General features: G+C 46.6%; 53 protein-coding genes and 2 pseudogenes (2 of these 55 cut by a window edge). 40 read left to right on the top strand and 15 right to left on the bottom strand.

Annotation, left to right across the window (positions count from 1 at the left end; all coding sequences use genetic code 11):
• A protein-coding gene (asnB, locus tag KGF65_RS07865) for an asparagine synthase (glutamine-hydrolyzing) (protein ID WP_101872851.1) crosses the window boundary here: on the top strand, window positions 1-303 show its end. It extends 1,596 nt beyond the left edge of the window; 303 of the gene's 1,899 nt are visible here — the last part of the coding sequence; its start codon lies beyond the left edge, outside the window; it ends in the stop codon at window positions 301-303.
• Between the two features lie 165 nt (window positions 304-468).
• Here the strand turns inward: asnB and KGF65_RS07860 are convergent, their stop codons facing one another.
• Entirely contained in the window at window positions 469-1,110 is a 642-nt protein-coding gene (locus tag KGF65_RS07860) for a L,D-transpeptidase (protein WP_105923678.1), read from the bottom strand.
• A 568-nt stretch (window positions 1,111-1,678) separates the two neighbouring features.
• The gene (locus KGF65_RS07855; protein WP_216748207.1) at window positions 1,679-2,884 is read right to left on the bottom strand and encodes an MFS transporter; all 1,206 of its coding nucleotides are present in this window, start codon (window positions 2,882-2,884) and stop codon (window positions 1,679-1,681) included.
• 125 nt (window positions 2,885-3,009) lie between these two features.
• Here KGF65_RS07855 and KGF65_RS07850 point away from each other — a divergent pair, with 125 nt between their 5' ends.
• Complete coding sequence (locus KGF65_RS07850) at window positions 3,010-3,372, top strand: helix-turn-helix domain-containing protein (protein ID WP_216748860.1); 363 nt, start codon at window positions 3,010-3,012, stop codon at window positions 3,370-3,372.
• Window positions 3,373-3,449: 77 nt separating this feature from the next.
• On the opposite strand, the gene KGF65_RS07845 is transcribed toward KGF65_RS07850, so the two are convergent.
• Both KGF65_RS07845 and KGF65_RS07840 read right to left on the bottom strand, forming a co-directional pair.
• Window positions 3,450-4,118 carry a hypothetical protein gene (locus KGF65_RS07845; protein ID WP_101872853.1) on the bottom strand — a complete coding sequence of 223 codons (669 nt, stop codon included), beginning with the start codon at window positions 4,116-4,118 and terminating at the stop codon, window positions 3,450-3,452.
• Window positions 4,115-4,444 carry a PadR family transcriptional regulator gene (locus tag KGF65_RS07840; protein ID WP_101872854.1) on the bottom strand — a complete coding sequence of 110 codons (330 nt, stop codon included), beginning with the start codon at window positions 4,442-4,444 and terminating at the stop codon, window positions 4,115-4,117. The genes KGF65_RS07845 and KGF65_RS07840 overlap by 4 nt, the downstream gene beginning before the upstream one ends.
• Window positions 4,445-4,877: 433 nt before the next feature.
• Here KGF65_RS07840 and KGF65_RS07835 point away from each other — a divergent pair.
• From KGF65_RS07835 to KGF65_RS07740, 20 genes and pseudogenes are all read left to right on the top strand, one after another.
• Window positions 4,878-7,482 (top strand): annotated as a pseudogene (locus KGF65_RS07835) (BspA family leucine-rich repeat surface protein).
• Between the two features lie 237 nt (window positions 7,483-7,719).
• Entirely contained in the window at window positions 7,720-10,467 is a 2,748-nt protein-coding gene (locus KGF65_RS07830; RefSeq protein ID WP_213472821.1) for a BspA family leucine-rich repeat surface protein, read from the top strand.
• A gap of 171 nt (window positions 10,468-10,638) precedes the next feature.
• Window positions 10,639-11,028 (top strand): hypothetical protein, encoded by a 390-nt coding sequence (locus KGF65_RS07825; protein ID WP_050340097.1) that lies wholly within the window; start codon window positions 10,639-10,641, stop codon window positions 11,026-11,028.
• The gene (locus KGF65_RS07820) at window positions 11,025-11,633 is read left to right on the top strand and encodes a WxL domain-containing protein (RefSeq protein ID WP_216748210.1); all 609 of its coding nucleotides are present in this window, start codon (window positions 11,025-11,027) and stop codon (window positions 11,631-11,633) included. Before KGF65_RS07825 ends, KGF65_RS07820 begins: the two co-directional genes overlap by 4 nt.
• Before the next feature lie 71 nt (window positions 11,634-11,704).
• Window positions 11,705-12,748, top strand: coding sequence for a DUF916 and DUF3324 domain-containing protein (locus KGF65_RS07815; protein WP_056952809.1), 1,044 nt, complete (start codon window positions 11,705-11,707; stop codon window positions 12,746-12,748).
• A gap of 825 nt (window positions 12,749-13,573) precedes the next feature.
• Window positions 13,574-13,876: a hypothetical protein gene (locus tag KGF65_RS07810; protein WP_101872857.1), complete on the top strand. Its 303-nt coding sequence runs from the start codon at window positions 13,574-13,576 to the stop codon at window positions 13,874-13,876.
• A gap of 25 nt (window positions 13,877-13,901) precedes the next feature.
• The gene (locus tag KGF65_RS07805; protein ID WP_101872858.1) at window positions 13,902-14,528 is read left to right on the top strand and encodes a GyrI-like domain-containing protein; all 627 of its coding nucleotides are present in this window, start codon (window positions 13,902-13,904) and stop codon (window positions 14,526-14,528) included.
• A gap of 101 nt (window positions 14,529-14,629) precedes the next feature.
• The gene (locus KGF65_RS07800) at window positions 14,630-15,025 is read left to right on the top strand and encodes an iron-sulfur cluster biosynthesis family protein (protein WP_050340101.1); all 396 of its coding nucleotides are present in this window, start codon (window positions 14,630-14,632) and stop codon (window positions 15,023-15,025) included.
• A gap of 28 nt (window positions 15,026-15,053) precedes the next feature.
• On the top strand, window positions 15,054-16,022 hold the full coding sequence (locus KGF65_RS07795) for a zinc-binding dehydrogenase (protein WP_101872859.1): 969 nt from the start codon (window positions 15,054-15,056) through the stop codon (window positions 16,020-16,022).
• 690 nt (window positions 16,023-16,712) lie between these two features.
• Window positions 16,713-17,417, top strand: coding sequence for a WxL domain-containing protein (locus KGF65_RS07790; protein WP_050340103.1), 705 nt, complete (start codon window positions 16,713-16,715; stop codon window positions 17,415-17,417).
• A gap of 61 nt (window positions 17,418-17,478) precedes the next feature.
• Window positions 17,479-18,546: a DUF916 and DUF3324 domain-containing protein gene (locus KGF65_RS07785; protein WP_101872860.1), complete on the top strand. Its 1,068-nt coding sequence runs from the start codon at window positions 17,479-17,481 to the stop codon at window positions 18,544-18,546.
• Between the two features lie 30 nt (window positions 18,547-18,576).
• On the top strand, window positions 18,577-19,011 hold the full coding sequence (locus KGF65_RS07780; RefSeq protein ID WP_216748211.1) for an LPXTG cell wall anchor domain-containing protein: 435 nt from the start codon (window positions 18,577-18,579) through the stop codon (window positions 19,009-19,011).
• Window positions 19,004-20,494 carry a cell surface protein gene (locus KGF65_RS07775; protein WP_101872862.1) on the top strand — a complete coding sequence of 497 codons (1,491 nt, stop codon included), beginning with the start codon at window positions 19,004-19,006 and terminating at the stop codon, window positions 20,492-20,494. The genes KGF65_RS07780 and KGF65_RS07775 overlap by 8 nt, the downstream gene beginning before the upstream one ends.
• Window positions 20,495-21,008: 514 nt before the next feature.
• A complete protein-coding gene (locus KGF65_RS07770; RefSeq protein ID WP_216748212.1) occupies window positions 21,009-22,337 on the top strand; it encodes a sensor histidine kinase in 1,329 nt (442 codons plus the stop codon).
• 39 nt (window positions 22,338-22,376) lie between these two features.
• Complete coding sequence (locus KGF65_RS07765; RefSeq protein ID WP_253954390.1) at window positions 22,377-22,640, top strand: TfoX/Sxy family protein; 264 nt, start codon at window positions 22,377-22,379, stop codon at window positions 22,638-22,640.
• A 430-nt stretch (window positions 22,641-23,070) separates the two neighbouring features.
• Window positions 23,071-23,832: an AraC family transcriptional regulator gene (locus tag KGF65_RS07760; protein WP_105923673.1), complete on the top strand. Its 762-nt coding sequence runs from the start codon at window positions 23,071-23,073 to the stop codon at window positions 23,830-23,832.
• 502 nt (window positions 23,833-24,334) lie between these two features.
• Complete coding sequence (locus KGF65_RS07755) at window positions 24,335-24,709, top strand: cupredoxin domain-containing protein (protein ID WP_050340108.1); 375 nt, start codon at window positions 24,335-24,337, stop codon at window positions 24,707-24,709.
• Window positions 24,710-24,740: 31 nt separating this feature from the next.
• Window positions 24,741-25,010: a cupredoxin domain-containing protein gene (locus KGF65_RS07750; RefSeq protein WP_105921394.1), complete on the top strand. Its 270-nt coding sequence runs from the start codon at window positions 24,741-24,743 to the stop codon at window positions 25,008-25,010.
• Window positions 25,007-26,935, top strand: coding sequence for a copper-translocating P-type ATPase (locus KGF65_RS07745; RefSeq protein ID WP_216748213.1), 1,929 nt, complete (start codon window positions 25,007-25,009; stop codon window positions 26,933-26,935). Before KGF65_RS07750 ends, KGF65_RS07745 begins: the two co-directional genes overlap by 4 nt.
• A 337-nt stretch (window positions 26,936-27,272) precedes the next feature.
• Window positions 27,273-28,394 (top strand): NAD(P)-dependent alcohol dehydrogenase, encoded by a 1,122-nt coding sequence (locus KGF65_RS07740; protein WP_216748214.1) that lies wholly within the window; start codon window positions 27,273-27,275, stop codon window positions 28,392-28,394.
• A gap of 347 nt (window positions 28,395-28,741) precedes the next feature.
• On the opposite strand, the gene KGF65_RS07735 is transcribed toward KGF65_RS07740, so the two are convergent.
• Both KGF65_RS07735 and KGF65_RS07730 read right to left on the bottom strand, forming a co-directional pair.
• Window positions 28,742-29,914 (bottom strand): iron-containing alcohol dehydrogenase, encoded by a 1,173-nt coding sequence (locus tag KGF65_RS07735; protein WP_216748215.1) that lies wholly within the window; start codon window positions 29,912-29,914, stop codon window positions 28,742-28,744.
• Between the two features lie 295 nt (window positions 29,915-30,209).
• Window positions 30,210-30,605, bottom strand: a complete 396-nt coding sequence (locus KGF65_RS07730) for a hypothetical protein (RefSeq protein WP_031267561.1) — start codon at window positions 30,603-30,605, stop codon at window positions 30,210-30,212.
• A 301-nt stretch (window positions 30,606-30,906) separates the two neighbouring features.
• Here KGF65_RS07730 and yjeM point away from each other — a divergent pair, with 301 nt between their 5' ends.
• From yjeM to KGF65_RS17275, 4 genes are all read left to right on the top strand, one after another.
• Window positions 30,907-32,391 carry a glutamate/gamma-aminobutyrate family transporter YjeM gene (gene yjeM / locus KGF65_RS07725; RefSeq protein WP_088770729.1) on the top strand — a complete coding sequence of 495 codons (1,485 nt, stop codon included), beginning with the start codon at window positions 30,907-30,909 and terminating at the stop codon, window positions 32,389-32,391.
• A gap of 175 nt (window positions 32,392-32,566) precedes the next feature.
• Entirely contained in the window at window positions 32,567-33,394 is an 828-nt protein-coding gene (locus tag KGF65_RS07720; RefSeq protein WP_216748216.1) for a helix-turn-helix domain-containing protein, read from the top strand.
• 294 nt (window positions 33,395-33,688) lie between these two features.
• On the top strand, window positions 33,689-34,117 hold the full coding sequence (locus tag KGF65_RS07715) for an SRPBCC family protein (protein WP_101872868.1): 429 nt from the start codon (window positions 33,689-33,691) through the stop codon (window positions 34,115-34,117).
• Window positions 34,107-34,241, top strand: coding sequence for a hypothetical protein (locus KGF65_RS17275; RefSeq protein ID WP_257790728.1), 135 nt, complete (start codon window positions 34,107-34,109; stop codon window positions 34,239-34,241). The genes KGF65_RS07715 and KGF65_RS17275 overlap by 11 nt, the downstream gene beginning before the upstream one ends.
• Window positions 34,242-34,332: 91 nt before the next feature.
• On the opposite strand, the gene KGF65_RS07710 is transcribed toward KGF65_RS17275, so the two are convergent.
• Window positions 34,333-35,274 (bottom strand): magnesium transporter CorA family protein, encoded by a 942-nt coding sequence (locus tag KGF65_RS07710; RefSeq protein ID WP_101872869.1) that lies wholly within the window; start codon window positions 35,272-35,274, stop codon window positions 34,333-34,335.
• 190 nt (window positions 35,275-35,464) lie between these two features.
• On the opposite strand from KGF65_RS07710, the gene KGF65_RS07705 reads away from it, so the two are divergent.
• Window positions 35,465-36,355, top strand: a complete 891-nt coding sequence (locus KGF65_RS07705) for an SDR family oxidoreductase (protein ID WP_101872870.1) — start codon at window positions 35,465-35,467, stop codon at window positions 36,353-36,355.
• A gap of 80 nt (window positions 36,356-36,435) precedes the next feature.
• Here KGF65_RS07705 and KGF65_RS07700 read toward each other — a convergent pair whose 3' ends face one another.
• Both KGF65_RS07700 and KGF65_RS07695 read right to left on the bottom strand, forming a co-directional pair.
• Complete coding sequence (locus KGF65_RS07700; protein ID WP_101872871.1) at window positions 36,436-36,726, bottom strand: PTS sugar transporter subunit IIB; 291 nt, start codon at window positions 36,724-36,726, stop codon at window positions 36,436-36,438.
• Window positions 36,727-36,749: 23 nt separating this feature from the next.
• Window positions 36,750-37,223, bottom strand: coding sequence for a PTS sugar transporter subunit IIA (locus tag KGF65_RS07695; RefSeq protein ID WP_216748217.1), 474 nt, complete (start codon window positions 37,221-37,223; stop codon window positions 36,750-36,752).
• Window positions 37,224-37,319: 96 nt separating this feature from the next.
• On the opposite strand from KGF65_RS07695, the gene KGF65_RS07690 reads away from it, so the two are divergent.
• From KGF65_RS07690 to KGF65_RS07665, 6 genes are all read left to right on the top strand, one after another.
• A complete protein-coding gene (locus KGF65_RS07690; RefSeq protein WP_146127361.1) occupies window positions 37,320-38,177 on the top strand; it encodes a DeoR/GlpR family DNA-binding transcription regulator in 858 nt (285 codons plus the stop codon).
• Window positions 38,178-38,192: 15 nt separating this feature from the next.
• Window positions 38,193-39,539 (top strand): PTS galactitol transporter subunit IIC, encoded by a 1,347-nt coding sequence (locus KGF65_RS07685; RefSeq protein WP_101872874.1) that lies wholly within the window; start codon window positions 38,193-38,195, stop codon window positions 39,537-39,539.
• A 12-nt stretch (window positions 39,540-39,551) separates the two neighbouring features.
• Window positions 39,552-40,358, top strand: coding sequence for an SDR family oxidoreductase (locus tag KGF65_RS07680; RefSeq protein ID WP_216748218.1), 807 nt, complete (start codon window positions 39,552-39,554; stop codon window positions 40,356-40,358).
• A gap of 13 nt (window positions 40,359-40,371) precedes the next feature.
• Window positions 40,372-41,382, top strand: a complete 1,011-nt coding sequence (gene lacD / locus KGF65_RS07675) for a tagatose-bisphosphate aldolase (protein ID WP_101872876.1) — start codon at window positions 40,372-40,374, stop codon at window positions 41,380-41,382.
• Between the two features lie 72 nt (window positions 41,383-41,454).
• Window positions 41,455-42,411, top strand: coding sequence for a hexose kinase (locus KGF65_RS07670; RefSeq protein ID WP_213472831.1), 957 nt, complete (start codon window positions 41,455-41,457; stop codon window positions 42,409-42,411).
• Window positions 42,398-43,273, top strand: coding sequence for an aldose 1-epimerase family protein (locus KGF65_RS07665; RefSeq protein ID WP_216748219.1), 876 nt, complete (start codon window positions 42,398-42,400; stop codon window positions 43,271-43,273). Before KGF65_RS07670 ends, KGF65_RS07665 begins: the two co-directional genes overlap by 14 nt.
• Before the next feature lie 149 nt (window positions 43,274-43,422).
• Here KGF65_RS07665 and KGF65_RS07660 read toward each other — a convergent pair whose 3' ends face one another.
• Both KGF65_RS07660 and KGF65_RS07655 read right to left on the bottom strand, forming a co-directional pair.
• Complete coding sequence (locus tag KGF65_RS07660) at window positions 43,423-44,616, bottom strand: amidohydrolase (protein WP_101872879.1); 1,194 nt, start codon at window positions 44,614-44,616, stop codon at window positions 43,423-43,425.
• A 425-nt stretch (window positions 44,617-45,041) separates the two neighbouring features.
• Window positions 45,042-45,641 carry a hypothetical protein gene (locus tag KGF65_RS07655; RefSeq protein WP_101872880.1) on the bottom strand — a complete coding sequence of 200 codons (600 nt, stop codon included), beginning with the start codon at window positions 45,639-45,641 and terminating at the stop codon, window positions 45,042-45,044.
• Window positions 45,642-46,033: 392 nt separating this feature from the next.
• Between KGF65_RS07655 and KGF65_RS07650 the strand changes: the two genes are divergently transcribed.
• From KGF65_RS07650 to KGF65_RS07625, 6 genes and pseudogenes are all read left to right on the top strand, one after another.
• Window positions 46,034-47,758, top strand: coding sequence for an ABC transporter ATP-binding protein (locus KGF65_RS07650; protein WP_050340120.1), 1,725 nt, complete (start codon window positions 46,034-46,036; stop codon window positions 47,756-47,758).
• A pseudogene (locus KGF65_RS07645) lies at window positions 47,751-49,532 on the top strand (ABC transporter ATP-binding protein). Before KGF65_RS07650 ends, KGF65_RS07645 begins: the two are co-directional and overlap by 8 nt.
• A gap of 21 nt (window positions 49,533-49,553) precedes the next feature.
• A complete protein-coding gene (locus KGF65_RS07640; RefSeq protein ID WP_050340122.1) occupies window positions 49,554-50,741 on the top strand; it encodes a hypothetical protein in 1,188 nt (395 codons plus the stop codon).
• A gap of 401 nt (window positions 50,742-51,142) precedes the next feature.
• Window positions 51,143-51,715: a hypothetical protein gene (locus tag KGF65_RS07635; protein ID WP_101872883.1), complete on the top strand. Its 573-nt coding sequence runs from the start codon at window positions 51,143-51,145 to the stop codon at window positions 51,713-51,715.
• A gap of 52 nt (window positions 51,716-51,767) precedes the next feature.
• Window positions 51,768-53,282: a LytTR family transcriptional regulator gene (locus tag KGF65_RS07630; protein ID WP_101872884.1), complete on the top strand. Its 1,515-nt coding sequence runs from the start codon at window positions 51,768-51,770 to the stop codon at window positions 53,280-53,282.
• A complete protein-coding gene (locus KGF65_RS07625) occupies window positions 53,282-53,740 on the top strand; it encodes a hypothetical protein (protein WP_216788191.1) in 459 nt (152 codons plus the stop codon). Before KGF65_RS07630 ends, KGF65_RS07625 begins: the two co-directional genes overlap by 1 nt.
• A gap of 135 nt (window positions 53,741-53,875) precedes the next feature.
• Here KGF65_RS07625 and KGF65_RS07620 read toward each other — a convergent pair whose 3' ends face one another.
• From KGF65_RS07620 to KGF65_RS07610, 3 genes are all read right to left on the bottom strand, one after another.
• Entirely contained in the window at window positions 53,876-55,012 is a 1,137-nt protein-coding gene (locus KGF65_RS07620) for a GGDEF domain-containing protein (protein ID WP_101872886.1), read from the bottom strand.
• Between the two features lie 171 nt (window positions 55,013-55,183).
• Window positions 55,184-55,840: a DNA-3-methyladenine glycosylase I gene (locus KGF65_RS07615; protein WP_253954391.1), complete on the bottom strand. Its 657-nt coding sequence runs from the start codon at window positions 55,838-55,840 to the stop codon at window positions 55,184-55,186.
• A gap of 271 nt (window positions 55,841-56,111) precedes the next feature.
• On the bottom strand, window positions 56,112-56,651 hold the full coding sequence (locus KGF65_RS07610; protein ID WP_105923666.1) for a hypothetical protein: 540 nt from the start codon (window positions 56,649-56,651) through the stop codon (window positions 56,112-56,114).
• A 113-nt stretch (window positions 56,652-56,764) separates the two neighbouring features.
• Here KGF65_RS07610 and KGF65_RS07605 point away from each other — a divergent pair, with 113 nt between their 5' ends.
• Window positions 56,765-57,658: a metal ABC transporter solute-binding protein gene (locus tag KGF65_RS07605; protein WP_101872888.1), complete on the top strand. Its 894-nt coding sequence runs from the start codon at window positions 56,765-56,767 to the stop codon at window positions 57,656-57,658.
• On the opposite strand, the gene KGF65_RS07600 is transcribed toward KGF65_RS07605, so the two are convergent.
• A protein-coding gene (locus KGF65_RS07600) for an ASCH domain-containing protein (RefSeq protein WP_105923665.1) crosses the window boundary here: on the bottom strand, window positions 57,647-57,671 show its end. 320 nt of this gene lie beyond the right edge of the window; only the last 25 of its 345 coding nucleotides appear in the window; its start codon lies off the right edge, out of view — the gene reads right to left on this strand; the stop codon is at window positions 57,647-57,649. The genes KGF65_RS07605 and KGF65_RS07600 overlap by 12 nt on opposite strands.

Genomic DNA, 57,671 nt, shown 5'->3' with positions numbered 1-57,671 from the left:
ATCGTCCCAGCACACGTGCTACATCGCAAAAAGCTCGGATTTCCAGTGCCGATTCGTTGGTGGCTCAAGGATGAAATGTATGATTGGGCTAAGCAAATCATTCAGGACTCACAAACCGAGCAGTATTTTGATAAAACTTATTTTGTGAACTTGCTCGATGAACATCGTGCGGGTACTCGCGACAATTCCCGTAAACTGTGGACAGTCCTGACTTTCATGATGTGGCATAAAATTTATGTCGAATCAGAGACGCTGATGGACAGTCGGACGGCTAATCAGGTCGCCGCAGAAGTTGAAATTTGATGAAGGTGCAAGCTGAATTGTCGGTTAGTCAATGGTGAGTGTGGTCGCAGTGCTCGCCTGAGTTGTAAAATAGCTGTCAGACCAATTGATCAATTCAGCGATGAAAAAAACTAGCAACGTTGCGGATGACCGCAAATGCGTTGCTAGTTTTTCGTCTAGGCACTTTTAATCGATGACGACCTTGGTGCCATATTTGATATTCTGATAAACCCATTTGGCGTCCGCAACGCTCAAATGAACGCAACCATGCGATGATGGACGTTTGCCCAAATCATTGGCGTCGGACTTGATGAAGTGCCCCTGCGCGTCGACGGGCGTCGCGTGAAAGAGATACTCACCATGATTGAGCCAGGAGACCCAATAAGACGCGCCTTCACCGACGGACGAACTGTAGAAGTACTTCCCGCGTTCCGCTTGAACGTGATAGGTACCGCGCGGCGTTTTACGGTCCGCAGTCGGTACCCCTGTCGAGATGTACATCGTGTACAGGACGTGGTGATGATTGATCAGCGTCATCCGTTGCTTCGCCAGTGAAACGTGAATCCACAGGTCAGGATAGTCGTTAACATTTGGGTAAGCGACGGTTTCTGATGATTTACGCCAGTTGATTGGTGTTCGCATGACGGATGACTGTGAGTTCACTGCTGACTTGGTGTGATGCGTCGTTTTACGGATCGTTTGCCGGGTCGTTGCGGTGGTCCGTTCAGTCGCATGTGCGGTGCCAATGACCCTAACCATTCCCGTGGTTAAGATGCCAATAATGAGTACAATACTCGTTAATAAAATAACTAATGATTTACGTTGCATGTCGGTCCCCATTTCCCCTTAAGCGTGATTGACTGGCGATGATATTGTGAAACCAAGTCCGGCCTTGGTTTCACAATCCATCATTGTAATCAGTTCCTCCATTACCGTTATAGCTTTCAGAAAGGTAAAATGCAAGTCTCAGTCAGCTGGTGGACCCAATTAGGTGTTATTAAAGGTGGAACGGTTAACACTAAATTCGAATAAACCGGTGTTTTGGAGGAGAAAGACGATGGTGATTTCAATTGATTAGTCCTGTCAAATGTGCTTCAAAGGGTGTGGAAACATTGAAATTTTTCAGACCTAAATGAAAAATCTGTTGGTATTTGGAAAGTTTTCAATCGTGACAGCAAACACTAAACCTGTTTCTGGTGCCAATAAGCGTCTGAACTTTGACGTCTAAATTTTAGAATCAGCCGAAGATTTGACGGCCATTGGCACAGCACGCTATATAGTAGAAACCGATAATTTCCACGTAACCGTCAGCAAGAAAAAACGCCACCAAGCACCAGGTGAACTTGACTACTAAAGTTAGTGTCAGCCCTGGGTTTGGTGGCGTTTGAATTAACGGTTAGTTTTGGGTGCAATTCCTAGTCAACTGCTTCGCTGGCCGGGCTAACCAAATCAGCCCTAAAAGGAGCACCAGGCTGACGGCGACCATGATGGCACCGAAGATGGGGGTCATCCCGAGACCAAGCTTGGTTGTGACTTGTCCGCCAATGCCAGAACCGAGGGCGATCCCAACATTAAACGCGGAGATGTTTAAGGCGGACGCCATCGTAATATCGTGCGGAGTATTTTGTTCAGCTAACTGAACAATGTATAACTGCAAACCGGGCACGTTCATGAAGGTGAAAACGCCCATTAAGAGTACGGTGAGCAGCCCAAGCCAGTGACTATAACCGGTCACGCTCAGAATCAAAAGGGTCACGAGTAGGCCAGTGAACATTTTGAACAGGGCAATTAGTGGCCGTGCATTGGCCCACCGTCCGCCTAAGGTATTACCAAGGGCGACCATCAACCCATAGACGACGAGAATCAGAACCACAGCACTCGCAGACCAGTGCATCTGTTGTTCCAATAATGGTGAGAGGTAGGTGTAGACGACGAAAGTACCGCCGTAACCGAGTGCCGTCACGAGCAGAGCCAAGACCAATTGTGGATTCGTCAGGACGCGGCCAATTCCTCGAATCGTTGCTTTGCTTGGTAACGGGAGGTTGCGTGGAATCAACCAATAGTCCGCGAGCAACCCGATGATCCCAATGGCGCTAATGAAGATGAATGACCAGCGCCAGCCGCCTAATTGCCCAATCATGGTGCCCAACGGAACCCCGGTGACGGTCGCAACGGTCAGTCCGGTGAACATGATGGCGATAGCCGAGGCGCGTTTGGCCGGCGCAACCACATCGGCAGCAATTACGGATGCGACCGTCATAAAGATGCCGTGGGCTAGCGCTGCGACGACCCGGCCGGCCAGTAAGACGCCAAAAGTCGGGGCGCTGGCGGCTAACAGATTGCCAATAATAAATAAAATCATAATCAGCATCATCAGGCGGTGGCGATTAAGCCGACCAGTGAGCAAGGTCATCACCGGCGCACCGACCATAATACCGATGGCGTAGATCGAGACCGTTAGACCAGCCTGCGCCAGATTGATATGAAAACTATTAACGAGTAGTGGCATCAGGCCGACGCTGATAAATTCGGTCGAGCCGATTGCAAAGGCACTGATTGCGAGCGCAAAGAGCGTCCAGCTAGGATTGAACTGTTTTGTCATAAGATATGCCTCCTGCTATTGCTAAGTTGATAAATAATGATTATACTAGCTAGTAACTTAATAACAAGTACCTACTTTAAAGTGCTATACCCACCAAAAAGTAAGTATGGATGGAGGCTAACCAAATGGCGAATGCAACGTACCATATCGGTGTTGAAGCGTCGATGGAAATTATTGGTGGCAAGTGGAAATCAATCATTTTATGCCACTTACGGAAGAAAACGATGCGAACGAGTGAGCTCGAGCGGGCCATTCCACAAATCTCGCAGAAAATGCTCGTCCAACAGTTACGAGAGTTAGAAGCGGCTAATATCGTGACGCGCAAGGTCTACCAACAAGTGCCACCCCGAGTTGAATATGGATTGAGCGAATACGGGCGCAGTTTGTCAGTAGTGCTACATGAATTGTGTGTCTGGGGTGAGGACAATATCGACCGCCGCCGAGCTGCGGGTGAAGAGATTGAACTGTTGCATCGCGACGACTTATAGTCAGAAAACTGAAATGACATATTGAAAAATGGTGCCCGAGAAGCGATGGATTCTCGGACACCATTTTTTGAATGAGCTTATTGCCTGCGACGTTTTTTAATCAAAACGAAACCTAGCAGGCCAAGGCAAATAATGAGCTGACAGATTTGGACTAATATTCCCCAAGGGTTGGGAAGTAGACTAACCGACCAGGGTGCAATGCGCGGTACTGAAATTGTCAAGCCAACGATCAGTGCAATGGTTGCCAGTGTCACGCCTGATACCAAAATATATTGAAGGGTTGAGTGCGGCTGAGCGTCATAGACATGATGATTCATGATTTTGAAAATAAGTTCGATTGCCATAATTTCAATGAAGGGAACCAGGATAAGCAATAACCAATTGATTTGCAGGCCCGTGGTCGTCCCGGCACCTAACAGGAGGAAGAACCAGCTGATGAGAACCAATATGCCAATGAATTGCAGGCGTTGCCAACGTGTACTTCGAGGCAATTCTGCGAGCAAAGCATCAGCGAGTGCAGCCGGCTCGTTACCAAAGAATTCAGTGGCAGTTTCACCGTGTTGACTGGCGTCTAAAAAATCCTGGCCCATCGTCAATAATTCTAGCGTGACTGCTTGTTCATCACTGCGGACTAGATTTTTAGTCAATAAATATAATTGTAAGTCTTGAAAATATTTCTTGTCATTCGGGTGTAATTGACTTTCGATTTGATCGAGTTGTTGGCGGTAGTCACTGGTGTTGCTCATGGTAATTGCCTCCTTGATAAGATATGATCGACCTGGTCTTTGAGCTGGAACCACTGGTGGTTAAAGGCCGCCAATGATTGTGAACCTTGGTCGGTAAGTGAATAGTATTTTCGATTGGGACCATCAGGTGAGGCTTTTAGCCGGCTTTGAAGGTCGCCATGTTTTTCCAACTTGGCCAGTAAAGGGTAGAGGGTACCACTGACGATTGAATCAAAACCGGCTTCACGCAATCCCTGGATTAATTCATAACCATAAATTTCATGGTCCGCGATGATTGCGAGCACGCACCCTTCAAGCACGCCTTTTAGTAATTGCGTTTGTTTCAAAGCTGCACCACCTCCCACTAAGTAGTATTACTACCTAGTAGTCTAACTGCTTCCTTAGTCAGTGTCAAGCTGTCGTGTATATTGAAAATAGAAAGTGGTTGCGGCACCCGGCCTGTCCTTGATTCAAGGTGGATGACAAGCCGAAATTATTAGCCTAAAAAAGCTTGCTCAAAGTTAGCTTGATTAATCAAAAGGTATCGTTGAGTTGAGCTAAATTTTTGAGCTGGACCAAATTTTTTAAATCGAACGCCCGCCAAATCGTTGCGGCTTAGTTGAGAATATTAACATACAGAATACCCAATCGAATAAACTTTAATATCCAAATATTACTGAAAATTGTAAGCCTTTTTTTCATCGTCATTTGTCGTAAATATTGTAAGATAATTAACGTTAAGGGATGTTAAAATTTAATTTATTGGAGGGAGCGATAGATATGCAGTACCGGCGTTTATGGTATCGAGGGAGTCTGGGACTGGCATTAGCATTAGGTGTGATGGGCGTTTCATCTTCACGAACGGAGGTCAAGGCGGAGCCCCGGACGCCATTGCCAGTAGACCAGACGATGTCGTCTGCAAGCAGCGTCTTTTCTGCGAAGGAATCAGGCTCACACGTTCTATCAAGTAGCCATTCATCACAGGCACCAACTCATCCTAAGGTGGATGCGCAATCATCCGCACCAGCGAGTTCAGAACGCGGTAGTTCGAGCAGTTCAAGTAACTCAGGCAATTCAAGTAGTTCATTAAGTACAAGACAGGAAAACGTTGATAAGGATCAACGTTCAGAAACACCAGTTACCCGGGCAACTCGGGCAGCCGACATGGTGAATGGAACGGTCACGATGACCTTGGATCCAAACGGCACCTTGCATTTGAGTGGGGGGCACGTTTGGCACCTCGGTTGGTAATAATGGTGTCGGCTGGATCTCACAGGCCTTGACCGCCAACGGTTATCAACCGACCCAAGTGACCAAAGTGGTGATTGACGGCAAGATTACCGCCATTAATGTTAGAGATTATTCATTCCTGTTTGCTGGATTGACGAATGTGACGAGTATGGAAGGGCTCAATAACTTGGATCTCTCAAACGTCACGGATATCTCCTGGATGTTTTTCGGATGTTCTCAATTGACGTCCCTAGATTTGAGTAGTTGGAACGTCAGCCAGGTCACTCGAATGGAAGGAACGTTTCAGAACTGTACGAAGTTAGTGACACTGAATGTCGCCAACTGGGATACGCGTTCGTTGGAAAACTTGACGGATACCTTTAATGGCGACCGGTCACTGACATCATTACCAATTGGCAAATGGAATATCAGTAAAGTTGCTTCTATTATGCGGACATTCTTGAATTGTTCTTCGTTGACTTCCTTAGATGTTGGGAGTTGGAACACCAGCATGATATCCAACATGTCAAACGTGTTCCGGGGCATGACCAATCTGAAAAGTTTACCCATTGATAATTGGAATACGAGTCGGGTCATCAATATGCAGTTTGCCTTCGCTGATAATCCTGGCTTGACAAGTATCAATGTTGGCAAATGGGACACGGGGCGTGTCGTTTCATTGGATGGGACGTTCTCCGATTTGCCGAATGTGACGACGCTACCAATCGCTAGCTGGAAGACCAGTGGCGTGTCCACATTGCGGCACGCGTTCAATGGGTCGACCGGCCTAACGAGTTTGCCGATTGGCGGCTGGGACATTAGCAACGTGTTTGATATGAATGGGACTTTTGAAGGCTGTACGGGTCTGACGTCGTTGCCGATTGGTAATTGGAACACGTCGAGCGTTCTCAACCTTGGTTCGACCTTTGCCGGTATGACCAATCTAACCAGTTTACCGATTGATAAGTGGGATACCAGTAAAGTCTCGACCATGAGTGGGACTTTCAAAAATGTGCCTAAAATGAAGACTTTACCAATTAGTAGCTGGAAGACGTCCAATGTTAAGACGATGGCTCAGCTATTTGCTAATAATCCACAATTTACTAGTCTGCCGATTGATAACTGGAATACAGGTGCGGTAACCGATCTCAGTGATATTTTCAACGGCGATAGTGGTTTAAAGGAATTGAATTTAGGTGCTTGGAATACGGCTTATGTTGTTAAATTTGACAGGGCGTTTGTCGGGACACAGTTGGATAAGTTAGACTTACTCGGTTGGAATACGGCCAGCGCATCGAGCTATACCAATACGTTCAGCACTAAAATTGCGCCGAAACATTTGATATTGGGTAAGAATTTTAAGTTCTTTGGCAGCACTGCTTGGAATTTAACTAAGCCTAGTGAAGAATCGCCGTACGTTGGCCGGTGGCGTAGTTTGAATAACCAGAAAGTTTATTCGTCCGCTGATTTGATGACCAAATATGACGGTCAGAGCATCGTTGGGGAATTTGTGTGGGCCACTGGAAACACCATCACAGTCAAATACGTGGACGCGGCCGGTAATTCGCTCGCACCAGATACCAAGCTCAGCGGGGTCACTGGGGATGCTTACCATATTAAACCGATCGCAATTGAAGGCTACACGCCGGATAAGCCGGATGGGGTTCAAGGAACCTTCACGGATAAGGATGAGACGATTACGCTGACCTATAGTACGGCTGGCGAGCTGATGTTTGTCTCCGCGCCTAAAACCATTGATTTCGGTGAAAATAAAATTACCGGTAAGCCAGAAAATTACGGTGCCACTTACGATACTGGCCTGGTCGTTCAGGATGGTCGCAAACTCGGTTCCACTTGGTCACTGAATGCAACCTTGGCTGCTAAAGGGTTTACGGGTGCCAAATCAAGTCGGCCGCTAACCGCCACGCTCAGTTATAAGGATCAACAAACTGGTAACGAGGCAGTCTTAGCGCCTGGTGTGGCTAGTGCGGTGATTAGTAATCATCAAACGGTTTCCCATCAAAACGTTAACGTGCTGGGGCAATCGGCCGCACTGGGCTCGTTGTATTTGAAAGTGCCAACGGATCAAGCTTTGACTGACACGTATGAAACAACGGTCACTTGGACGCTGGGCGCAACGGTCGCCAACCGGTAAGCTTGATTAAGAATTGAAAGTTTTTACCGACCTTTTCAAAAAGTTAGTTTGGTTTTTGAACGATCAAATGAACGGATTAGTCCCGCTGTGTCAACTGAATGGCGCTGTATAATGAACAATTTTGTATGTAAACCATTATGAAAATTGTAAGCCGTTTTTTCAGACGACTAGTCATTTGCCCGGTAAAATGATATTGTGTAAAGACAAGTTTTTGTACAATAAGGGGGAATGATCATTATGCAGTATCAACGACTGTGGCAGTGGGGTGCTGTCGGAATTGTACTGACGACGATTGGTGTCATCGAATGGCGAACGCCACCAGCAGCGGTACAAGCAGAACCGCGAACACAGTTAGATCTCAAACAGTCGGTCGCAACTAGTCAACGGGTCTTTTCAGACGACTCAGCACGTCTGAACTCAGAGGTGAGTGCAGCGGGACTATCCGAGCCTGAACCCGACCCAATCGGAATCACTGCGCAGGTGGGTGCAACAACGTCCACCTCTGAAATTAGCGCCAGTCACAGTGCACGTTCATCCAGTACAACGCTGGAAAGTGACAACAAACGGCCGCGTTCTGAAACGGCAATTACCCGTTCAACGCGCGCATCGATGACCAATGGCTCGGTGCAAATGACCTTGGATGCTGATGGGACGTTACATTTAAGCGGTGGCTCGTTCGTCGCGGCAGTCGGCGGTGATTCGGGGAGTTGGATTGCTAAAACCCTAACTGCCAGTGGGCTCAACCCAAATTCAGTGACTAAGCTGGTGATTGACGGTGCAATTACGGTTAAAAATCAATCTGACTACCGCTACTTGTTTGCGGGACTTCGTAATTTGACGCAGATTGAAGGATTGGCCAATCTTAATTTAAAAGGGGTCACGAACCTGGCCTATTTATTCAAAGATGATCATAAATTGACTACGATTGACTTTGGCCAACTAGACTTTTCAACGGTCACTAGCTTTGAAGGCATGTTCTTTTCTTGTTCAGCGCTAACGACTATTGTTGGCATTGAGCAGTGGCAAACGCCCGGTTTGACAAATGCTTCCAGAATGTTTGCCGCCGATACGCAACTCAAGACTTTGGATTTGAATCAGTGGCAGACGTCGCGACTCAATAATATTCAAGGGATGTTTAGCAACTGCTCGCAGTTGACGTCGCTACAAATTGGCAAATGGCAAACGAAGTCACTGACCAGCCTCATTGACACCTTCAATGGCGCGAGCTCGTTGATTGACCTGCCGATTGGTGAATGGGATACGAGCAATGTGACCAATATGTTGCGGACGTTTGCTGGCTGTGCCTCATTGACGTCCTTAGATGTTGCCAAATGGGACACCCATAACGTCGTTTCGATGGAAGCAACGTTTATGCGGATGCCCAAGCTAGTCTATTTGCCGGTTGATAATTGGCAAACGAGTCGGGTCGACAACATGGCGATGACGTTTTATGAAGATGAGACGTTGCCGCACTTGCCAGTGGCGAACTGGGATACGAGCAATGTGACCACGCTCAAGGGGACGTTTGCATACATGCAAGCCATCAAGTCATTACCAATCGATAAGTGGCAAGTGGGTAAAGTCCAGACCATGCTGCAGACATTCCAAAATGATGCGAGCTTGACGTCCTTACCGATTGGAGACTGGGATGTCAGCAATGTGACGACGCTGAATTCAGCTTTCCGGGCTTGTCGCAGTTTAGCGGCCTTGCCAGTTTCAAAATGGCAAACGTTGCGGATGCAAGATTTAGCGCTGACGTTTACCGAAATGGATCGGTTGACGGACCTGCCGATTGATGATTGGGATACCAGTAACGTGACGACACTGAGCGGGACCTTTAATCGGGCCTTGTCATTAACGAATATCCCGGTTCGTAAGTGGGATACGAGTCACGTAACCGACATGCAAGCGACATTTTTTGGTAATCCGCAACTGGTGAGTCTGCCGATTGAGAATTGGAATACGAGTTCCGTCACGAGCCTTTCGCAGTTGTTCATGGGCTGTTCTGGTTTGAAATCGTTGAACTTAGGGACTTGGGATACCACTAATGTCAATAACTTTGGCTTTGCCTTTAATGGCACTAAGCTCGATAAATTAGACTTGACAGGCTGGAATACCAGTAATGCGCAAAATTATTACAATGTCTTTTCTGGCGGTCAGGCGCCTAAACGACTATTGCTCGGGAAGAACTTTAACTTCTTTAACTCCCAGCTGTGGGGCCTGCCGGATCCTAGTCATCAATCACCTTATATCGGTAAGTGGCGAAGTTTGAATAATGATAAAATTTACACGTCGACCGAATTGATGACGACTTATGATGGTAATAAAATCGTCGGTGAGTTCGAATGGGCAACTGGCCCGACGATTACGGTCAGGTATGTTGATGAGGATGGTAACGTCTTAGCGCCTGAAACACAAGTAACGGGGGCAATTGGAGAAGATTATCATCTCAAACCGATTCCAATTAAAGGATACGTGCCAGAACAGCCAGATGGCATTCAAGGGAAGTTTAAGGATCAAGATGAGACCGTAACGTTTAAGTACAGCGCTGGTAAAGTCGCGTTTACGTCAGTGCCGAAAAATATTGATTTCGGTCGTAATCCGATTACCGGTGAGTCAGAACGCTATGCCGCTAAATACAGTGATGGGTTAGTCGTGACTGATAGCCGAGAAAGTGGTGCCAGCTGGTCATTAATGGCTAGTTTGGCAGCTGAAGGCTTTAGGGGCGACCAGACTGGCCAATTGTTAGCGGCAACCTTAAGCTATCAACCGACCGCAACTAATCAAGAAATTTCGTTGCAGCCGGGTGCATCAGTCATGATTGTCGAAAACCACCAGACGACTTCTAATCAGGGCGTCAGTGTTCTCGGCTCAGCAACACCGCTTGGTCACTTGTACTTGCAAGTGCCGACGGATCAAGTGTTGACCGATGTCTACCAGGCGGCTGTGACGTGGACGCTGGGTCAGACGGTCGCCAACCTGTAACAAAAAAATTATAAAAGATTAACATAATCTTTGTAAGAGCAGTTAGTTGTTTAGAAATAGTTAGTTATGTATATTTACAATGTACCCTGATAATTGATGTGTCTAACCGATTACCGGCGGTCACAATTTAGTTGTCAGTAAATGTTTAGGATGAGGAAGTGGTAGTGAGCGATGAAACGCAGGGGAATGATTGCCGTCGTTATCAGTACCCTACTTTGGTGGGGGTGGTTATCAACGCCAATCATTGGTGTGGCTAGTACGGCGGATAGCCAGGCAACAATCCGGTTTGACGGACAATCTGAATCCGTCAGCGAATCCAGTAGTAGCGAGAGCAAACCGGGTACAATTCATGTCACTGAAGATGAGCATCATGAGTCAGAGTCAACCGTGACGGTTCAACCGCCAACTGTACAAGAACCGAAAACGTCGGTCAGCGGTTGGTTACCACAAACGAGTGAAGCGTGGTGGCTAAGTGCTTCGATTGTTGGGTTGGGACTGCTCGTGATCTTAATTGGTTGTCAGTTAGTCAGTTACTTAAAAAAAAGGAGTTCATTATTATGAAGAAGACATTATTAGGACTTTTATTTTCAGCAGGATTAGTTGCATCGATGGGTTTGACCGCTAGCGCTGCGGATGAACCACAAATTTCTAATGGTACGGTTGGTTTCGAAGGTGGCGATGTGACCATCGATAACGGGGATACTGATTTAAAGGGTGCTAGCCTGGACTTTGGGACTAACAAAATCACTAATTCTAGCGTAGATGACAACTACAACAACACGAACAAAGCCGCAATGATTTCCGTTATCGATTTACGTGGGACTGCTGCGGGTTGGAAATTGAACGTTAAGCAAAATGACGTCTTCAAGAATGCCGCAGCTGCAGCTAACAAAGAATTGACTGGTGCGGTCTTAACCTTAAACGGTGTCTTGGACCCAGCAGCTTCAACGACTGGTGTGGACGCCACGGTTAACACGGGTGTTGCCCTGGATTCGATTGGTGCTGACAAGCCAGTTATGAGCGCCGAAACTGGTAAAGGTAATGGTAAGAACGCGGCTAACATCGCTGCTTCAACTTTGATGGTGCCACATACGACTGCTCGGGCTCAAGGGAGTTACACCACGACCTTGACTTGGAGCTTAAACGCAACTGTAGCAAATAAATAATCTAGATTCATCGGAAAAATATTGATTATGACCAGTTAATATCATTTTTCCGAGTCATAATTAAGGGGGAAATGATGTTGACGAAGAAATGGTGGCAGTTAGGGTTAGGCTTGTTGATGGGGTTATTATGTGTGGGATGGGCTCAGACCAGCTCAGCCAATTCGGTTGGGTTTGACGTCTTACCAGTGACGTCCAAGTACCAGGTCGATAAAGCCGTACCGTACTTTGATTTAAAATTAAAGCCTGGTCAAGAAACGGACCTGTCCGTTCGAATCAAAAACACCAGTAAGCAAGAAATTACGGTCCACACGACGATCGCACCAGCGACCACCAACGCTAACGGTGTCGTTGAGTATCAAACCATGCCTGATGGTCAAAATATTGATGAGCCTGCCAAGGTGACTCAGTTAATTACGACCGCCAGTGATAAAGTCACACTGGCTCAGGGGACAAGCAAAATTGTCACCTTTAAGGTCAAAATGCCGGAACACGCCTATGATGGTGTTGTGGTTGGTGGGCTGAGCTTCTTGAAAAAGGCCGCCAAACAACAAAGTAAGAGTGCGATGGCCATTAAAAATCAGTACGCCTATTCAGTTGCCGTGGTCCTTCACGGTAAGCAGGCGCTGACTAAGAACAAGCTGACACTTGGTAAGATCAAAGCCACGCAAAACAATGGTTATAATCAAATCAGCTTAGCATTACAGAACCATACTGCAGCCTTCTTGAATCAGGTCACGACCGAGGTCAAAGTTTATCGGCGCGGGGGTCAAAAAGTCCTGTATCAACAGAAGAATCAACATGGTCAGATGGCCCCTAGTTCGGTCTATCAATTACCATTACGAGTCGGTCGCGATGCCTTGAAGCCGGGTAAATATACGGCGAAGTTAGCAGTGACATCCAAAAAGCAACACTGGACCTTCACGAAAGATTTTGAAATCACGAGCGAGACGGCCCGTACGTTGAACAAAACGGCGGTCATCGAACCACATACGAATTGGCAATTGTGGCTCAGCTTGGGTGGCTTACTAATTCTGTTATTACTAGTTGCCTGGTATATTCATCGCAAACAACAACGCATCAAACGCTTAGAAGCACAACTTAAAGACAAACGGTAAGTATTAAGGGCTCGGTCAAGTTGACCGGGTCCTTTTTTTCGGCTCAAGGTCAAAATCAGCCAGCTGAGAACCGCTGGAAACAGTGCAAGTTACCGTAAACTTGCAGTCGTGGCGCCGTCCTACGCCGGCTTTCAGGCATTCTAGGCAATGGCCGGAACGTGGTGGACACAGATTTAAGCCGACAAACCACGTCTTAAATACTGGTCTTACACGTTGCCTGCGATATGGATGAAACGTGTTCTGGTCAGACTGGGACTTCCGGTTAGCTACGCCAGAACGCCAAGCGGAAGTTCGCCGCTTAACGTTCTAGCTAGGCTAATCCTCAGTCTCAACCCGTCTGAACCTCACACTCTGGGAATCACTGAGCCTTGCCCAGAATACCTTCCAGCCGGGACAGTATTCGAAAGGCGGACATGTGCGGACTCAATTTTTGATGAGAGGATCGTTGATTCTTAGTAAACAGCCATTTTGGCAATAGACTGTGAGATCAATTTCTGATAGAACCTATCATACTCGTGTTCTAATTATAGAAGTCAACAGCATTACTGAACGTTGTCAGAATCTTTTCTAGTCACTTAAAATATAAATGTCATAAATTTTTAATAGATGACAAATTTGTCAGCTAACTTCAAGAATAGTGTCCATTTAAATTGATCAATAATCTTCAGGAATCATATCAGTATTTATATTGGATAGGTATTGAAGTTCAATAAAGCGTCATAGATGCTAGTTCAAAGTTTGCATGAAGGTTCAGTCACCTAATGTTAAACGTTCAGTTGTTCCAAGATAGGTGGCCGTTCATCTGCCATTCGAGCGGGTTCCCGAATGGAGGGGCTGGCGGACAATGCTCAAGGGCTAGAAGAAGACTCGTATTTGAAATTGCGCAGTGGGTTGCTGCGTGAGTTCAAATCGATGTCCGCCCTGTTCCAGCGTTGTCAGCCGGCCCCGGAAGTCGGACTAAGGCGCGCATCGGCTGACGAACAGGAATCCACCAACCGGCACGCTTTGATCAGAATTCATAGCAAATTAGCCAGCACCATGTGGCAGATTTTTGTAACTGAAGACCAGAAAAAAGGAGGTCAGGTTAGCGGTCGTTGGGGTTGGTTTATTAGTATAATGGTAGCGTAGTTAATTCAAAAGGATGTGAGTGTCGATGAAGTATGAATGGCGGAAGCAAGAAAAGACGTTGTATTCGACGAAAAAACAAGCACAATTACTGACGATTCCAGCACAAACGTTTATGGCGTTACACGGGACTGGGAACCCGAACGGTCCGGCGTTTCAGGCACAATTACAGACCCTGTATCCAGCGGCATACGGCCTGAAAAGTGCGTACAAACAATACGCCCAAACGCAGGACTGCGAGTTTGACGATTACGTCGTCTTTCCACTCGAAGGTGTCTGGTCGCTAACTGAAAAGGGGCAGCAACTCGACCATTTAGATAAAAATGAATTCAGTTATGACATCATGATTCGGATTCCTGATTTTGTTCCTGAAGACTTGATTGAACCAGCGTTGGCGGCCGTTAAAGCGAAGAAACAGTTGCCGACTGAGCAGATTCAGATTTTGCATTTTGACGCCATGTCGGTCGCACAGATTCTGCATGTAGGGGCTTACGATGATGAACCGGCTAGTTTTGCCAAGATTGACGAATTAGTGGCGGCTGAAAATCAACAGCGTATTAGCAAAATCCATCGGGAAATCTACCTCTCAGATGCGCGGCGGGTGGCGCCTGAGCGGCTGAAAACGATTTTGCGGTATCGGATTGCTCCTAAATAAGTTGTCGCTCTCAGGCTTATGGCTGTCATTTGTGAGACGTTGTGCATATAATTAAAGAATGAAATCGCATATAAAATTATAATCGTGGGGGTATCATCACAATGACACAAATCAAAATTAGCGCGCGTTTGAAAGCATTGTTGACTGCTAAGGGGTTTGCGGATAAACAGCTCGTCTTAGTGACCGACGATGGTGGGGGCAAGTATTCGTTGCACGGTGGCGCCTGCAGTATTGGGACGAAATTTACGCTGATCGTGCTCGACCAGCCGGATCCTGAGTATGATGTCGCTGTAGACAATAACCAGCAGTTGGCATTGTGGACTTCAGCTTACGACTTGATTTTCTTTAATGACGGGATTCAAATGGACTACGACCAGGGGCGCATCTCCATCAAGGATAATGCGCACATGCTGGACAATGCGGTGCAAATTGCCAAGGGCGCCGAAGTGCTGGCGGCGTTTGAACAAGGGGTACCAGCAGATAATTTGACTTGTTAGGTCGCAGATAATGAAGAAGGAACCAGTAATGAAGGCAGTTGTTTTTGATGATTTTGGTGGTCCGGACAAGTTGCATGTCGCTGAGGTGAAACGACCCACGACAATCGCAGAGACCGTCCTCGTACGGGTGACCGCGGTGTCCGTCAACCACGTGGATACGTTTGTGCGCAGTGGTGCGTTCAAAACGCCGTTAGCAACACCCCATATTGCGGGGCGGGATTTGGTCGGTCGCGTGGTCGCAAGTTCACAGTCGGATTTTAAAGTTGGCGACCGAGTCTGGACGAACTCAATGGGCTACGAGGGTCGGATGGGTGCCACGGCTGAATATGTGGCGGTCCCAGTTGATCGGCTGTACCATGCGCCAGATGGTGTGGATGGCTTGCAACTGGTTGCGGCGGTGCATTCGGCAGCGACCGCGGCCATCGTCCTGCACGATGTGATGCAGGTTCAAGCTGGTCAGCGGTTACTCATTGAAGGGGCCGCTGGAAACGTCGGCCGCAAGTTGATTCAACTAGCGACCGCTGCCGGCGTCACGGTGGTCACGACGTCCGCAGCCCGCGACTTCGACCAATGCCAACGACTTGGAAGTCAAGCTTGTTACGATTATCAGGCTGGCTTTGAAGACCAGCTGGTGCGTGACGAGTGGACGTTTGATCATGTTATCGATACGTCTGGCCGGGTCGCATTGGCGACTAATCTGGACTTGCTACGACTGGGCGGTGAAGTCACGCTGATTACCGCGCCGAAAGACGATCAATTCACGTTTGGCGTGCGGGCCTTTTACATGGCGCAGAAGCGAATTAACGGCTTTGTGATTAGTCATGCCACTGTTGATCAGTTGGCGCGGGCGGCAGAAGTCTTGAACCAAGCTTTTAGCGCCGGGCAGTTGCTAGACGACCAAGTTAGTCAGCAGCATTTTTCAGATGCCCTGCGCTGCCACCAGTGGCTGGAAGACGGTCAGGACGGGCACCAGCGCTTTGTTTTGTTACCAGATTGATGAGAGTTGAATCGACTGCTGGACTTAGCGCGGTTGAACCCAGTGTGGCCGAAAATTATCGGTTGTCGTGAGATAAAGCTTAATTAAAGTGTTACTGATCATTGGCGTTGATGGCTAAAAGCTGTTGGCGCCATTTTCAATATTCAGACCATTTATTGGCGATATGGCAGCATTACAGCTAGCCTTTGAACAGGTCACGGCTAGTTGGTGTGGCCTGTTTGTCGCGCCCAATTTTCCACTGAGATTGGTAGCTTGTACGCCTTACAATTTTGACAGCTAAGTTACGAGTCCCCCCACTAATATTATGAATCTGTTTGACCATCACACCGCCCGAAAACAAAATTATTGATTTAATCCCGCACCAACCCTCGCAAAGGAAGTTCGACTAAGTAACCCGATAAAAGCACTCAGGATAACGCTTACACGAACCCGCCCGGTTTGTAAATATAGTTAACGTTATGTATTATTAGCGCCTTTGTGTTGAAGCTCGATATAATGAAAATGTGGTCAAAGGAGTCGGCATTTAAATAAATTAATTAATGGTTAGTGATTGTTGGGGGAGGTTGCCACGAAGTTAAGTGCCAGTTAGTTATCCAATCAAATTACATCAGTCGCATTTATAATGACCACCGTTCTTAGTTGATGAAAGCTTAACAAGCGCTGGTAAATGAAAAAGGGGGATTTTATATTATGAAGTCAATGTTAGGACACTTATTAATGGCAGGCACCTTATTAGTTGCAGGGAGCATGCCGATTGTGGCAAACGCCGCCGAAAACCGGAGTGGGAGCACGAATCTGCAAGCGGAATTCACGAAGAGTACGTCGACCGTCACACCAGTTGACCCGACCGACCCGAACACACCAAGTACCGGTGGTGATGATAATAACGGTGCGACACCTGGTGGAGACTTGTCTTTGATTTACGTCTCCAAATCGTTAGGATATGGGACGCATGAAATCGACGTTTTAAATGACCAACAGTATACGCCGGATTTGACGAGTGCTAACACCAATTTATGGAAGGGCAACATGGTTGTCGAAGTTTCGGACGTTCGTGGGACTAACGCCGGCTGGAAGCTGACGGTAACGGGGTCTAATTTGACTGGTGTCGACGGTACAACGGCGAAAGGTGCGACGCTGAGCTTGCCTAAGGGTGACGTTTCCAACAGTGGTACCGATGCAAACGGTGCCGTTGCGACTGCTTCTGAAGTGGCATTGAACGGGACAGTGGGTTCGAGTGCCGTTTTGAATGCAGCTAAGGGCGGCGGTGCCGGGGTGACCGTCAGTCAATTAAATCCAAGCAATTTAACGTTGAACATCAAAGCGAACACGGTTAAAGCTCAGACTTACAGTGGTAACTTGAACTGGACGTTGAGCGATTTACCAGCTGAATAACTGGGTCGATGGGACGGTGACAATCGCCCCATGTACATACGCGAGTGTCGGGGGTGAAAGGATGCAATTAATGAAACGAATCATGGTCGCGCTGGCCTGCTTGGTATTGGGGTTACAAGCTGGGCTCGTGACGAGTTTTGCGGCGGGGGATGCCAGCAGCAAGTCTAGTAGTCAAGCGAGTCAAAACAATGACATTGGCTTTAGTGTCGCTGCTAAAATTCCCAGTAATCAGCTTGATCAGCATCAGTCGTATTTTGATTTAAAGATGACGCCGGGACGCCAGCAAAAAATTCAAACGACAATTTATAACGTGACCAATGCTGAAATCAAAGTTCAGACGGCGATTCATACCGCCTACACGAATGGTAATGGAATCATTGAATACGTGACGCCAGCCAAAAGCTTTGACCCCTCACTGAAATATCGGATGTCACAATTGACAACGATTGACGGCCCGAAGACGGTCACGATTCCAGCGAATGGGTCCAAAGTTGTGACGGCGACAATCAAGATGCCGAAAGCCGCGTTTAATGGCGTGGTCCTCGGTGGTTGGTATTTCAAACGCGTCAGCAATAAAGTCACGGGACACGTGAAGGGATCGATGAACATTGCCAATCAGTACTCCTACGTTATCGGTCTGAAGTACACGATGGGCAAATTGCCGGCGCCACAATTGAAGCTAGATACGGTCACGGCCGGGATGCAAAACTACCGGCGAGGGATTTTTCCACAACTACGTAATGTCAGTGCGGTGATCGTGCCCAAGCTGACGCTCAAAGCAAAGTTGACTAGTAAGAATAGCGGTAAAGTGGTGAAGACCTTTAGTCAAAAGGACGTGCAGTTAGCGCCTAATTCCGTCTACAAAGTGCCGATTCTGACGGGAACGAATCGGTTACAGGCCGGCACCTACCATGTTCATTTAGTGGCGCAGAATCAGGACCATCGCTGGGTCTTTGACAAGGATTTTGTCATCAGTACGGCCGCTGCGGATAAGTACAACCAAGCGTCAGTGGATAATTCCGGCATCAATGTCGGGTGGTTCATTCTATTTGGGGCGCTAGGTATGCTGATTATTGGGTTGATTGGCGTCTTGATTTTCTTAAAGATTCGTAAACGGCGACGTGCATAGTTTAAAGTGTATGGAAATGGGGGAAGGGTCATGCCGATTAAACGATGGCGATTAATAGTAGGCGTTGTGCTGGTGCTAGGCTGGCCACTGTCCGCTCAGGCGGGTACTCAGGGGCGAACTGAGATCAGTGTCGGCTTTTATGAGACGACGTATGACGCTGACCGCATTATTCCAGCGCGCGATATTCCGGATGGCAGACGGCCCTATGTTCTCAAAACGACGAAACAGCGGCCAGGAATACAATCTCCAGTGACACAGCCGACGACCGATACTTCGCGTCAAGGTCAACCAACGAACACGATTGCGGGCTGGCCGACAGCCTTGGCGAATGGGCGGTTACCGCAAACCAGTGAGCGCGCCAGTTTATGGGGATTACTCGCTGGCATGAGTTTATTAGCCGGAACGCTGCTGGGCGCACTTTACCGGCAATTAAAGGAACAGTTTGGGGGTGACGCTGGTGTTTAAACAAATTATGAAAGGACTATGGCTAGTTGGTTTCAGTCTGGTTCTAATCTTAAGTGGGCTGAGTTTAAATGCTGGTGCGGCGACCCTAACGGATAAGATGACGGATGTGAAGTCGAATGCCGCCTTTCAGGTAACCCCAAATGGGAACGTTGTTGGTAGTAACGTCGATGAAGGGTTGTCGACTTATCCGTCCGTGTCAGCGATTACCGCCAATTATGCCGATAATGGCCGAATCACGAAGCAGACGACCAAGATGACGGTCACCATGAGTGGGACGATTGGCTTAAGATCCAGTAAGTCAACGATAACTAAGGCGTACTATGACATTATGACCAAGCCAGCGAGTGACAGTTTTACCGGGACGACGTTAATGACGACTACGCCAGCAAGTCTTGGGAGCGGTAATTCTTTCAGTATCAGTTCATCCAAACAAACCCAGACGTTAGCGGTCAATTTTCAAAATATCAAGACCGCACTCCCGATTTATGTCGGCTTCCGGATTACCGTGAATGGGCAAGAAGGAACGTATCAAGTCGGTAAATTTTCTGCCCAGACACTGTCGCCTAAAATTACCGGGACGCTCTATTCTACTGATACGGTCATCAAAGGGACTGGGACCCCCGGCAATACCATCAGCAGTAACGTTAATGGCGTGACAACGACGGTCGGTAGTGACGGTACGTATACCTTGAATCTCGGGACGGCGTTAGGTTCGTTGTCTTCAGTGACAGTGACTGAAGTGGATGAGGTGACTGGTGACAATGGTACGGCGACGGCCACTGTGACGCCAAAGAAACTCAATATCACGAGTTCGAAGACGGCTGTGGATGTCTATCCAGGTGATTTGGATTCGTTGACGAGTGACTCGGCGGTGGTCGCGTGGTTGGTCAAACAAGCAGGCATCGTTGCGACCAATCCGGATAGTGCGACCGATACGATTACCTATGCAACTCAGGAGACGGGTCTAGCTAGCAAATTAAGCGCGTTAGCAGTTGGCGGCAGTACCACGATCAACGTCTATGGTAAGGGGAGTTCCGGACTACAATCGGATGCCAAGACGATTACCGTCACCATGCGCGATGGCACTTTGAGTCTCGGCACACCCCCAGCCAGCCTGACGTTTGGAAGTTTGACGATTCCATTCAAGGAGACCCTGTATCAGCCGACGAGTAGTTGGAACATTGTCGTCAACGATACGCGTAAGACTGGCTCAACTTGGTATCTCCGCGCAACGGCGACCGCGATGAAATCTGCGACGAGGACCCTTAGCGGCAATCTGATTTATCTAAACGGTAGTACCAAACAAGTCTTGACGAATACGTCTGTGACGGTCGCTTCCGGCAGTAAAGTGGCGGGCAAGACCGCGACGACTGCCACTAGCGACTGGTCAGCCAGCAAAGGCATTTTACTAGACGTCCAGCCGAGCGTTCAAGTCGATAGTTATAGTGGATCCGTTAATTGGACGTTGCAGGATACGCCGTGAGTGATTTTACAGTGCGCCTATTAATTGGACCCTGTCGATTAATGAAGGTACTGATTTGGTGAGCGTCCACCGGGAACATTCTAGTGCAGATTTTTGGTAGGCGCAGGAAGTGAATTGCTCGCGAAACAATGAATTGGATACCGGTGTGGCGGGCGTGGTCGGCACGACTAGTTGGTGTTGAATCGATCAGACAATAGTCTGGCCACTAAATCTGAAAAAATATGCTTGCTTCAATTGCAACTAATAACGCTTGAACATTGTCAATTCAGTGTTCGAGCGCTTTTTAGTTATTGACATCCTGAGCCGTGAAAGGTAGGCAAAAAAATAGTTGGCGAGCTGCGTTTGAAGCTCACGTCTGCTGATTTTGCGAGATTATCGCAACTAATGAGCGCCCATACTGACCAAAATTTAGAAAAACGCTTACAATAGTAAGCAGTATTGTGATATTTTTTTGACATTAGACGTTCGGAAGTTCACTTAACAAATAGATTTTAATCCATTGAGAGGTGGTTGTATGGCAACAGTTTTCTTCGTATTGTCCCTAAGTTCTGGCATGTTTGAAATGTTATTTCTAATGATTGCGTTTCGAGAATATGTCACTTGGCGCATCAGCATCGTCTGGGTCCTCCTGATTTGGCTCGTGCAGGCGTTTGGTGAGGGGTGCACGCTGCTCTTTCCGCACGTGCCACTGGTCTTTTTCTGGATCATTCCCTTAGTCGCGGTGAATACGTTCATGAGTTCACGGCTGTTATATACAAAATGGTTACTAATGTTACCGGTTGCAATTTTTCTAAACGCGGTCAAACGGCTGATTAGTGCCGTGATTGCGGTTGCGGCTAAAGCGCTGATGGCACCGACCGCACCGATGCTATTACGGCAGGCGATTGGCTTTGACATCACGGTGGATTTAAATATTTTGGTCACCGTGATTGTCGACTTGCCAATTGTTTTGGCTCTGGCATTCATGGCGCATCGCTGGTTAGTGCGGGTTTCAGCAGCTGACTTTTTGCAGCGGGCACGGGTTGACGCGAGTGATTATTTGCTCGTGCTGTTATTCTTTATCATTTACGTGATTGCGTACGTTTTTGCGATGGAATGGACAGTCAATTCGCAGACTTACATGGCGATTGCCGCCAGCGTCACTTTTGGCATCATCGGCCTATACTTAATTAATAATAAAAACAGTCATTTGAATGACGCCCAATTATTATTAGAAGTCTCCAATTATAACGAATTACTTAGTCACCACAACCGCGACTTACACCTCTTCAAGCATGACTATCAAAACGTTTTACTCAGCTTGTCTTCGTTTATTAAAAATGACGATATGCCGGGGCTTAAACAGTATTTTGAAACGGAAGTCTTGCCGAGCAGCGTCCGCTTGAATCAACAGTCAGAACTCGCAAGCCTGAGTCGCTTGGCTATGCCGACCGTTAGTGGCCTGATTTATGCCAAGCACGATGCGGCGATGACGCAACACGTTAATCTGCTGGTCTATATTTTAGAAGATGTTGAATTACCCAACGTCCCACAAATTAAAGTCGTCCGGATTCTGGGCAACTTGCTTGATAATGCGATTGATGCGGCATTGCGGGCGGACCAGCAAGTCAAGCTGACGGTAACCAATCAGGACGAGCACACGGTAAGTTTTACCGTTCAAAATCAAATTCCGAATGATGAGACTTTGGATTTGTCGGTGATCAAAAAGAGTCGGTTTACCACCAAACCTGGTCATTTGGGTTATGGCTTAAGCAGTATTGAACAGTTGACGACCGATAAATTACAGGTCAATTATGCCATTGAAGACACTGATTTCGTGGCGGAACTGATTGTTGAAGGTTAGCGTCCATTGCGATAAACTGATAGCAGAAGTTGAAAGGAAATGAGTCAAATGGAAACCTTAACCAAATTACCCAACATTGGACCGACCTTAGCCAAGCAGTTAGAAGCAGTTGCGATTACGTCGCCTGAGCAACTCTCGACCATGGGTAGCAAGGATGCGTTTGCGGCCATTAAGAAAGTTAATCCGCACGCTTGTATCCAATTGTTGTATTCGCTGCAAGGTGCGATTGAAGACAAGCCTTATACGCAACTGCCAACGGAGACACGCGAAGATTTGAAGCAGTACTTTAGAAGTTGGGCCTAGTGTGAAGCACTTCATAAACGGTGGGCAAAGTGCCTGATGGTGGTTAAAGCTTAATCGGTAGAAAAAGTTCGGCTGCGGCCGGACTTTTTTGTCATGACGGGAATCAGCGTTTTGTGATGACGATTATCGTGGACACTATTATAGTGTGAAAAATCTAATAAATCTCATAATCAATGCTGAATGTGTCTGTAAAGTCAATGGTATCAATGCTTTCATTGTGAATAGCAACTATTAGTTATTGATTTCTGATAAGTGTATTGATTGTTTAATCAAAATCATTTGATAGAATCATTAATATACAAGAGAATTGGTTGGTATTATAAAACGTTAACTTGAGCTGCAAAAGAAGAGGTAGTGGACAGTTACAGCAAATCGGCACCAATTTAGGTTAATTAATATCGACTGAGCATGCAAAGGGGATATTAGCGTAATGGGGACTGAAATACAATTTGTACAATATCTACATCAGATGCGTGACTACAACGATCAACATCCGACCACTAAGGGGTTGATCTTATTGGGGTATTTGGAACGGGATTTTATTCGCTTTTACAGGGCTGGAAAAGTTGAGGAGGGCATTCGATTTGTGAAAGAAAACCTGACTCGTTCGCGTGATCTATTAAATAAGTTATCGAGTGAAGAAAAGCAGCTCCAACTGAGCGCACTAGTGGATGTGCTCGCCTTTGAGGGCATGCAAAACCATGCGGAGATCTACGAATTTGTACAGCTTCGTAATGATTACCATCATTGGCTCGATAAGTTGCCAGTGACGACCGAGCGATATCAGCCGTTAGTTGTGCAAATCATTCGCGATTTTGCGGCCATCGCACAGCCGAATGCCCTGACTTATAGCGCGCATCTGGAATCGACCTTAGACGTGCTGTATTACACCAACGCGCATTTGCATGACCATCTGACCGTCAAAAAAGTCCTAGCCCACGTCAATCAGCGGTGTAATCCAGAGACGGTGCGGCGCGCTTTCAGTCAAGAGATGCACATGTCGATTCGCGACTATATCAACGCCAAAAAGATTCAGGAGGCGGAGCACATGCTGCTGGCGACTGATCACACGATTCGCGCGATTGCCGCCGAGCTGTCCTTTTATGATGCGGCTGATTTTTCCAAACGGTTTAAGAAGGAGACCGGGCAAACGCCACTGGAATACCGGCAAGAAAATACCCGGCGCGCTTGAGTATGAGGTGAGTGCGGCTTGCGGCATTAGCCCCCTGATGATGGCTGGTAAGCGGTGTTGTTGTGGGTGGAGATTCAATCTATGTCGTAATTTGATTAGAATTAGTACGAAATATGAGTGGAAACTGGGGTAGTGACCACGCTGGGGAATAATCGAGTAAGGCAAAACGGCTGGATGGTTGTGACCGGTCGTTGTGCTGAACGTTAAGTAAAGTGGACTTTTGGGAATGCGTGCTAGCATTCCTGAAGGCCCACTTTTTGTGGTTGCTTTGTATGACATCGTAACAGTGTGGCGGGCACGGCCAAGAACATTGACGTGATGATACTGGATAACACGTTCTCAGAATCAATATGAAAGGTTAGCGTAATGATGTGTCAAAACGACTGTCGTGCGGACACTAAAATTTTTTTGACTTTTATCGTTGACAATTGTAAACGATGGCGGTAAGCTATTCATATAAATTACAAATGTAAACGACAATGCAAATTGGGAGATGGGTTGGATGATAACGAAAGCATTAGTTTTGATCATTGGATTGGCTGCGATTGGTTTTATTTTGTGGTGGTTCTTCGGCAAGCACACGACAGCGACGGTAACTGCGGATGGTGATGCGGACTTGCAACAAGTGGATGTCGAGGTCAATGGTGGTTATTCGCCGGAACAAGTTGTCCTCAAGCAGGGTGTGCCGGCCGTGCTCAATTTCACGCGTAAGGATGCGTCAGGTTGTCTGGATCACGTCGTTTTCAGCGATTTTGGAATCAACCAGGAACTCCCACAGAATCAAACGCAAACGGTCACGATTGACACTAGTAAAGCTGGCGAATACCAGTGGGCCTGTGGGATGGATATGTTCCACGGCAAAGTCATCATTAAATAAATACAACATTAATTAACGGAGGAATCAGGTTATGACTGAACAAAATATTAACATTAACGTGAATGGTAAATATGAACCAGCTGAAGTGACGGTCAAACAAGGCGTACCTGCCCAATTGACGTTTACCCGGACGAGTACCCAAGGTTGTTTGGAACACGTTCATTCGACCGACTTAGGATTTGCGACGGACTTACCGATCGACCAGCCCCAAACGGTCACGATTCCAACGGACCAAGCGGGTGAATTCACCTTCAGTTGTGGCATGGACATGGTTAGTGGAAAAGTGGTGGTCCAAGGATGACAACGACGCGTCGGTTTTGGATTTCATTAATTTTTTCATTACCGTTATTAGCAAATATGATTTTGATGCCGTTCGGGTGGATGCTGCCAGGGGGTGACTGGACGCAACTGGCACTGACGACAGTCATCATGCTCGTGTCGGCACGGCCATTTCTGCAAAGTGCTTGGGCGTCATTTAAAAAGCACCACGCCAACATGGATACACTGGTTGCAATCGGGACCGCAACGGCTTATTTTTATAGCTTATATGCGATGGCGACGGGTCAAGCGGTCTTCTTCGAAAGTGCGGCGCTCGTGACGACCTTCGTTTTGCTGGGCCAAGTCTTTGAAGAACGGATGCGGCATAACGCCTCGAACGCCGTTGCCAAATTAGTTGGTTTGCAAGCCAAAGAAGCGGAGGTTTTACGCGGCACCGAGTTTGTGCAAGTGCCATTGGATCAAGTGGTGGTTGGTGATATTATTCGGGTCAAACCTGGCCAGAAAATTCCAGTCGATGGCGTCATTACGGCTGGTCAGTCAACCGTTGATGAATCGATGGTGACGGGTGAAAGTATGCCGGTTCAAAAGCACGAATCGGATGCCGTTATTGGTTCGACGATCAATAGTAACGGGACCTTCCAGTTTCGAGCTAGCAAGGTCGGTGACCAAACAATGCTGGCACAAATCGTTGAGCTGGTCGAAAAGGCTCAGAACAGTCACGCGCCAATTCAAAAGCTGACGGACAAAGTCTCTGATATTTTCGTGCCGGTTGTTTTAATTATTGCCATTTTGACGTTTCTCACTTGGTACGTGTTACTCGGCGCTAGTTTGGCGAATGCTTTGATTTTTGCCGTGGCGGTCGTCGTGATTGCTTGTCCATGTGCGCTCGGTTTAGCGACACCAACTGCTTTAATGGTCGGAACCGGTCGTGGTGCCAAGCTCGGAATTTTGATCAAAAACGGTGAAGTGTTGGAAGCCGTTAACGAAATTCAGACGGTTGTTTTTGACAAGACCGGGACGATCACCGTGGGCAAGCCCCAAGTCACGGACATTGTTGGTGATGAGACGCAAGTCTTACGGGTCGCCACTAGCCTCGAAGCTGCTTCCGAACATCCACTCGCAGCTGCAATTCTAAAACGCGGCCAGGATAGTGCGATTAAAGCGCCCACGGCCACTGATTTTCAAGCGGTTGAAGGTAAAGGCGTCACCGCGCAAATCGACGGACAAGCTGCCGTTGTCGGCAATCATAAGCTGTTGATGGACGAGGCGATCAGCGATGACTTGGCTCAAGCCGCCACTAAGTTACAGGACGCGGCTAAAACGGTGGTTTACGTCGGCCTCAATCATCAAATTATTGGGTTGATTGCCATTCAGGATGTCGCTAAATCAACGTCCAAAGCGGCCATTGCGAGTCTAAAAGCACGCGGATTAAAGACCGTCATGTTGACGGGGGATAATCCACGGGTCGCGCAGTCCGTCGCCGCACAAGTGGGTATCGATGATGTAATTGCGGATGTGTTACCGGGTGACAAGGCGGCCCACGTTGAAGCCCTTCAAAAGACGGGCAAGGTGGCCTTTGTCGGCGATGGCATCAATGACGCGCCTGCCTTGACCACTGCTGACGTCGGTATTGCGATGGGTTCTGGAACGGATATTGCCATCGATGCGGGTGGCATTGTGCTCGTTAAGAATGACATGCGCGACGTTGACCGGGCGTTAGCCTTGAGCAAGAAGACGTTTAATCGGATCAAGCTCAACCTATTCTGGGCCTTTGTCTACAATGTGCTCGGTATTCCAGTCGCTGCGGGGGTCTTCTACGCGATTGGCCTGACGTTGAGTCCTGAGTTAGCGGGCTTAGCGATGGCGTTTAGCTCGTTGTCAGTCGTGACGAGTTCAGTCTTGCTCAACAAGGCCAAGCTGGGTACGGCGGCAGCGCAACCAGCCTAAAGCGCGACGCACTTTGTCAGCGAGATACTGACGAACAATTAAATTGATCAAGTGAACCGGTGTGGTGCCTGTAATTAGGCACCATGCCGGTTTTTATTTAAATGAAAGTTGCATTGAATGATTGAAAATAACCGATAAACTTCACAAGATGGTGCAAATGAGTATTATATTTACACTAATTAAGTATCATATCGTTAGGGTGAAATCGGAAATTAGCCGGTATTAATAGGATTTGGACGTTTGTAAGCGATAATGAAAGCGTTTGAATTTGATTGTGGATTGTGTAACAATATGAATTGTAAGCGTTTTACATACTATTTGAAACGAGGGTTTGATTATGAAGATTAAAGCAGCAGTAGTTGATAAAGTTAATGATCCATTTGTCATTAAAGATGATATTGATTTGGCGGAAATGACACCCACTGATTTACAAATTAAAATCGTGGCATCCGGGATTTGTCATTCTGATGAAGCGATTCGGCGCGGCGATGCCTCACTCGGCTATCCCGTTATCTTAGGCCATGAAGGTTCTGGGATCGTTGAAAAAGTTGGTTCTGAAGTCACTAATTTCGAAGTCGGCGATCCCGTTATCTTGTCATTTTACGCTGACGGAACTTGTGACAACTGTTTGAAAGGGATGCCAACCAAGTGCCGGAACTATGCGGACTACAACTTGAGCGGGACCCGTCCAGATGGTTCTGACCATTTCCAAGAAAACGGCCAGCATATCAGTGACATGTTCGACCAATCCTCATTCACGACTCATACGGTGGTTGACCAACGCAATGCCGTTAAAGTGCCTAAGGAATTAGACTTACGGCGCTTGGGACCTTTAGGCTGTGGTTACGTGACTGGTAGTGGGACCGTCTTGAACAGTCTCCAACCACGTCCTGGCCAAACGATCGCGGTCTTTGGGACTGGTGCCGTTGGTTTAGCTGCCATGATGGCTGGTAAGATTTCAGGTTGTACTGAAGTCATCGCCGTGGATATTGTGGATTCACGGTTGGAATTAGCCAAGGAATTAGGCGCAACGCACGCCATCAACAGTAAAGAAGAAGACCCTGTCGAAGCCATCAAAAAGTTAACGCACGGCTATGGGGTTGACTTCGCCGTTGATACCACCGGTGTTGAACCAGTAATGGTATCCGCAATCCATGCCTTAGCACAAGGTGGGACCGCTGCTTTGATCGCCGTAACGTCTAAGAACATTACCATCAGTTCATGGAACGACCTTTGCGTTGACGATAAGAAAGTCATCGGGGTCAACATGGGTGATTCGATTCCTGGCGTTGATATTCCACGGTTGATCGACTTCTATCAACATGGTATGTTCCCATTTGAAAAGACTGAAAAGTTCTACAAGTTTGAAGATATCAATCAAGCCAATGCCGATTCTGGTAGTGGTAAGACCATCAAACCAGTCTTGATTATTGATGAAGACTACGTGCCTGGCAAATAAGCTTCAGGCTGATGCCTTTAACAGATTGAAATAAGCACAAAAACAACACCGCAGCTCTAGTGCAATCGCGCTGGCTGCGGTGTTGTTTTTTATTGACTGTATTGCCGTTGACAGCTGTTAAACGGCGTGATACCCATCGTTAGGACTTGATGCCGCGATGGTATTGTTGCCGGCTTTGATGAGTAGTTGCACGATGATTCAACATGTAAAGTCATCGGTAATCATTTAATGAGCGAGGCCATTAGAGATGAGTCGATGAACCAAGCCGTTTCAGAAACCGCTACCATTTAAGTGCTAGCAGCTAGCTTTAGCTATCTTGTACGCTGGGGCAGTCAGTAGGCGCGGTTTTACTTCGCGTCATAAGCCGCTTGGAAAATCTTGATAATATCTTCCTTGGTGCCTTTACGCGGATTTGAGAAGGCGTTGCCGTCTTTGAGGGCGTTGCTGGCCATGTGCTCGAAGTCCTCGATTTTGGCGCCGATTTCCTTGATTGAGTGTGGAATCCCGACGTCTTCACTGAGTTGTTTCATCGCTTTAATGGCTAATTCAGCGGCATCGCGGGTCGATAAGCCATCGGTATTTTCACCCATTATTTTGGCCAGTTCGGCAAAGCGTTCTGGGCAAGCAATCAGGTTATATTCTTCAACGTAAGGTAATAATAGGGCGCAGCAGACCCCGTGTGGCGCGTCGTATTGACCACCGAGTTGATGGGCCATTGCGTGCACGTAGCCTAAGTTGGCGTTGTTGAAGGCCATCCCGGCGAGCATTTCGGCTTCGACCATGTGGGTCCGGGCCTCGAGATTATGACCGTTGGCAACCGCCTCGCGCAAGGAAGATTCAATCAACTTGATAGCTTGAATACATTGCGAGTCGGTAATCGGATTGTGGTCGACGGAAACGAAGGGTTCAATCGCCTGAACGAAAGCGTCCATCCCGGTAGCGGCGGTTAATCCCTTAGGAACGTCCAGCATCAGCGTTGGGTCGTTGAACGAAACCAGCGGCATGTTCCGCCATGATGCGACCACGAACTTGTAATGGGTGGCTTCATTGGTGATAACGCAGTGGCGGGTGAGTTCTGACCCGGTTCCGGCAGTCGTGTTGACCGCAATCAGTGGTGGCAGGGCGTTTTTGAGCGTTTCAATCCCGGCTAACTTGGTGATGTCGTCACCGTTAGTCATAATAATTCCCGCGCCCTTACCAGTATCATGCGCAGAACCGCCGCCAATCGTAATCAGTGAGTCGGCATGGTTGCTTTCGTAGAGTGCTTTGACGGCTTGAATGTTATGAATTTTGGGATTAGGTTCGACTTGATTGTAAATAACATAGTCGATCCCAGCAGCGTCGAGTGAGGTCCGGACTTGGGCAACGGCACCGTTTGGGAGACTCTCTAAAAATTTATCCGTGACGATGACGGGTTTGTGCATCCCCAGGGTCTTGGCACGGTCACCAATCTTGCTAATCACACCGGGGCCAAAAAAGTTCACGCTAGGCATTAGGAAATCAAAATTACGTTCAGTCATATCAATTACCTTCTTTTATTGTAATTATTATCATTACTAATTTACAGCCCAAATTATAGTCGCAATAATTACAGTTTGCAATAGGTTTGACGAAAATAATGATATTTTTCACAATATCTAGTGATTAAGTAGGCGGTATCAGGTGCAATATTTAAAATTCAGTTGGCAGAATATGATTAAACTGGCGATCTATCACTTTAATATCTTAGAATATCAAAAACCACCCGTTCAACAATGATTCACAATCTCATTGCCAAACGCGCGGTTTTTAGTCTGAATGATTCAATTTTTGAGTTTAGTACCAGTGGTGATGTTGCCAGAATTTCTTGGCTTTGACCCAGGTGCCGTAGCGGCCTTTAACGTAGGTGTTGGCCCGCTTTTCCTGATTAACAGGGGATAAGTTACCATGTAAGTATGACCGCAATAGTTGGTAACGGCCGTAACATTTACCATTGCGCGCGGTATAACTGTAGCCAGATTCGCGATAGGCGATCCAGTTCTTTGCGGCCCGGTTAGCCTTGGAAAGCTTGGCGTTGATTTTCTTGATCTTTTGCGCCTGCGTCAGCTTTTTTGAGGCTTGCGCTGTAATTGTCGTTTGTGGAATCCAGCTGCTGGCAACGTTGACCATCATCCCGAAAGCGCAACCAATCAGTACCAGCCATAAAATTGATTTCAACCTAAAATTCTTCATCATGTATGTATACCCCGTTTTTACCCTTGATTTCGTCACTCGATTAACCTGATGACTGTAGAATACCCTAATTATGTTGCAGTTATGTTAAAACCAAGTTACTTAGTTATTAAATGAATATTTCCTTAATGAAATAGTTAGCGTCAATAATTATTTCTCAATGGAACAACTTAATAATTAGACCGATTATCACATGGAAAAATCATCCGATTGTTAGGAAAACTAAAGCGCTTTATTGCATGCTTACGGTAATCTTAAAATGAGCTAAGCTTTACAACAGTATAAAAGGGGAAGTGCAATAATGGCAACAAAAGATAATGAGAAGATTACGCTAATTGCATTAGTAATGATGATCTTCACCACCGTTTTTGGTTTTGCCAATAGTACGGTTGCGTATTATTTAATGGGCTATAGTTCTATTCTATTTTACCTGGTCGCTGCCGTGCTGTTCTTCATTCCGTTCGCACTGATGATGGCGGAATTTGGTGCCGCGGTCAAATCTGACAGCAGCGGGATGTACAAATGGTTGGAAGTGAGTGTTAACGCGAAATTCGCGTTCGTGGGGACCTTCATGTGGTTTGCGTCGTACATCATTTGGTTGGTGTCGACCTCTGCAAAGGTGTGGATTCCATTCACGACCATCTTCTTTGGAAGTGACCAAACTCAGCGTTTTGCCATGTTTGGTCTAAACGCCACGCAAATGATTGGGATTTTATCCTGTTTATGGATGGTGCTCGTCACCTTCATTTCAATCAAAGGGATGAAGGGCATTGTGCGGGTCACCAGTCTCGGGGGCTTGGCGGTCACCAGCTTGACTGCGATCCTATTAGTCGTGTCCGGCGTCGTTCTGGCGTTAAACCATGGTCAGTTCGCGCAACCCTTACAGCACGTGCTGACGTCACCTAACCCGAGCTATCAACATCCAGTCGGGTTACTCGGATTCGCAGTCTTCGCCATCTTTGCCTACGGGGGCCTAGAAGTGCTCGGTGGGATGGTTGATAAGACTAAGAATCCTGAAAAAACATTTCCACGGGGCATCATCATTTCAGCGATCGTGATTACGTTAGGTTACGGCCTGGGCATCTTCTGCTGGGGAATCAGCACGAACTGGCAAGCCGTCCTATCGAACCCAACGACCAACCTGGGGAATATTAGTTATGTCATGATGCAAAACTTGGGTTATGTCTTGGGACAATCACTCGGATTAAGTGCGGCCGCGGCCAAAACGTTAGGCCTGTGGTTTGCACGCTACACCGGGCTAGGAATGTTCCTCGCCTACAGTGGGGCCTTCTTCACGTTGACCTATTCGCCATTGAAAACGTTGATTTTGGGAACGCCTAAGGAACTGTGGCCGAAGAAGTTTACCCAACTCAACAAAGCGGGGATGCCTAGTTATGCCATGATGGTTCAATGTGTGATCGTCATTGTGATCATTCTGGTCGCCTCTTTCGCAACCACGGATGCGTCCGCATTTTATAACGTTTTGACGCTGATGGCGAACGTTTCAATGACGTTGCCATACTTGTTCTTGCTCTATGCGTTTCCAAAGTTCAAGGAAAATCAAAATATCATCAAACCGTTTGAAGTCTACAAATCTTTGACCTGGACCAAAATCATTAGCTGGGTCGTCTTTATTGTTGTGCTGGGTGCCAACGTCTTTACGTTGATCCAACCAATCCTAGAGACGGGCAAGTTTCAAAATACGATTTGGATGCTGGTCGGACCAATCGTGTTCGGGGTCGCCGGAATTATCTGGTACCAAGTGCGCGAACGGCATGTTAATTAAGTGAAATTCCAAAGTATCGTTTACTGGCCAAGGGGGTCGGGAAACGGTACTTTTTTTGACTGATTTTAGGCCTGTTTTAGTACACTAGGTCTAATAACCATCATTGGCTGAACGTTCGTAGCCCCAGTGGCCGTACCTGGTTGGATGGCAATCAAAAAGTGGAGGTGATGAACCGGTGCAAACTTTAGGAACGACACTTAAGTCCGCACGTCAAGCGCAACACCTGACCCAGCACCAAGTTGCGCAAGACATCTGTGCCCAGTCGATGTTGTCGGCCATTGAACATGACCGCTATGTGCCAAACGCCCGCTTGTTGTTAGCGTTGTGTCAGCGATTGAACGTCGCCGTCAGTGCTTTGAAATTGGCGGGTAATTTCGCCATCAGCGCTGATGCGAGTTTTAATCACCGTGTCGAAATGCTTTGTAACGCTCACCAGTATCAAGCGTTGAAGGACTTTCTACTGGCTCCGGCGACCTTAACTTACGTCCAAACAGATGAGCAGACGCAAGCTTATTACTATTATTTAGGAATCGCGTGCTGGCAAGTCGATGCGATGAGCGCTGACGCGATACAACACATCCAACTGGCGCTCGGAATGGCAACGCCGAATGCGCCGTTAACGACGCTTTCACGGTTGGCGCTGATTTCATTAGCAGTGTTCAAAACAGCCCATTACGCGGCCGCCCACGTTGAAACACTAGTGACACAGGCACTACAAGATATTGAAGCCGGCCCATATGAAGAAAACCTGAATATCGTCTACTATTTGGCCGGGTTAGTTGCTTATCAACAGCACGCTCCCGAATTAGCAATGAACCGTCTGACTGCTGGGATCGCTTTTGCGACTGCTCATAATTCACATTATATGCTGGCCAATTGTTATCAGCTACTTGCCCAGTTAGCCCTGGAAGCAAATGACACCACTGCAGCACAACAAGCTTCCGAGCGCTCAGCGGTGTTTCGCGAGCTGTTCCATGAGCAAGTGCATGATGAGTTCGGATAACCAGTGTTGGCTTTGCATTTGGTTATGAACATTGAATTAGTCATGATTAAAATATGCCAATTATTAATTTCAGAAGCAGCCGCTTAAGCTCATTTCCCACTAATTTTTCAACTATTTCACGCATAGTTTAGTTGTTTTTATCAGTATACTGATTTTCAATCATCTACAGGCGCGCGTACATTGTAACCACCAACTAACAAAACGGGCGGGACGATGTCAGTGGGCGTCACATTCATCAAGTGTGGTTGGTGCGGATGGGATGCAAGCATTGTTGCCGTCTTTGGAGGTTACATCATGACAAAGACTTTATTTACCAATCGCATTTTGGCACATGCCAGTTTAGCAACTGTTCGGCGCTTGTTAGCGGATCCATTGAATTTGCCAATGTGGGCGACTGCGGTAACCACTGTCGCACCAGCAATGGACGGTTACATGCTTGAGCGGGCTGGGGCTGGACTTAATCCGTCAGAACATTTGCGAGTAACGACGCATGATAACCAGGTCATCTACCAGGGTGTCGGCGACCAGCTTGCGTACCAAGTCACGTTTACGCTGACTGCGGATGCGAGCGGGCAGACCATGGTCGATGAGCAAGTCAGTTTACTGGAAGAGGCGCCGAGTTGGCTACCATTGCCATTAATTAAACCGGTGATGCAGCGAGACTTTCAGCGTAAACTCAACCAGTTTGCAGCACTCGCAGGGGCTCAGAATAATGACGATTAACGATGGCATCACGCTTATCAAGGTTTTCATCACGTGGTGGGCCGTGAGTTGGGTGTTGCGCGCATTATTGATTGGCGGTGCCGCCATGCTGATTTATTATCGGTGGTATCGGCATCAACGGTAGCGAAATCCGCCCGTTAAGTTGTGGAGACACACTTAACAGGCGGATTTTTTGTGCGCGGTGAGTCCTAATACGGAAACTTGGTTGATTGGTACTACTCCGAAAAGTCCTTGTTTTTCAAATGCACCCCGGCGACAATTGCGAGAACGGCTGACAGGCCGATGACGATCATGAAAGTCATGGGGCTATCTTCGCCGGGAAGACCGCCCGTATTCATTCCCCAAATTCCAGTAATCAAGGCCGGAATCGAAATAATCAGTCCAGCGGAGTCGAGGTATTTCATTAAGTGGTTGAGGCGATTGTCCATCATGTCGGAGAATAGCCCGCCAATCGTTTCAAGCAAATCTCGATAAGTGCGGACCAATTTATCGGCATAGCGTTGTTGCAATTCGATATCATACTGTAGCGCTTCGTTGTTCAATTTTTGTAAATAGTCGTCGTTATTGAACATCGCCTCAAGCGTTTTCGCCTGGTCTTGTAAGGTCTGGTCTAAGAACACCATCGTTCGTTGGGTGTTTGCCAGACGGAAGAGCTCATCGTTACGCGTCGTTTCGCGCGCCGCTTGGTCGAGTTCGTCAATCGTGGTTTTAAGCGCTGTCAATTCCATAACGTAGTGCTCGTAAATCTCGAGGATGGCGTAACTGACGAGTAATTCATTCGAGGTGATTTCGGTGGCATGTTGCTCAAGCAGGCGCTCGATAAAGGTCGAATCCTGACAGACGTACGTGATTAAAAATTGGTCGGCCACCACAAACGAGAGTGGTTCCAATCGTTCTTCGATGCTGTCGTCGGTCGCAGCGGAGAGGTTCGTCAGGACGAGCGAGTAACTGGTGGCAAAACGGGTGTGTTTCAGCTTTTTGAGTTCTGAAACTTCGACACCCTCATTGGCATTGTCGAAAATATTGGCGGGCAGCTCATAGGTGTCAATTACTTGCTGAGTTTCGTCGTCGCTCGCATCTTGGAGGACGATCCAGTTGGCGTTGTCACGAGAAGTGGTCGTAACGCCATCAGGTTGAATCAGGTAGTGGTCAATCATAACAATAGTGCTCCTTTCAAAGAGTCCGTGGGCAACAATCAACTTTTACAACGCCGTATTATGACAAGAATTTAGTTGAACGTAAAGAGATACACTAATAAAGATTGTTAGTATAAACTTATGCATTTGGCTGTCGTTTTGACGAAATTTCCGGTATGGTGTGTGTATTCAAATAAAGGAGGCCCACACAATGACACAACCAGATTTACATGATCCACGCAAGTTATACAAGACAGACGGTTTTGAGAAGCAGGACCAGCCGACGCCCGCATTACAGACGAAGATGCAACCTGAGCCAGACTGTGGCGAAGAAAGCTATCAAGGTCATGATAAGCTATTGAATCGCCGTGTCCTAATCACGGGCGGCGACTCGGGCATCGGGCGCGCCGCTGCAATTGCGTTTGCACGCGAAGGCGCGGACGTTGCGATTCAGTATTTGCCAGGTGAAGAAGCGGATGCCAAGCAAGTTGCCAAGCTGATTGAGTCAGCGGGGCGCAAGTCGCTTCTGTTGCCGTGTGATCTGAAGCAGGATGACGTCGCGGCTGATTTAGTCGACCAGACGATTGCGGCCTTTGGTGGCTTGGATACGCTGGTCTTGAATGCCGGTCAACAGATTTCACAGCCGTCACTTGAGAAATTACCAATTAAGCAAGTTCAGGAGACCTTCCAGGTGAACATCGTGGCGATGATGGCGATTGCGCAGGCGGCCCTGCCACACATGCCGGCTGGGGGCAGCATTGTGACGACCACGTCGATTCAAGCCTATTCGCCAAGTGGGCACCTGATGGACTACGCGGCGACTAAGGCGGCCATCAAAAACTGGACGATCAACTTCGCGGCAGAAGCGGCCGAAAAAGGGATTCGGGTCAATGGCGTCGCGCCGGGACCGATTTGGACACCATTACAATTGGATCAGGGGCAACCAATTGAAGCACTGCCGAAGTTCGGTCAGGATACGTTGTTAAAACGGGCTGGACAGCCAGCTGAATTGGCGCCAGTCTACGTCTTCCTGGCTTCTAACGACGCGAGCTATGTTACCGCCCAGATTTATGGGGTGACTGGTGGCGGGGTGATTAATTAGGATAAAAGATGAGATGCACAAAAGACCTAGTTGGGATAGCTAGGCCTTTTGCGTTTTATCAAGATTATTATATTGGAAAATTATTCTACGTTCAGTGTTTCGATAATCTCATCAACAGCATGATCTTCATTAATTCCTGTTAGAAATGATAATCCATTGATAACAGGTACGCCTACATCTTCTTTATACCGGGCAGTGGTGATAATCAAATCGTAATCGGAAGCCATTGATGGAATTTGTGGAATGGAAGTTTGTTCCATCGAAATATTATTCATATTGATACCACGCGCCTGTAGATCTTCTTCTAATTTATTACGTGCAACGGTTGAAGTGGCAATTCCGGATCCACATGCAACAAGAATTTTTTTCATTTTATTTTACTCTCCTTTTGAATCTAGACGTTAAGTGCCGAAAAAGTGCTTTTTAAATCAATGAACAGATCATTATTGTTTTCATAGCTTAATAATTTTTCTAAGTGCGACTGATCTTGGACGATTTTCATTAACTCCTTGAGTAATTTGACTTGTCCATGTGGTTCATTAATGGCTAGTGTGAAAATTATTGAAGCTTCAAGTTCACTTTCAGGATCAGCCATATTATTGAATTTGACGGGTGTTGTTAGAGTTGCTACTGCAATACCTGAATAATTAACGTTTTGCCAGTCTGCATGAGGAATTGCAACCTTAACCTTTCCAGTTGGTAAGCCAGTCGGAAACGACTTTTCACGTTCTAATAAGGCAGGTTTAAACGACGCTTTTACATAATCATTATCTGTTAGTTGATCGGCAAGAAAGGACAATGCAGTGGTGCGGTCGCTAAACTTCATTCTGGGAAAAATTAATTTTTGGTTGATAAAATCATAGGCCATACAATCATCTCCACTTATTTTGATAAAGTTTTCTAGAATAAATCAGAATTAACTTTCAGGTATATGATAGCGCTTTCTTAATCTGCTTGCAACACATTGCAAAAAAATATTTTGCAATGTGTTGCATTTTTTGACAAACGTGGTATGTTTAGTTATGAAAATATTTTCGAATTAAGTATTAGAGGTGGCCACGTTATGAATGGTAAGGAAAGACAAAATCAGATTTATAAGATGCTTCGTGAAGATGGCAGTGTTAAAATTCACGATTTAAGTGAGCAATTTGATGTTACGCGAGAAACTGCACGTCGAGATTTATATGAGTTATCACAGTCAGCTGCAATCAAGATTATTCGTGGTGGTGCCGTGTTAGACATGGTCAACCACGAAACTGCTTATGCTAAGCGTTTAAATACCAATATTTTTGCTAAAGAGGCAATTGCAAAAGCGGCTACAGGAATTGTTAATGACGGAGATACTATATTTTTAGACTACGGTACGACTTGCTTACAAATTGCAAAAGCACTTAGTCATCACAAAAATTTATCTATTGTCACTAATTCTCTACCGATTGTTAATTATCTGTATAAATTCGATGACATCAATGTTTTTGTTTTAGGAGGTGATGTGCGTAAGAACGAAGAATCACTTTATGGGAATGTTGCTATCGCAGCAATTAGAAGCTTAAGTTTCAACATTGGATTCTTTTCTGGGAGCGGACTGACTGCCAAGAGTGGATTGACCAATCATCATCGAGGAGAAGCCGCCATTAGCCGGGCAGCAATTGCTCAATGTGAACGTGTTGTAGTTGGCATTGATCATTCTAAATTAGGTTTGGTTTATCAGAATCGAATAGCAGATCTAGATGAGATTGATACACTAATTGTTGACGATTTAGATTCGAAGCAAGGGGAAAGATTAAAAGAGAGTGGGATTGATATTCAAGTTGCTAATTAGAAATGAGGTGGAATAATGCAAGTTATACAGTATATTGTTAATCTAGGTGCGAGTGTCATGATTCCTATTGTGATCTTCATTTTGGGCTTATTGTTAGGCCAAGGAATTGGTAAGTCATTAAAGTCTGGAATTTCAATTGGGATTGGTTTTGTTGGAATCAACCTTGTTATTTCATTATTGACCAACAATTTAGGCAAGGCAGCCGAAGCAATGGCTAAAAATTTTAATTTGGGATTAAATGTGATTGATATTGGCTGGCCAGGTACATCGCCAATGGCATGGGGATCAAATATGGGACTGATTGCAATTCCAGTTGCTATTGGTGTAAACGTACTAATGTTGGTTACTCGACAAACTAAAGTGGTAAATGTTGATATTTGGAATATTTGGCATATGGCATTTACTGGTGCAATTGTGCAAATTGCAACTGGAAGCTTTGTTTGGGGAATTATTGGTATTTGTGTACATGCAGCAATTGCTTACAAATTAGGTGATATTTTTAAGCCAGTTACAGATGGTTATTTTGGTCTAGAAGGAATTTCGATTCCACACGGTACATCTGCTTATATGGGGATTTTCGCTAAGCCAATCGATGATTTAATTGAACGGATTCCAGGATTAAATAGGATTAATTTGACGTCGGAAACTGTGGAGAAAAAGCTTGGAGTGCTGGGCCAACCATCAATTGTTGGTGCATTTCTAGGATTTGTAATTGGATTACTCGCAAAGTTTACAATTGGAAAGTCATTGCAACTGGCGATTCAAATGGCTGCTGTTATGGTCTTAATGCCAGTAGTCGTCAAATATATCATGGAAGGTCTTATTCCTATTTCCCAAAGCGCTAAAAAGATTATGGATAAGCGCTTCAAGGGTGGCAACTTTACAATTGGTATGGATCCTGCTTTATTACTTGGAGACTCTAATGTGATTGCAACATCCTTGTTATTTGTTCCGTTGACTATTCTTATTGCAATGCTTATGCCTGGTAATAAGATTCTACCGTTTGGAGATTTGGCGACAATTGGTTTCTTTATAGCAATTGCCACCGGTGTGCATCATGGAAATGTTTTCAGAACCTTAATTTCTGGGACTGTTATCATGACCATCACGTTGTGGATCTCTAATCAAATGTGGACATTACAAGATAGGCTAGGAAGAGCAACTGGCGTATTAGCAGCTGGCAAAAAAGTTTCTTCTCTAGATCAAGCTGGCAGTCCAATTACCTATTTACTGACTAAGGGCTTTACCCTGGAGATGAGCATTGGGTTTGTGATTATTTTAGTTCTGTTTGTAAGCGCTTTTATCTACACGTATATTTCATACAAACGCAGTCGATTATATAAAGATAATACTGAACAATAGGAGGATTATATTATGCAAACTGAAGATTGGCTTGGATTAAAAGATCGAGTGATTATTGTAACTGGTGGATCGTCAGGTATCGGTAACGCAATCGTTGAGTCATTGCTCAATGCTGGTGCCAAGGTCGTGGATGCAGATTTACATCCAAGTAAGATTCAAGATGAAAATCTAGCTTTTGTACAGACTGATGTTACATCGAAAGATGCAGTGGATAATATGGTTTCTGAATCAATTAAAAATTTTGGAACCGTTGATGGCGTCGTCAACAATGCAGGGATTAACATTCCGCGTATTTTGGTGGATCCAACCGATCCAGACGGTAAGTATGTAATTAATGAATCAAATTATGAAAAAATGTTCGATGTTAATGTCAAGAGCGTATTTTTAGTGTCGTCAGCAGTTGCTAAGGTTCTAGTAAATAAAAAACATGGCGTGATTGTAAATATGTCATCTGAATCTGGCCTTGAGGGTTCACAAGGTGCAAGCATGTATTCTGGAACCAAAGGTGCAATCAATGGCTTTACACGTGCGTGGTCTAAGGAATTAGGCCAATACAATGTTCGAGTTGTGGGCGTCGCACCAGGGGTGTTAGAAGCTACTGCTTTAAGGACTTTATCATACGAGGAAGGCTTGGCATATTCACGACATGAAACTATTGAAGAATTACGGGCAGGATATGCTAAGACATCAACTATTCCATTAGGTCGAAGCGGAAAATTGAGTGAAGTTGCCAATCTAGTGACATACTTTTTGTCTGATCGTTCGAGTTATATGACAGGTCAAACTGTCAATGTGTCTGGTGGAAAATCACGGGGTTAGGAGTAGATAAATTATGGCTTTGATTGTAAGTGAAAATAAGTACAGTGCGTTACAACGTTTGTCTAATGATCAAGATATCATTGCTGCATTAGCAATTGATCAACGGGGATCATTAAAAAAAATGCTTACCACTAAAAGCGGTAAGCCAGCAACTACGAATGATGTTATTAACTTTAAAAAGGCTATTTCTGAAGAACTAACACCGTTTGCTTCGTCAATTTTATTAGACCCAGAATATGGGCTGCCAGCATCAGAATTGCGGGATTCTAATGCAGGTCTACTAATGGCGTACGAAAAGACTGGATATGATATCACCGAACCGGGACGCTTTCCCGATTTACTAACACAGTGGTCAATCAAACGCTTGAAAGAAGCAGGCGTAGATGCTGTTAAATTCTTATTATATTATGATGTTGACGAAAGTCAAACTGTCAATGAACGCAAACAAGCATTTGTTGAGCGTGTAGGTGCTGAAGCAGCAGCTAATGATTTACCATTTTTCTTAGAATTACTCACATATGATGCAAATATTGATGATGTAAAATCTGCTGAATATGCGAAAGTAAAACCGCACAAGGTTATCGAAACCGTTAAGGAGTTTTCAGACCCTAAGTATGGTGTTACTGTGCTAAAAGTTGAAGTTCCTGTAAACATGGCCTATGTCGCAGGGTTTACGGATAAAGATGTCGATGCAGTGTACTCACAGGATGAAGCAGCCCATTACTTTAAGGAAGAAAGTGATGCTACAAATCTTCCGTTCATCTTTCTGAGTGCAGGCGTTTCAAATGAAATGTTTCTTGAAGAACTAAAATTTGCTAGCCAGGCAGGCTGTAAATTTAATGGTGTCTTATGTGGACGTGCAACTTGGAAGCATAGTACGCAGCTATTCGCCAATGAGAGTGATGACGCAGGACGTAAATGGCTACAAACTGAAGGCAAGGAAAATATTGAGCGCTTGAACCAGGTGTTGGCTGAAACAGCAACGCCATGGACTACTAAGGTTGCTGTAATGCAGTATATCTAGACGCTTAGAAAGAACGTCTAATAACTAAGGTTGTTAGACGTTCTTTGGTATTGATGATATGGGGTGAAGGCAATGATTTTAACGGTAACCATGAATCCATCAGTTGATATGGCATATACATTAAATCATCTGAATTTGAATGATGTAAATAGAGTAAGCAAAGTGAACAAAACTGCAGGCGGAAAGGGACTCAATGTCACCCGAGTAATTTCAACGATGGGGCAGTCTGTTGTTGCGACTGGAATGTTGGGTGGGCATTTTGGTGCCTATATTAAAGATCATTTAGATAGTGATCAAATCGATAATGAGTTTTATATGATTAAACAGGAATCACGTAATTCAATTGCAATTCTACATGATAGTGGCGATCAAACAGAATTATTAGAACAAGGACCAACTATTTCCGAAAATGATCAAGTCACTTTTAAAAAGTTTTTCAAAAGAATGCTGTGCGACTATTCATTGATAACAATGTCAGGGTCGTTACCTCAAGGGGTGGCAAGTGATTTCTATGCACAGTTGATTACAATTGGAAAGCAGGAACGCTGTAAAGTTTTACTAGATTCTTCTGGAGAATCGTTGATGGATGCAATAACAGCTCCTGCAAAACCAATGTTGATTAAACCAAATGAAGCAGAGCTACAAGCGCTTGTTAATCAACATATTGATGTTACTAATGATTCCATGCTTGTAAAGACATTGAGTAAGCCGATTTTTTCAGGAATTGAATGGATTGTTGTTTCATTAGGAGCCAAAGGTGCATTTGCTAAACATCAAGACAATTTTTATCGTGTTCGTATTCCCAAAATTAAAGTGAAAAATCCAGTTGGCTCGGGCGATTCAACGCTGGCTGGGTTAGCAATGAAGCTTGATGATGGTGCGCCAGCAGTGGATGTGTTGAAAAACGGTATGACCATGGGATTGTTAAACACCATGCAAGAAAAGACAGGGTGCGTAGATCCAGACCAATATCAAAAATATTATGATATGGTCGAAGTTAACGAGGTGATGGCAAGTGCAGACAATTAAAATTACTAATGAGAAAATTCGTGTTGTTATTAGTAATTTAGGTGCAGAAATCCAGTCTGTAGAGCTACTTGAGAGTGGCGTAAATGTTATTTGGAATGATGTGAATCAGCAATATTGGCAACGACATGCTCCCATTCTATTCCCGATTATTGGCCGCTTAAATGACAATTCGTATAAATATCGAGGTCGGAAATATGAGTTGAACCAGCATGGGTTTTTGCGGGATCAAGAATTTCAAGTGATAGCCAGTGACTATAACTTTGTGAAATTGCAGAGTGTCTCTAGTTTGAAAACGTTGGCAAAATACCCGTTCGATTATCGTTTTGAAGTACTATATCAATTAGTGGATAATCGTTTAGAGATTTGTTACCAGATTGAAAATGTAGATGATAACACGATGTATTATTCATTAGGCTTACACCCCGGTTTTAATATTAAAGGAACACTGGATCACTACCAGTTGATTTTTGAACCGCGGATTAAAGAAATTAGACGACTGCGGGTCAATCCTGCGCCATTTATAAATGGAACTAGTTCGTTGGAAACGTTAGAAAATGGCGTCTTTCCACTTAGTTATTCGCTATTGAACCAGGGATTAGTAATAGTAGATACAGAAAATTTAGAAAGTGTAAGTCTATCCAATCTTTCTAGTGTCAATCAGATTGAAATTTCACTTGCTGATTTTCCATATCTAGCAATCTGGTCACCGGAAAATCAAAATGCACCATTTGTGTGTGTTGAACCTTTTAGGGGGCTTCCCGATTTATATGGACAACCTCGAAATTTGCAAGATAAATTAGGTATTCAATCAATTTTAAGTGGACAAATAGACAAAATCAAAACTTCTCTGACATTCAGTTAAGATGCAATCTAATAAGATTGTTTTTCCAGTTTGAGAATTATCTAGGATTGATAAGAAACGTCAAACATAACAAAAAACGATGCCGCCAGTATCACAGCGCAAACGCTCGTGACTGGAGGTATCGTTTTTTACATATTAATGAAAAAATCTCAATCTTCTGGCGCCATCAACAACGCCAACGTCGCACTGCCCATCGCCTTAGCCGCAATCAGCAGGCAATCTTCATTCATCATGAAGTCGGGACTGTGGTGCGGATGATTTTCACCAGGCGCCGTTTGACAACCCGCGTAGATGAAGCTGCTGAGCTTGGCCTGAGCGAAGTAGGCGAAGTCTTCGGAAGGGTCTTGTGGACCGCAGTCAAAGATTTTTGTGATTTCGGGGATGTCGGCGGAACGGATACTGTCAATCACTTGTTGCGTCAAGGCGGCATCATTCATCAGTACCGGATAGTTGTCGTCGTAATTCATATCGACTTGCACGCCAAAGGTTGCACCGACACCATTTGCGATTTGAGTAATCTGGTCGCGCAAGGTTTGGCGCGTGTCCTCGTTCATCAGGCGGACGTCACCTTTCAGCTGGACTTGTTCTTTGATGGCGTTGAACGAGCCGACGCCATCAAACGAGCCAATCGTGACGCTCCCGGTATCGAAGGGATCGATGCGGCGGGACACCACGGTTTGTAAGGCGGTCACAAAGTAGCTCCCAGCGACGATCGCATCATTTGAAAGGTGTGGCATGGACGCATGACCGCCCTTGCCAGTAAACGTGACTGTAAAATTGGCGCGGCCCGTCTGCGCAGCATTCAAATGGTAGCCGATGGAACCGGTCGGCATGCTGCTCATCACGTGGAGCCCTAGGACGTGGTCGATACCGTCGAGAACGCCCGCGGCTAACATTGATTTGGCACCACCGGGCGAGACTTCTTCGGCAGGCTGATGGATGATGCGCACCCGACCGTGTAACTGCTCTTTCAGATTTGAGAGCGTTCTTGCCAAAATCATCAGGTACGCGGTATGACCATCGTGGCCGCACGCATGCATGACATTAGGCGTTTGCGATTTGAATGGTAAGTCGTTGACTTCCTGAATAGCGAGCGCATCGAAGTCTGCGCGTAAGGCCAGTTGGGGGCCGGGATGCCCGCTATCAATGTCCACAACGAATCCGTAGCCATCACCATAATCAGTCGTGGTCAGGCCCAAGTCTTGATAGAATTGTTTGAGATACGCCGCGGTCGCTTTTTCGTGAAATGAAACCTCGGGGTGGGCGTGTAAATGCCGTCGAATCTTAATCATCTCGGGTTCAGCGGCAGTCAGTTGTTGCATTAATTGGTCTTGAAGGTGCATGCCAGTATCATCCTTTCTGTCTTGACGAGTAGGTATCAAGCAGGAATACCAAAGTAAATTTGGCAGCCGTTTGATCCAACACTACCTTTAGTTTAGCATCAACTAGTGGAAGTAGGGGGATTGCTGCGCTTGGCGGTCGATATCGAACTAGTCAACATTCGGATTTTCCGGTGACTGCCATTCTACACTGATGATTTTTGACCGGTTATGTGACGTGACCTGAAATGTGCAGATAGTCGAGGCTACGGACTGGCTGGTCAATTTGGGGCCGAATGTCACACGTCTTGATTACAGCGCACAATGGCCCAAGCATCTCTAGTTTAATTTCCACAACAAATAGCCGTCGCAAGACTTGAATTTCTTGCGGCAGCTACTGTTGAATTTATTAGGATAAGACACACTTTTGAATCCGCTTCCAACTACACCTAGAAGTTAGTCACTTGTTTAATATTAGCCTTCAAAGCTGGTAGCTGAACAATTTGACTCGTTTTCTTATCGGCAACGCGCTGGGTAACGGTTAACCCGCGTGTGCTGTTCTTGATTTGTGCATTTGAAATGAATACCTTAGTGGTCGTGCCGGTCGTCTTAAGCGTTTTGATCGTACGACCATTTTGTGCGATTTTAAGTGTCGCAGCGCGTGGCCCGGCAAACGTGTATCGAATTCCCTTGGTCGTCCGTTCGGCACTGATGACTTTGACCTTAGGCGTTGCGTATTGTTGTGACCGAATCGTAGTCAACACTTGACGACCACTTTTCAGTTGGAAGGTGCCGTAGCCCTTGAATGATTGTGTCAACTTGAACTGGCCTGATTTGACCGGAGCGGATTTAACGGCTTTCCCCTTGTAAGTCAAGGTTAGTCGTTTAGCACCGGTCGCATGACCTTTTACGGTGAGTGCGTGTGTTTGTGCGCTGTAACTGGTGGTGATGTGATTGACCGTAGTCGGTTTGGCCATTGCTGGTACGGCGCCCAGACCAGCTGCCATAGTAGCGGTCAATAGCGTTAGAACTGGTTTAGAAATTAGCATGGTGGATTCCCCCAATCCGGTTGTCGTGAGTAGTGTGGCGTGCGACGATTGCGCTGGCATTAATAGCGACTGTTAACAGGAGGTCTCTTGACACTAATCAGTATAGCAAGGCGTTGTCATTAGCGAAAGAATTGTCGATAATTCGTTACTTATCTAAACGATTGCTTTCACCAGTAAATGGCAAATTGACCAGATGACGACCGCAACTGCTTAATTATTAGTAAATGAATATCAGCCAATTAAATCAAGCTGTCCATCGTATTAATCCCACATATCCCAAAAGATTATCATCGTAATCTGATTTTGCAAAAGATATGATATATTGATTGTCCTAATCGCTAATATCAGGTACCCTAAAAAGAAGACCACAATTACGAGGAGGAACGATTTTAATGAAGATTTTGATGCCATATTTTAAACGATATCGGCTGGACGTCTGGATTGCGATGTTGTCAGTGATCGTGCTGGTATTTGCGACCTTATGGCAACCGCGGTTGTTACAAGTGATTATGGAAGCGATCATTAAAAATGATCAAGCGACCGTTTTCCGCGAAGGGTTGATGTTGTTAGGATTGGCCGTGCTGGGAATCATTGGCGGGATCGTCAATACGATTTATGCGGCCCGCGTTGCGCTCGGGGTCGCAACGGATTTGCGTGCGGACCTATACGCGAAGGTGCAGTCGTTGGCGTATGCCGATGTCGAAAAATTTTCACCTTCCAACTTAGTGGTCCGAATGACCAATGATATTAATCAAGTGCAACAGATTGTGATGGCGGGTTTTCAACAGATTACCCGGATTCCACTGCTATTTATCGGGGCGTTAATCCTAGCCGTGATGACGATGCCAGAGCAGTGGTGGGTCATCGTGGTCATGATGGTGGTTATTTTGGCGGTGGCCTTGTTAGCTGTGCGCCGGATGACGACTTACTTTGCTCAGACCCAACAGGATATTGAAAACGTGAACACGGTGGCGCGTGAAAACTTAATGGGGATTCGCGTTGTTAAATCGTTCGTTCAGGAACCAAATGAAATCAAAAAGTTTGCGTCCGCCTCTGACGAATTGACGGCAGTGACGGCCAAAATCGGATACTGGTTTGCCATTCTGATGCCAGCCTTCTTCCTAACCGCGAACGTCGCTGTGGGGGTAGCGGTCTATCTGGTTGGTCAGACGATTACGACCCATCCGTCCTACTTGGCGGCAATCACGAGTTTTATTTCTTATTTGATGCAGATTTTATTTGCCGTGATCAACGGGGGATTCTTAATGACTTTTGCCTCACGGGCAGTCATTTCGCTCGGCCGGATCAATGAAGTTATGACGACGACACCTAGTATGTCGTACGTGGACGGTGATGATGCGCCGGTTGCCGGGGACATCCACTTTGACCACGTGACCTTCACGTATCCTGGTGATGACCAACCGACCTTAAAGGACGTCACGTTTACGGTCAAAGCCGGTTCAATGCTGGGAATCGTCGGCGCGACGGGGTCTGGAAAGACGACCTTGGCGCAACTGATTGCGCGGTTGTATGATCCAGACAGTGGTCGGGTCTCAATCGGGGGCATCGATGTCCGTGAATTGCCGGAAAAGGCGTTACGCGCCACGGTCGCCTATGTGCTACAACGCTCGACGCTGTTCTCCGGAACGATTGCAGGCAATTTACGTCAGGTGAAGCCGGATGCCCAGCCGAGTCATATGCAATGGGCAGCAAATATTGCCCAATCAGCAGAGTTCATCGAACGCTTACCACAAACGTATGATGCGCCCGTTGAAGAACGGTCACAGAACTTTTCTGGTGGACAGAAGCAACGGCTCGCGATTACACGGGGCGTCATTGCTAATCCTGAAATTCTGATTTTAGATGATGCGACCTCGGCCCTGGATGCACGGTCAGAAAAGCTCGTGCAGGAGGCGTTAGACCGTGAACTCACTTCAACAACGACGGTCGTGATTGCCGAAAAAATCGCCTCGATTATTCGTGCGGACCAAATTTTAGTCTTGGACGATGGTCGGATTTCTGGTAGCGGGACCCATCAAGAATTGTTACAGCAAAGTGCGATTTATCGGGCCATTTATCAGACGCAAAAGGCACGAGAGGAGGGCTTACATGAGTGATTTACGCAATGCCGGTAAGTACTACTGGCACTATTTAAAACGCTATTGGTTAGGCTTTTTACTGAGTGTCATCCTGATTGCCATCTCGACTTGGTGTATCGTGGTGGCACCGACTTACCTCGGACGCGCCGTTGAAGAGTTGACGCAATACTTGCAACAGTGGACGAATCAGGCCACCCGGGCACAGGCTAGTTTACAGCCGTTTAACCGGACGTTGATCATCTACGTCTTACTCTACGTGGGCGATGCTAGTACGATTTTTATCGCCAGTTTGATTTTGGCGCGGGTGACGGCTTTCTCGACCGGGACCATGCGTGTCGGCCTATTCCGTAAAATGCAGCGGATGAAAGTCCAGTACTTTGATACGCATAGCGATGGCGATATTTTAGCGCGGTTTACATCAGATTTGGATAATATTTTTAATGCAATGAACCAGGCGCTGCTGGAAATTCTATTGGCGGTGGCGCAGTTTGTCGGCTTGCTTATCGTGATGTTCAATCAGAATGCGACGATGGCCTGGGTCACAATGGCTTCGACGCCAATCGCCCTGATCATTGCGGCGTTTGTCATGCATAAGGCGGGTGTCGCCGTTAACCAGCAACAGGATGATATCGGTTAGCTAAACGGTTATATCAACGAACAGATCACCGGCCAAAAAGTTCTGATTACCAATGGTTTACAGCAGGATTCCCTGAATGGTTTTCACGAGTACAACGGCAAGGTCAGAAAATCCGCATTGACGGGTCAGATCTGGTCTGGTATTTTGAATCCATTGATGCAGGGGATGTCGCTGCTGAACACGGCCATCGTGATTTTCTTTGGTTCGTGGTTGGCGCTCAACGGCAGTATGTCGACGGGGGCAGCCTTGGCACTCGTGGTCGTGTTTGTTAACTATGCGCAACAATACTATCAACCGATTATGTCGTTGACCAGTTTGTATAGTATGATTCAGTTAGCGATTACCGGTGCGCGTCGGGTCGATGAAGTGCGTAATCAGCCGGATGAAGTCAGTCCTGAACACGGTCGGACGTTGGATGGTATTCAAGATGAACTCTTGATTGATGATGTGCGCTTTAGTTATCAACCGGGCAAAGAAATTCTGCATGGCGTTTCCATCCATGTGCATCGCGGTGAAATGGTCGCGCTAGTTGGACCGACTGGGTCTGGTAAGACGACGGTGATGAACTTGCTCAACCGGTTCTATGACGTGGATAGTGGGGCAATCACCTTTGATGGCGTGGACATTCAATCGTTTGATTTGAAAGTCTTGCGGCAAAATGTCGGCATCGTGTTGCAGGAACCGCAGCTCTTCACTGGGTCGATTGCCGACAATATTCGGTATGGGGAACCAACAGCGTCGATGGAACGCGTGATCGATGCGGCCAAGCAGGCGAATATTCATGATTTCGTGATGAGCTTGCCGGACGGTTATGAGACGCAGGTTTCTGACGAACAGAGCATCTTCTCTGCGGGCCAAAAACAATTGATGTCGATTGCCCGGACGATTTTGACTAACCCGAAACTGTTGATTTTGGACGAAGCGACGTCTAACGTTGATACGGTGACGGAAGCCAATATTCAAGCGGCCATGGACAACGTGATTCAAGGCCGTACCAGCTTTGTCATCGCGCACCGCTTGAAAACCATCCTCAATGCAGATAAAATCGTTGTATTGAAAGATGGTCAGATTATTGAGCAAGGCAACCATCAAGCACTGCTAGCCGCTGATGGCTTCTACGCCGAGCTCTATCGGAACCAAATGGTATTTGAATAATGAAAGTGTTAGGAGTTTGAAATGACAGGGCAAGAGCAACAAGTGCGCGTCTCAATTCCGGTCTCCGCGTTAGAGCGAGCCGGCATCGACCGTGATGATCAATTACAATTAAAAGTGCAAAATGACGCGCTAGTGTTAGAAAAAGTCCAACCGCGTCAGCCGCAGTGGCAACAATATTTGATTATTTGGCCGTTGCTAGTCGCCTTAATCTCAGGCGTTGCCAGTTATGCTTACTGGTGGTTTCAAAAGGTGCGACCGGTCCCGCTAACCGGTGCCCAATCCATCGGGAGTGTGACGATTGTTGCTGGGGTAGTGACGGGCGCACTCCTGTTTATCGGTTTCTTTCTCAAAACGCGAAACGATCCTGAAAATCGCTTTTCACGGCACATTTACTGGCGGAATTTCCCGGTAATCACGATCGCCTTTATCATGATTTTGGCGTTTGCGTTAGTTGGGGTCTTCTGGGTGCTAGAACTGCTATTTCCAGATGTCGTGTTTGACCGGTTCACGTCGCTGTTACTCATCGTGATGTTTACGTATTTTGCGGATGCGTTCATGGTTGGGGCGGCCCTGACGATTAATGCCCGGTCGTTAACCTCGATTCTGACCGTCGTGATCGTCAGTGGCTGTGTCATCTCAATGGCCGCCAATGGTCAGCGGCGCTGGTGGCAACATAACCTGAGCTTTCTCGGGACACATGCTGCTGAAAATGCGTGGCAGTTTAACCTGACGTTGATTTTTTCAGCGTTACTGATGGTCGTTTTGATCGACTACCTCTTCGTTTCACTGAGCCGGATTTATCCCCGGACTTGGCGAACGTTGACGTTGCGAATTTTACTAACATTAACGGCCATCGACTTCGGGGCAGTCGGACTATTTCCAAATAATCTGACTTTTCACTGGCTGCACGACTTGGTGGCTGGCGGCCTAGTGACATTACTCGTCTTACTGATCGTTGGCGTCCGCTGGCTATTACCCGCCATCACAAAGGACTTTTTGTGGCTATCATACGGCGTCGGCATCTTGCTCCTACTGCTGAACTTCGGTTTTCGCTGGTTCAACTATCCATCGCTGACGGCGTTTGAGATTCAGGCCTTTGCCTTATCGTTTGGTTGGCTCCTGATGCTCTTTTCGCGCCTCCAAGCGTTAGTTAATGAAGATCCAGAATTACTGACGATTCAGTTGGAACAGGATTCGAAACGCGAGTAGGACGGTAGTTGTAAACAATTATAAAAATGACGAAATCGGTCGTTGCGCACAAGGAATTGGTGCGTGGCGGCCGATTTTTGAGTAAGCAAAATTTCAACTTTTGACTAGCGACGATGTAACGGGGAAAGGCTGATCCACCGGTATCTAGGTGAACTAATCGGTTCCAATTGCTTAATAGCTATTTGGTAGGTAAAAGACGAGCGTGGCATCATCACGATTGGGCTGCAAAAATATGAGATTACGTAAATGTCCCGGTTATTATTATTTTTGAAGCAAAACAATCCTGGCATTTTAGATTGAGTTATTTTATAATTAAGGGAACAAGAGTTCGTATACCATGCATGAATAGCAAAATAAACGGCACAGTAAGGGAACACACAATCAAAGAGGGGGCGAAGACAGTGCGGCAAACATTGATTGACCGTCCGCGACAACATTTTACTGGTGTCATCAGGACTTATGGCAGTGATCATAATGGTCGCGGTGTAACGGCGCTAACTAACGTTGAAGATCAGGCTGGTAACACTGTGACTGACCATTTGTGGGTGCAAAACGTGATTCACCCGGTCCCTGGTAGACCGAAACACAGCCTGATGCGCCTGATTTCAGCTGTTGCAACGCCTAGGACCTATATCCGCCATAATAGTCAGCAGCCCGATATTGGCTTGGCGGATTTTGGACGCATCTTTTATGCCGTCAACTTACCACCGGATTTATCACCACAGGTCGTGGCCCAATTGAATGACCATCCGAATCGGTACTTTGCAGGCTTGGTCAGTGGGCATCAGCTAACGTTTATTTATATGGATGAGAGTGGCCACATGACTGATGGCCTGCAAGACGTGATGTGTTTTCGAAGCATGCGTGGCTTAGCAGCAAACGTCCAGCCGTATGCGCAATCGCGGCCGTTCTTTGTTTTCAAAGTGATACGCTATCGGGGTGAAATTTATTTTGGCTTACCAGCACGCCATTGAGAAATGAGTCGTACTAGTAACAGCCGTTGATTGAGAAAGTGAGGGTGAATTGATGACGACGAAACGAACGTATATGGCAATCGACTTAAAATCATTCTACGCTTCGGTTGAGTGCGTCGCGCACCACCTGGACCCGCTGAATGCCAATTTGGTCGTGGCGGATACCAGCCGGACGGATAAGACGATTTGTTTGGCGGTATCACCAGCATTGAAGCAGTTCGGTGTACCAGGACGACCACGCTTGTTCCAGGTCAAACAGCGATTAGCGGATTTGAACCGGGAACGCGGGCGGCAGACGAGCTATGCCCAAGTAAAGCGCCATCAGTCGATTTATCGCGACCAACTGTTAGCACATCCGAATCTGGGCATCGACTATCAGGTCGTCCCACCGCGAATGGCTTACTATATGCAGAAGAGTGCGGAGATTTATACCATTTATCTGCGCTTTATCAAGCCAGAGCACATTCACGTTTACTCAATCGATGAGGTCTTCATGGACGTGACAGACTACTTGGCAACTTACCACGTCACGCCGCACGCGTTAGCCAAAACCATGATTCATGAGATTCAAGCGGAGACCGGGATTACCGCCACCGCGGGGATTGGCACCAATCTCTACTTAGCGAAGGTCGCCATGGATATCGTGGCCAAAAAGATTCCGGCAGATGCGGATGGCGTCCGCATTGCCCAGATGGATGAGAAATTGTATCGACGTTACCTATGGGCCCATCGGCCATTGACGGACTTTTGGCGGGTCGGACACGGCTATGCTAAACGTCTGGCAGCGCTCGGACTCAATACGATGGGTGATATTGCGCGCTGCTCGCTGGGGAGTTTGTCCGATCAATATAATGAAACGTTGCTCTATCGTGAGTTCGGCAAGAACGCGGAATTGTTGATCGACCATGCTTGGGGCTATGAGTCGGCAACGTTAGCGGACATCAAGAATTACCATGCCAGTGAGCACGGTATTTATGCGAGCCAGGTGCTGATGCGGCCATACGACTACACTGCTGGCCAGGCAGTTCTTCGCGGGATGGTCAATAATCTAGTCTTCGATTTGGTCAAACGCCACGTGGTCACCGACCAGATTGGGCTGCGAGTCGACTATGATGCTAGTACGGCACAAACAAGCCAGACGACACTGACCGAAGATTACTATGGTCGACAAGTGCCCAAACCGGCACACGTGACGACACGATTAACGATTGCCACTGCCGCCCAACCAGAGCTAAGTGCGGTTTATCAACAGCTTTATCAGCAGGCAGTTAATCGGAAATTGATGATTCGTCGTGTGACTGTCATGGCAAACCACCTGGTCGATGAACAGCAAGTGGCCCAACAACCCCGTTACGAGCAGACCAACTTGTTTGAAAACCCAGCCGTTGCACGTAACCGCGAGCAACAAGACCAACGGCGCCGTGAGCGAGACCGACAACTGCAGCAGACGATTTTAAACTTACAAGCGAGTTCGGGCAATAAGAATGTCGTGATTCGGTTGGCTGATTTGAAAGCCGACGCGACGACGATTGAACGCAATGAACAGATTGGAGGTCACCGCGCCTAATGTCAGAATCTAGACCAACGACTTCAGAAGCCGCACAACCTAATCCAGCCGGATTGTTCAACGATACGAGCGAATACGCTGATATTATCACAACACCGCGGCCCGTCAGTAAACATCATTTACCGATGCCTCAAAGTGACCGAGCGGCACAATTTGCGCCGTTCGCTGCGCTGACCGGGTATAACGAACTAATTGAAAAACGGGCTAAAATCTACGCGCATAAGCATTATCCAACTGCAGCGGCCAAACAAGCGGTGACTGAACAGTTGCAGCAGTTAGCTGCGATGCCAGAATTACCGGTCGTCGTGTTGGATTACTTCAACGATGACGTCGGCTACTACCAGTCCGCCACCAGCCAATTATTGAAGCTGGACTGGCAGCGTGCTCGAATTTACTTAGAAACACCGCATAGCGTTCCGATGGCGAATATCCGTAGCGTTTCGATTGCAGCGCAATAGGGCCATAATTGTTCAACGAAGTTTTGAGAATAAAATGTTAACAAGTTTAAGAAAGTCCCCTGATCATTAGCAGTTCGTGCCAATTGTCAGGGGACTTTTCGTTCTGATTCAGTTTGAAAATGTACTCATGAAGTCTTACTTGGCCACGATTTGCATCCGACCATGTTTCTTGGCCGCATACAAGTTGTCATCGACGCGACGATAAAATTCAGTTGGGGTGGTATCTTCCGGCTGTAATTGTGCTATGCCGACTGATATCGACAGTTGAATTTGATGGCCGTTGAATGGAACGACCAGGTGGTTAACAGCCGCAAAGAGTTGTTCAGCGACCAAGCGCGCTTCGGTTAAGTCGTAGCTTGGGAAGAGCACGTTGAATTCTTCACCACCCGTTCGGTAAAGGGCAATGTTGGGATTGTTGGCTTCAAAGACCGTCTCAGCGACCTGGGTGACGTGTTGTAAAATTTGGTCACCCGCCAGATGACCATAGGTGTCATTGACGCGCTTGAAGTGATCGATGTCGAACATCATCATTGTCAGCGGCACGCCATTTTGACGACTCGCCGTCAGATGGTAATTGATAGCTGTCGTGTAGGCGGCAAAGTTCTCAGTTTTGGTCAGGGCATCGTGGTTGGCGAATGAGACCAAGTTTTGTTTGAGTTGGGCATTGGCTGACAACATACTGGCGTAGATGTAGAGTAGCACTTCGAAAATCATGAGGTAGCCCCATTCCTGCCAATACGTCCCCCATGAAAGATTGAATTTGAGCCACATGAACCACCATAAAATCAAGCCGAAGCACGCACAAGTGACAAAGTATAACGTAACTTGGCCGACTTTAGTTTGTAACGGCACGCGCTTCCGTAGCGTTCTCAACGTCGTAAAGAATAGTAGTAGTGCTAGCGCGTGGCCCCACGATTGCCAGTAACCCAGTGATCGGTTAAAAATCATGAAGACCAGTACCAGCGGATACAAGTAGTAGTTGGCAATCCGAATGTTGAGAAAATAGCCGCAAAAAGTCAGCGCAATCAGTTGGAAATTCATGAAAATCCAGGCATCCGGTTGACCAACAATCAGTGCCTGCATCCCGAAGACGAAAACCAGCATATACACTAAGCCATACCAATCGTTGATAATCGACTCATTGACGCGTTGATAATGCGTATTCAAAAATGTGATCAACCAATTCTGTGATACCCAAAAAAGCGTTAGTACGCCTAAAATAAAGAAAACACTTGTAATAAATGGTGAAATCTCCCAATGTGACCAAGTCATACCCAAACACCCTTCAATTCATTATTCTATGTTCATTTATATTAAAGTATACAGGTATTAGTATAGCCCTCCAATCGATAAATAGCGACTGGGAGTTTTAGGTGGAGACCTGAAGCTAAAAGTTGTATCAACAGTGTTTAAACGTGAATCGTCGTCCTGTTCGCGTATCGGTTACGGTTCAAAATGTCCCAACTGATGAGGGGAACGCGGCGGCAATAACGGCTGTACGGGTGAGATGATGCGGGTATTGGCATTAATGATTCCGCGTTGATCAGGCCGTGCCGCAATAAAGCCGGTATTAACCAGCCAAGCGTTCACCGTGACTGGCCCCACGAACTGAAAGCCTGCTTGGTGGAGATGTCGCGCCAACTGGTCCCCGGTAATGGTTGTTCGGGGCAAATCTCGAAAGTGGGGTGCGTTTAAGACCAGTTGCTGGTCGTTCAGTAGTTGCCAGAGATAGTCGGCGAAGGAGCGCGTTTGTTGAATTTGGTGGATCAACTGTGCATTGTGGATAACCGCCATAATTTTGCGTCGGTTGCGGATGAGTTGTGGATTAGCGAGTAACTTCGTGATATGTGCCTCATCATAAGCCGCAACGACGTCGATTTGCCAGTCACTAAAAGCGGTGGTCAGTGCCGGCCGTTTCTTTAGCACCCCCGACCAACTCAAACCAGCGGCAAATCCACCGAGACTTAAAAATTCGAAGAGGTGCGTGTCTTGGTCAGTCGGCAGACTCCATTCGTGGTCAAAGTTGTAACGGTAGGCTGAATCGTAAGGATAGTAGCGGTTAAATAATGGATCGTCGTCAAACCAGGTCGTAATCATCATGTTGGCCCCATTTCAGTCTAAAAGTAGGTTACACCAGATAATTACGCGAAATGCCGCTGGTTTCATTTCAAAAGCGTGTGAATTTTTGGCAATTGTGGTCCGAATTAGATGCTGGCATCGTCGGACGAGACGGTGTGAGAATAGTGAGTTAACACGGAGGTTATGCACAAGCGTGTTTTTGCAGTCGGAACAGTTATGCACAGTTCCAGCAAACACAAGTCCTCATTCTGCCACCGTCACTCGAGTTATACACAGTGGTCGAGCGTCGCCACTAGTCATCGACACGCGCGTGTTCTTTCACCACTAGATTAGGGCGCATGTTACGGACCGTTTTGGTGGCGTGATCTTGTTGGATTTGCTTAATAATCGTCGTCAGGCTGACAGTTGCGGTCATATCTTTTTTGAAAGTATGCACCCCAAAACTATCGTAAGTCACCTGACCATTTTCGATTGTAAACCAGTTCGGCTGAAGTGCTTTGGCACTCGTCTTGATATTTTTGTCCGGCCAGACGAGGTACTTCGATTGGGACGCTTCGTGATAAATTTCAACTTGCCAGCCTAGTTTGAAGTCACTAACTTCTTGCCAGCGTTGAATCTTAAGGTGCTTGACAGCGTAGTAAATGATACAGCTGTATTTTAATTTGGAATCCTTTGCGACCGCGGACGCAGTGATTGGGGCGACACGTCGGGGAACCTGCGCTTTTTTGGCAGTCGTCGTAGGAGTTGCTGCTGGTGCGTGGTGCAGCGTGACGATTCCCACCACAGTGCCAATAATGAGGACGGTGATGAACGGTAAGAGCAATTTTTTCATTGAAAACACCTCACGACAAATTTGTAAAAAGTAAATATTACTATTTACAATCAAGATAGTTATTGTTATTCTGTAAAACGTAATGATTACTATTTAAAAGAGGAGTGGCAAATGTGAAACGTTTTTGGGTACTATTAGTTGGCTTAGTAATTGGTGGTGGCCTGTTGACGGGCTGTCAATCCAAGTCAGAGTCAACGAACAACAATAAGATTAAGGTTGTCGCAACGACCAACTTTTATGGTGCGGTGGCCAAAGCAGTCGGGGGTAAGCACGTTCAGGTCAGCTCGATCATCAATAAGCCGTCCGTTGACCCCCATGATTTTGAACCAACGTCAGCTGTCGCCAAACAAGTCAGTCAGGCGGATGTGGCCCTGGCTAACGGACTCGGCTACGATGGTTGGATGAATAAGGTCGTTCGGTCAACTAAGCAAGCTAAGTTGATTCGCGTCGGGGAAGACGTGCTCCAGCGTAAAGCCGGCGTCAATGAACACCTGTGGTATGACGCTAAAACGATGCCAGCGACGGCGACATATTTGGCTAAACAGTTTGCCAAGCAACAGCCGCAACATCGGGCCTATTTTAAGGCGAACGCCAAAAAATATATTGCGTCACTCAAGCCAATTCAACAAGAACGGCAACAATTACAAGCAAAAGTGAAACGATTAAGCAATCGCCAGGTCTTCGTCAGTGAACCAGTCTTCGATTATGCGCTGACCAGCTTGGGCTTCAAAGTGGCCAATCGTGATTTTGAAAATGCCGTTGAAAAGGGCACGGATCCGTCGCCACAAGTTATCCACAAGATGCAGCGGGGATTAAAAAATAAGCAAGTTGCCCTGTTTGTGAACAACCAGCAAGTCAGCGACAAAATCGTCACGAACATGGTTACGTTAGCGAAGCAGCACCAAGTTCCTGTGCTCAACGTGACTGAAACGATGCCGGCTAAGCTGACTTATCAACAGTGGATGTTGAAGCAGTATCGCCAACTCAACCAGTTGTTAACTGACTAGTCGTTTAATTGTC

The organism is Lactiplantibacillus sp. 30.2.29 (assembly GCF_018991255.1).
GTDB lineage: Bacteria > Bacillota > Bacilli > Lactobacillales > Lactobacillaceae > Lactiplantibacillus > Lactiplantibacillus pentosus.
Note: the sequence above shows the minus strand (reverse complement) of the source record. Positions and strands in the feature narration are given on the sequence as shown.

Bases quoted from the DNA above. Each gene is read 5' to 3' on its own strand.
- KGF65_RS07860 (WP_105923678.1), bottom strand. From the start codon at position 1,110: ATGCAACGTAAATCATTAGTTATTTTATTAACGAGTATTGTACTCATT.
- KGF65_RS07855 (WP_216748207.1), bottom strand. From the start codon at position 2,884: ATGACAAAACAGTTCAATCCTAGCTGGACGCTCTTTGCGCTCGCAATC.
- KGF65_RS07850 (WP_216748860.1), top strand. From the start codon at position 3,010: ATGGCGAATGCAACGTACCATATCGGTGTTGAAGCGTCGATGGAAATT.
- KGF65_RS07845 (WP_101872853.1), bottom strand. From the start codon at position 4,118: ATGAGCAACACCAGTGACTACCGCCAACAACTCGATCAAATCGAAAGT.
- KGF65_RS07830 (WP_213472821.1), top strand. From the start codon at position 7,720: ATGCAGTATCAACGACTGTGGCAGTGGGGTGCTGTCGGAATTGTACTG.
- KGF65_RS07825 (WP_050340097.1), top strand. From the start codon at position 10,639: ATGAAACGCAGGGGAATGATTGCCGTCGTTATCAGTACCCTACTTTGG.
- KGF65_RS07820 (WP_216748210.1), top strand. From the start codon at position 11,025: ATGAAGAAGACATTATTAGGACTTTTATTTTCAGCAGGATTAGTTGCA.
- KGF65_RS07815 (WP_056952809.1), top strand. From the start codon at position 11,705: ATGATGTTGACGAAGAAATGGTGGCAGTTAGGGTTAGGCTTGTTGATG.
- KGF65_RS07810 (WP_101872857.1), top strand. From the start codon at position 13,574: ATGGAGGGGCTGGCGGACAATGCTCAAGGGCTAGAAGAAGACTCGTAT.
- KGF65_RS07805 (WP_101872858.1), top strand. From the start codon at position 13,902: ATGAAGTATGAATGGCGGAAGCAAGAAAAGACGTTGTATTCGACGAAA.
- KGF65_RS07800 (WP_050340101.1), top strand. From the start codon at position 14,630: ATGACACAAATCAAAATTAGCGCGCGTTTGAAAGCATTGTTGACTGCT.
- KGF65_RS07795 (WP_101872859.1), top strand. From the start codon at position 15,054: ATGAAGGCAGTTGTTTTTGATGATTTTGGTGGTCCGGACAAGTTGCAT.
- KGF65_RS07790 (WP_050340103.1), top strand. From the start codon at position 16,713: ATGAAGTCAATGTTAGGACACTTATTAATGGCAGGCACCTTATTAGTT.
- KGF65_RS07785 (WP_101872860.1), top strand. From the start codon at position 17,479: ATGCAATTAATGAAACGAATCATGGTCGCGCTGGCCTGCTTGGTATTG.
- KGF65_RS07780 (WP_216748211.1), top strand. From the start codon at position 18,577: ATGCCGATTAAACGATGGCGATTAATAGTAGGCGTTGTGCTGGTGCTA.
- KGF65_RS07770 (WP_216748212.1), top strand. From the start codon at position 21,009: ATGGCAACAGTTTTCTTCGTATTGTCCCTAAGTTCTGGCATGTTTGAA.
- KGF65_RS07765 (WP_253954390.1), top strand. From the start codon at position 22,377: ATGAGTCAAATGGAAACCTTAACCAAATTACCCAACATTGGACCGACC.
- KGF65_RS07760 (WP_105923673.1), top strand. From the start codon at position 23,071: ATGGGGACTGAAATACAATTTGTACAATATCTACATCAGATGCGTGAC.
- KGF65_RS07755 (WP_050340108.1), top strand. From the start codon at position 24,335: ATGATAACGAAAGCATTAGTTTTGATCATTGGATTGGCTGCGATTGGT.
- KGF65_RS07750 (WP_105921394.1), top strand. From the start codon at position 24,741: ATGACTGAACAAAATATTAACATTAACGTGAATGGTAAATATGAACCA.
- KGF65_RS07745 (WP_216748213.1), top strand. From the start codon at position 25,007: ATGACAACGACGCGTCGGTTTTGGATTTCATTAATTTTTTCATTACCG.
- KGF65_RS07740 (WP_216748214.1), top strand. From the start codon at position 27,273: ATGAAGATTAAAGCAGCAGTAGTTGATAAAGTTAATGATCCATTTGTC.
- KGF65_RS07735 (WP_216748215.1), bottom strand. From the start codon at position 29,914: ATGACTGAACGTAATTTTGATTTCCTAATGCCTAGCGTGAACTTTTTT.
- KGF65_RS07730 (WP_031267561.1), bottom strand. From the start codon at position 30,605: ATGAAGAATTTTAGGTTGAAATCAATTTTATGGCTGGTACTGATTGGT.
- yjeM (WP_088770729.1), top strand. From the start codon at position 30,907: ATGGCAACAAAAGATAATGAGAAGATTACGCTAATTGCATTAGTAATG.
- KGF65_RS07715 (WP_101872868.1), top strand. From the start codon at position 33,689: ATGACAAAGACTTTATTTACCAATCGCATTTTGGCACATGCCAGTTTA.
- KGF65_RS17275 (WP_257790728.1), top strand. From the start codon at position 34,107: ATGACGATTAACGATGGCATCACGCTTATCAAGGTTTTCATCACGTGG.
- KGF65_RS07710 (WP_101872869.1), bottom strand. From the start codon at position 35,274: ATGATTGACCACTACCTGATTCAACCTGATGGCGTTACGACCACTTCT.
- KGF65_RS07705 (WP_101872870.1), top strand. From the start codon at position 35,465: ATGACACAACCAGATTTACATGATCCACGCAAGTTATACAAGACAGAC.
- KGF65_RS07700 (WP_101872871.1), bottom strand. From the start codon at position 36,726: ATGAAAAAAATTCTTGTTGCATGTGGATCCGGAATTGCCACTTCAACC.
- KGF65_RS07695 (WP_216748217.1), bottom strand. From the start codon at position 37,223: ATGGCCTATGATTTTATCAACCAAAAATTAATTTTTCCCAGAATGAAG.
- KGF65_RS07685 (WP_101872874.1), top strand. From the start codon at position 38,193: ATGCAAGTTATACAGTATATTGTTAATCTAGGTGCGAGTGTCATGATT.
- KGF65_RS07680 (WP_216748218.1), top strand. From the start codon at position 39,552: ATGCAAACTGAAGATTGGCTTGGATTAAAAGATCGAGTGATTATTGTA.
- lacD (WP_101872876.1), top strand. From the start codon at position 40,372: ATGGCTTTGATTGTAAGTGAAAATAAGTACAGTGCGTTACAACGTTTG.
- KGF65_RS07670 (WP_213472831.1), top strand. From the start codon at position 41,455: ATGATTTTAACGGTAACCATGAATCCATCAGTTGATATGGCATATACA.
- KGF65_RS07660 (WP_101872879.1), bottom strand. From the start codon at position 44,616: ATGCACCTTCAAGACCAATTAATGCAACAACTGACTGCCGCTGAACCC.
- KGF65_RS07655 (WP_101872880.1), bottom strand. From the start codon at position 45,641: ATGCTAATTTCTAAACCAGTTCTAACGCTATTGACCGCTACTATGGCA.
- KGF65_RS07650 (WP_050340120.1), top strand. From the start codon at position 46,034: ATGAAGATTTTGATGCCATATTTTAAACGATATCGGCTGGACGTCTGG.
- KGF65_RS07640 (WP_050340122.1), top strand. From the start codon at position 49,554: ATGACAGGGCAAGAGCAACAAGTGCGCGTCTCAATTCCGGTCTCCGCG.
- KGF65_RS07630 (WP_101872884.1), top strand. From the start codon at position 51,768: ATGACGACGAAACGAACGTATATGGCAATCGACTTAAAATCATTCTAC.
- KGF65_RS07625 (WP_216788191.1), top strand. From the start codon at position 53,282: ATGTCAGAATCTAGACCAACGACTTCAGAAGCCGCACAACCTAATCCA.
- KGF65_RS07620 (WP_101872886.1), bottom strand. From the start codon at position 55,012: ATGACTTGGTCACATTGGGAGATTTCACCATTTATTACAAGTGTTTTC.
- KGF65_RS07615 (WP_253954391.1), bottom strand. From the start codon at position 55,840: ATGATGATTACGACCTGGTTTGACGACGATCCATTATTTAACCGCTAC.
- KGF65_RS07610 (WP_105923666.1), bottom strand. From the start codon at position 56,651: ATGAAAAAATTGCTCTTACCGTTCATCACCGTCCTCATTATTGGCACT.